This is a genomic window from Actinomadura geliboluensis, from assembly GCF_043197915.1.
In the GTDB taxonomy this organism is placed as follows: Bacteria; Actinomycetota; Actinomycetes; order Streptosporangiales; family Streptosporangiaceae; genus Spirillospora; species Spirillospora geliboluensis.
This window is the reverse complement of sequence record NZ_JBICUA010000008.1, coordinates 219,690-274,142: the sequence shown is the minus strand read 5'-3', so window position 1 is coordinate 274,142 and position 54,453 is coordinate 219,690. Positions and strand designations below refer to the sequence as shown.

The window sequence follows — 54,453 nt, the reverse complement described above, 5'->3', positions numbered from 1 at the left end:
GCTCGCGGAGCGCGCGGGCCCGCTCGCCGGCCGCCTCGGCGCGGCCCAGGGCGCTCGCCCGCTCGGTGTCGTCGCGGGCGCGCTCCGCGTGGGCCCGCTCCTCGTGGGCGGTGGCCTCCTCGGTGAGGCGTTCGGCGTCCCACTCGGCGATCTGCGCGAGGACCTCCTCGACGCGGAGCCGTTCGAGGGAGGCGGCGTCGCCCTCGGCCGCGCGCGGCCGCAGCTCGTGGACGGCGGCGCGGTGCTCGGCGGCGCGCGCCCGCCCTTCCTCGGCGTGCCGCCGCGCCTCCAGCGCCGGCCGGTTCGCCTTTTCGCCGCCGCTCACCGCCGGGGCCTTCTCGGACGGTTCGCCCTCCGCCCCCTCCGCGGTGAGCGGCCGGGCGATGGCCTCCAGCGACGCCTGCTCGGCGCGGACGCCGAAGAACAGCTCGGCGACGCCGCCCAGCGCCATGATGACGGCGCCGATGAAGAACCCGATCGCGACCTTCTCCGCGGCGCCGCTGTCGATCAGGTTGCCGAACAGGAGCGGGCCGGTGATGCCGCCCGCGGCGGTGCCGATCGCGTAGAAGAACGCGATGGCGAGGGCGCGGGTCTCCATCGGGAAGATCTCGCTGACCGTCAGGTAGGCGGAGCTGGCGCCGGCGGAGGCGAAGAAGAACGTCACCGACACCAGCGCGATGAACGTCCAGCTCGACAGCGCCCCGGTCACCAGGAACGCCCCGAGCAGGCAGGTCAGCGCGGCGGAGATGAAGTACGTCCCGGAGATCATCGGCTTGCGGCCGACGGTGTCGAACATCCGCCCGAGCAGCAGCGGGCCGAGGAAGTTGCCGAACGCGAACAGCGCGATGAAGTACGGCACCGCCCCGGACGCGACGTCGAAGTACTTGCTCAGGATCGTGCCGAGGTCGAACGTCACCGCGTTGTAGAGGAACGCCTGCCCGACGAACAGCGCGAACCCGAGCGTCGCCCGCTTCGGGTAGACCTTGACCGCGACCTGCGCGATCTCCCGGAACGGGATGGCCCGGCGCTGCCGCACCGTGATGCTCTCGCCCGGCTCGGCGAGGTCGCGGCCGGTCTCCGCGCGGACCTCGCCCTCGATGCGGTCGACGATCCGCTCGGCGTCCTCCTGGCGGCCGTGGATGAACAGCCAGCGCGGGCTCTCCGGCACGTGCCGCCGGACGATCATGATCGCGAGGCCGAGCACGCCGCCGATCCCGAACGCCAGCCGCCAGCCGAGGTCCTGCGCGAAGAACGAGGTGTCGAGCAGCAGCAGCGCGGCCAGCGCGCCGAGCCCGGACCCCACCCAGTAGCTGCCGTTGATCGCGAGGTCGACGCGGCCGCGGGCGCGGGCCGGGATCAGCTCGTCGATGGCCGAGTTGATCGCCGCGTACTCGCCGCCGATGCCCATCCCGGTGACGAACCGGCAGGCGAAGAAGTACCAGGGCGCGAAGGCGAACGCGGTCGCCACCGTCGCGGCGACGTAGACGGCCAGCGTGAGGATGAACAGCTTCTTGCGGCCGAACCGGTCGGTGAGCTGGCCGAAGAACAGCGCCCCGAGGCACGCGCCCGCGACGTAGATCGCCGCCGCGAGCCCGATGTCGGACGGGGTCATCGCGATGCCGCTGCCCGGCTCGGTGAGCCGCGCGGCGACGGAGCCGACGATGGTGACCTCGAGGCCGTCGAGGATCCAGACGGTGCCCAGGCCGACGACGATCATCCAGTGGAACCGCGACCACGGCAGCCGGTCCAGCCGTGCCGGGACGCGCGTGGTGATCGTGCCCAAGCGTGCGTCGGCGGTCATGCGCAGGCCCTTCCTCGCCGGTGCGGCGGTCGCCCAGTTGATCAGCGGTAGGGCTACCCGTCACCCGGTCGTCACACCTCGCCGCGCCCGGCGGCGCGCGCATAACCCGGGAAAAGCACCGCCCGATATCCGGAATGCCACCACAAAGCGATATCGGCCCACCGAGATCGCCCGGACTGGCTAATCTCGGCGCATGACCGGCACCTCCCCCGCGAACGGGCCGTCCGGCGACCGCCCGGCCATCGACTCCTCCGTCCCGCACACGGCGCGGGTCTGGAACTACTGGCTCGGCGGCAAGGACAACTACATCGTCGACCGGGAGCTCGGCGACCAGATCCAGGCGGTCATCCCCGGCATCGTCGCCTCGGCCCGCGCCGACCGCGGGTTCCTCGGCCGCGCCGTCGCCCACCTGGCCGGGGAGGCCGGCATCCGCCAGTTCCTGGACCTCGGGACGGGTCTGCCCACCGCGGGCAACACCCACGAGGTCGCGCAGGGCATCGCGCCGGAGTCCCGCATCGTGTACGTCGACAACGACCCGCTGGTGCTCACGCACGCGCACGCCCTGCTGACGTCCACCCCCGAGGGCGCCACCGACTACATCGAGGCGGACGCGCGCGACCCCGAGACCGTCCTGGAGCGGGCGTCGGCGACGCTCGACCTCTCCCGGCCGGTCGCGATCATGATGCTGGGCATCCTGAACTTCATCCCCGGCGAGGACGAGGCGCAGCGGGTCGTGGACCGGCTGCTCGCCGCCGTCCCGTCCGGAAGCCACCTGGCGATCGCCCACCCGACCGGGGAGGTCGAGGGCGAGGCCGCGCAGCAGGCGGTCGACATGAGCAACCAGGCCGGGGTCGCGACGATGCGGCTGCGCAGCCGCGCGGAGCTGGAGCGCTTCTTCACCGGGCTGGACCTGCTGGAGCCGGGCGTCGTGTCGTGCTCGCAGTGGCGCCCGGCGGTCAGCGGCCTCGACGGGCCGCCGAAGCCGGTCTACCAGTTCTGCGGACTCGGCCGGAAGCCCTAGTCACACGGATCGGCCGGGCGCCTCAGCCGCGGACGGGCCGGACCATGACGACCACCGGGTGGCCGGTGTCCGCCTCCGGCTTGCGGTCCCGCTCCTCGAACCCCATCCGCTCGTAGAAGCCGCGGGCCTTGGCGTTGGCCTCGAACACCTCGAGCCGTACCTCGCCGCGCAGCGCCGCCGCGTGCTCCACGAGCGCGCGGCCGGTGCCGTGCCCCTGCGCGTCCGGGTGGACGAACAGGCCGCCGATCTCGTCGCCGAGCAGGCCGAGCAGCCCGATGACGGCGCCGGACGCGTCCTCCGCGACCCAGTTCTCGGCCATGCGCAGGTAGACCTCCCGGACCTTGCGGGCGCGCTCGCCCTCGCCCTCCCCCTCGACGAAGGGGTGCGCGAGCTTGGACGCCCGCGACCACAGGTCCATCACCGCGTCCTCGTCGGACGGGCGGTAGGGGCGAATGATCAGTCCCGTGTCCATCCAGCGCACCCTAACCGACCGCCGCGGGCGGGACGCACGGGCGGGTTCTCCGCCCGCCGTGATCCCGGCCGCACCGGTCGTCTCGGCCGCGGTGGTCAGCGGATGGTGCGCCGGTACGTCCCGAACGGCCCGTCCTCGTCGGGGGGGGGGGGGGGGGGGGGGGGGGGGCCCCGGCGGCGGGGGGGCGGGGGGGGGGGGGGGGGGGGGGGGGGGGGGGGGCGGGCGCGGGGGGGGGGGGGGGGGGGGGGGGGGGGGGGGGGGGGGGGGGGGGGGGGGGCCCCCCCCCCCCCCCCCCGGCGGGGCGGGGGGGGGGGCCGGGCGCCCCCCCCCCCCCCCCCCGGCGACGTCCAGGCGGGTGTGGAGGCCGGTGACGTGCAGGACGCGCAGCACCTTCGGCTGCGGCCGGCGCAGGCAGAGCCCGTGCCCGCGCCCGGTCATCTCCTTGTGCGCCCACACGAACACGGCCAGGCCGCTGGAGTCGGCGAAGCTCAGGCCGGACAGGTCCAGCAGCAGCCGGTGCGGGTCGTGCGCGGCGATCACCGCCGCGATGTGCCGGCGCAGCGGTTCGGAGCCGGCGACGTCGAGCTCGCCCTCCAGGAGCAGCTCGACGGTCGTCCCGTCGAGGCGGGTGCCGACGGCCAGCAGCGGCGTCCCGTCAGGGCAGGTGAGGCCGATCTCGGCGGGCGGGTCGGGCGCGGTCGGGCGGGCGCCGGCGGGGCGGCGCCCATCTGCGGTGGTCACAGAGCCTCCAGAGGCAGGGGCGGATTCTCCGGGACCGGGCAGGGGTCAGGGGCCGGACCGAGGTGGAGCGAGCGGGGAAGAAGCGGGTCAGAGGGGCCCGATGAGGGGCCGGGGCTAGGGCGTGCCGTCCTTGAGGATCTCGGCGGCCAGATCGGCGACACGGCGGCGGGTGTTACGGGCCTGCTTGCGCAGCATGTTGAACGCCGCGACGGCGTCCAGCCCGTGGGTGGCCATCAGGAAGCCGATGGCGCGTTCGATGATGACCCGGTAGTCCAGCGCGTACTGCAGCTGGGTGGCGGTGGCGCTGTGCTCGCGGGACGACAGCGCCGCCGCCATGAGCTCGCTGATCAGCCCGGCGTAGGCGTGCAGCGCCGCGAAGTCGGAGTCGTCCCAGCCGTACGGCTCGGAGCGGTAGACGTTGAGCGTGCCGACCGGGCTGCCGCCCAGCAGCAGCGGCACTCCGGCGACGGCCCGCACCCGCTCGTCGAGCACGTCCACGAGCTGCGGCCAGCGGGGGTCGGAGCGGACGTCCTTGGTCGAGACGGGCCGGCCCTCGACATAGGTCTCGTAGCAGGGGCCCTGGCCGGCGCTGGCCTGGGCCTCCTCCAGGGACCGGCCGACCTCGTCGGACGCGGCCACGTACAGCAGCGCCTCGGAGTCGTCGATGAGCATTATCCCGGCGCCGTCGTAGCCGAAGAGCCGGTCCACCGAACTGACCACCCGCTGGAGGGCGCGGGCCACGTCCGAGTCGACGGGCGCCTTGCGCAGCACCTCCAGACTGGAGTCCAACGCGTCGGTGTCGATATGCATCATGCTCCACATCCTTGACTGCTTGCTGAGAGAACGGTGGTGAACGAGATGTGGAGGCACTACGGCAGGCCGTGGGCGCCGTCGCCCGCAGCCGGCCGCGCGGCCAGCCGGACCAGGAGGTCGGCCGTGGTCTCGGCCAGGTGCTCCCCAAGCGCGATCTGCCTGCTCGTCCATGGACATGGCGCGCACTGGTAGAAGTTCAGCGCCCCGACGACCTCGCCGCCGACGTGGACGGGGACCGCGAGGACGGCCCTGACCGGCGCCGCGGTGAGCGCCAGCCGCGCGTACCCGGGACGGTCGGGATGACCGTCCAGATCGTCCACGGCGACCGGGTGGTCGGCGGAGACGGCGTCCAGGGCGGGGCCCGCCTGAACGAGCTGCTGGGCGTACTGCAGGTTCAACCCTTCGGGAGTGGATCCGCCGACCGCGCGCAGCCCGCTCGGCTCGGCGGCCAGCATCAGGGCGGTCCCGTCCGCGCGGGAGATCACCGCCATCGAGCGCAGCGCGCCGGCCAGCCGGCCGGCGGCCTGGTGGGCGCCGTCACCGGCGCCGCGTCCGTTCGCCATGTTCCTCACCTCGGGCAGCATTGCCTGCTGATCCGCGGACACAGGGCGGAACTTTTGGTTCACCCTACCCGCTTCGCGGCGGTTTCCGTCCGCCGGTCGACACCGCGACGAGATCAGTCCAGCAGCCGGGGCTCCAGCCGTGCCTTGACATCCGCTCGCAAGGAACCTATAAGTGGAGTTGCAAGTTTCCTCTTGTACAAGGAGCAAGCGGGCCGGCGCCCGGCTCGGCGCCGGCGGTCCTCGGAGGTGATGTCATGTTGCTGACGTCGATCGACCCCTTCGTGCAGGAGTTCGAGCGACAGTTCGACCGGGCCGTCCGCCAGGCCAGTGCCATGGGCGGCGGCGCCGGCATGCCGATGGACGGCGTCCGCCGCGCCGACGACGTCGTGCTGCGGTTCGACCTGCCCGGCGTGGCGCCGGGCTCCATCGAGGTCACGGTCGACCGCGGCGTGCTGACGGTGACCGCGCGCCGCGAGGAGGAGTTCGGCGAGGACGAGCGGGCCTTCGTCCGCGAGCGGCCGATGGGCGCGTTCACCCGCCGGGTCTACCTGTCGGAGCACCTGGACGCCGAAGGCATCGAGGCCGCCTACGACAACGGCGTCCTCGCCGTCCGCATCCCCGTCCTGGAGCAGGCCCGGCCGCGCAAGGTCGCCGTCCAGCAGACGGGCGGCGGGCAGAAGGCGATCAAGAGCTGACCCGGCCGGCTCCGGACACGGCCCCGGACCCGCGACACCCCCCCGCGCGGGCCGGGGCCACCCCCGCCGGCCGTGCGCGCGGCCTGCGAAGGAGGAACCCCCATGCGCCTGCCGATCGATGACGAGCACGCCGCCCTGTTCACGGTGGGCCAGGTCGCGCGGATGCTGGACGTCCAGCAGGCGTTTCTGCGCCGCATCGACGACCAGCGGGTCGTCTCCCCCGAGCGCTCCTCGGGCGGCCAGCGCCGCTACAGCCGCCACGAGATCGGCCGCATCCAGGAGGTCGTCACGCTGATGGGCGAGGGCATGACCCTGCCCGCCATCCGGCGCATCTTCGAACTCCAGCACGAGCTGGCCGAGGTGACGCGCGAGCGCGACGAGCTCGCCCGCCGCCTCGCCGCCCGCGGCCGCGACGCCTGACCGGCCCGCGCGGCGCCTCCGCACCCGTACCGCCGCTGGATTCGCCCTGGTCAGACCGGGTAGGGCAGGCCCGTCACCCCGAGCGGGGCGGCGAGGGCGACTTCGGGGGGAGGCGTCGTGCGAGTGCGGTGGCGGCGGCGCGTGCGCGCGGCGCGCTGGCCCGCGGGCATGGGGCTCGCGGCCTGGCGCTGGCTGCGGACGTCCCGGCGGGTGCGGCGCCGCCGGCTCCGGACCGAGGCGGTCGCCGAGGTCAGGCGGATCCCGCGGCGCCCCGGCGACCGGGTGCAGGACGCGCGGCAGGGCGTCGGCCCGGTGTTCCAGCGGCGGTACGCGATCCGGATCGCCGGGAGCCCGCTCAGCCCGGCGGAGCTGATCACCAGGCTGGGCGCCGACCTCAACGCGGCCTCGCCCGTGGAGGTCGCCGTCTTCGACAAGACGTCCGGGGCCTCCCTGCCGCTGGAGGTGGAGGACGAGTACGTCGTCCACATGCCGGGGCCGTGGAACTGCCCGGTGCGGGTCGTGGAGCGCACTCCGGAGTCGTTCCGGTTCGCGACGCTGCACGGCCACCTGGAGGCCGGGGAGATCGAGTTCCGCGCCGTGCGGGACCCGGACGGCGGCGACCTCGTGTTCACGATCGAGTCGTGGGCGCGCAGCGGGGAGCGGCTGGCGGCGGTCCTCTACGAGAAGGTCGGCATCGCCAAGGAGATGCAGCTCCACATGTGGGCGCACTTCTGCGCCCGGGTCGCCGAGCTGTCCGGCGGCCGGATGGTCGGCGAGGTGGAGGTCCAGACGGAACGGGCGAGCGGCTCGCCCCCCGAGGACACCCTGGTCGCCCGCGCGGTCACCGCGGCGTTCAAGCACCCCTTCGCGCTCGCGGCCCGCGTGCGGAGCCGTCCATTGCATCCCGAAGGGCTCCTCTTCAACGCCACGCTGATGCTGCACGGAACGTCCCAGTACTGGGGAGTCCCCTTCCTGGACGAGCACACGGAGCTGCCGGCCGAGGTGCGGCTCTCCCGCGCCATGGGCCTCCCGCCCCTGATGCCGGACATCCTCGGCCTGGCCCTGCGCTGGCGGCAGCCGTCCGGCGCCGACGCGGAACTGCTGCTGGCCACGACCGGGCACACCCTGCTCGGCCGCCGCCTCCTCCATCTGAAGGCCGTGTGGAGCCCGGCCTTCTACGGCTCCCTGCTCCCCTACCGGGCCGGTGACCGCCGCCTCATCCTCGGCGCGGCCGTCTACCACTCGCCGTCCGTCCCGGCCGACCTGCGCTCCCTTGATCACGCCGTGCGGGACCGGCCGTTCTCGCTGACGCTGCTGGTGGCGACCGAGTTCGGCGGCTGGGAGCGGTTCGGGGAACTCCGGCTGCAAGGGCTCGCCTCCACCGAGGCCAGGCGATTCAACCCCGCGTACAACCCCGTGGAGGGCTTGGAGCCCGCGGGGCTGCTCCAGCAGGTGCGCGGCCCGACGTATGCCGCCGTCCAGCAGGTCTCACACGATCGTCACCTCCGCGAGGCGCCGCGATGAGGCCCGGGACACGGCGCCTGCGGCGGACGCGCCTGCAAGCGGGCCTGCACCGCCTTCCGCTGAACTTCGACCCGTCCCAGCACGACGTGCACAAGCCCGAGAGCGGCTGGGACGTCGACGACCGCCGGCAGCCGCTCCCTCCGGAGCCGCCCGGCCCGCCGGTGCCCGGCGAAAGCTGGCAGATCGCCCGCCTGCTCGTGCAGAACTACGCGTACGCCGACCCGGCCGTCATCCGGAGGATCAGTGGTTCCGGCCCGCCCGAGCCGGGCCGGAACATGCTGCTCGAAGGCCACTTCTACGGCCTGCGCTTCTACCTCGGGGTCCGCGTCGGGGAGGTCGTCGACGAGACCGTCGAGCTGGACGGGCGCCAGGTCCGGGTCTACGGCTGGAACTACCGCACGCTGAAGGGGCACCTCGAACGCGGCCAGATGGACCAGGAGGTCCGCAAGTGGCTCGACACCGGCGAGGTCGAGTTCCACATCCACGCGTTCTCGCAGCCGGCGGCCGAACCGCACCCCATCGAGCGCCTCGGCTTCCGCGTCTTCGGCCGCCGCACCCAGCTCAAGTTCTACGACCGGGCCTGCCGGCGGATGGAGCGGATGACGACCGCCGCCCTGACCGCCGACCGCCACCCCCGCCCGGCGGCCTGACACCGCCGCCCGGCGCCCTGACACCGCCGCGCGGGCGTCACGCCCGGAGGAACTCGTCGATCGTCCCGGTCTGCCCGAAGACGGCGTGGCCGACGTCCGGGAGCAGCTTCACCGTCGACTGCGGGACGAGCTCGTGGACGCGCCGCGCGGTCTGCCGCGAGTCGAACATGGCGTCCCGGGCCCCGACGATGGCGAGCACCGGCATGCGGAGGCCGCGCAGCGCGTCGTCTGGGAACACCGGGAGCTTCTCCCGGCGCGGGTTGAAGTGCGTGAACGTCAGGACGACGCCGTCGAGCACCTCGCTCCCCTCGCCCAGGCCCGTGACGGTCATCGCCGACTCCCGCAGCCCGCCGCGCCCGACCAGGCGGCCCGCCAGGGTCTTGAAGACCCAGCCGATCTTCTGCCGACCCAGCCCGCCGGGGCACAGCAGCGCCAGCCGGGTCACGCGCTCCGGCCGCCGGACGGCATAGTCGAGCGCCGTCCAGCCGCCGAGGGACGCGCCGGCGACCGCCGCGTCCGCGATGCCGAGGCCGTCGAGCACGTCGTCCAGCCACAGCGCGACGGCGTCGGTGCCGAGGACGGGACGCGAGGGCGCGCTCAGCCCCGGCTCGCCGACGAGGTCCACGGCGTGGGTGCGGAAGTGCCGCGACCACACCGGGACGTCGTCCCGCCACATGACCGCGTTCGCTCCCGAGCCGTGCAGCAGCACCAGGGGCGGCGCGTCCGGCGGGCCGGAGACCAGCACGAAGGTCTCGCCCTCGCGGGTCGGCACCCTGACCTGCTCGGCGGGCACCGGCCAGGCGTCCAGCGCCCGCTCGTAGTGGCCGAGCAGCTCGCGCCGCCCCGCCTCCGACTTGTAGATCACGCTCATGGCGTCCCCGCGAGCCGCGCGTCGAGCGCCTCCAGGTCCGGGACGAACCACACATGGCCGGACCTGTTCGACTCCCGCACCAGCGCACGCAGCGCCGAACTCCCCGCCATGTGCCCGGAGATGTCGCCGACGACCGCGAGCTTCACCCCGTACTGGACGAACTTCTGCATGAGGTCGCCCGCGAAACGGGTGCCCAGCGAGAAGAAGCGCACGTCCAGCCGGTTCGCGGGCACCGCCACCACCTCGGCGCCGAGGTAGGTCGCGCCGACCAGGTCGAGCCCGTCCTCCAGGGTGGCGATCAGCGGGCCGTCCGGGTCGCAGACCAGCACCTGGACCCCGGCCCGCTCCTGCACCACATCAGTCATCGCCGGCCTCCCGTCCGAGCACGCCGCCCTCGCCGAGCACGGCGTCGATCAACCGCAGCACCTCGGCCGTGGCCGCCGCGCCGCCGAGCAGCACGACCTTCAAGCGCTGCCCTTCCTCGTCATGGACGACCTGGATGTGCACCGGCTGCCCAGGGTCGGGCCCGCTCTGCGCAGCGCTCACGACCAGCGTGCCGAGCCGGTCCGCCAGGTGCCGGTCGACACCGTCGACCTGCACGATGCTCGACACCTCGACCCGCGCGGCGGACCGTCCGGCGGGCTCCGGCCTCCCGGTCAGCTCCTCCAGGCCGTCGCGCCCGATCCGGTACTGCTTGCCGATCCGGACGGCCTTGAGCCGCCCTTCCCGGATGTACCGCCGCACCGTCCGCACATGAAGCCCGAGAAGGTCCGCGACCTCCTCGACCGAGTACATCTTGTCGTCCATTGACACCTAACATACGCCACGAAGGGAGCAATAGGGAACTTTAAGACCGCCGTCGTCAGCTGAGCCGGCCGGTCTGCCAGGCCCAGGCGGCGATCTCGACGCGGTTACGGACGCCCAGCTTGTGCTGGATGCTCGCGACGTGCGTCTTGGCGGTGCCGGGCGTGATGGACAGCTCGGCGGCGATCTCCGCGTTGGTGCGGCCCCGCGCGACGAGCGTCGCGACCTCGGCCTCGCGGCCGGTGAGGCTGCCGTCGTCGGCGCGCGGGCGGGGCGGGGCGAAGCGGCGCAGCAGCCGGGTGGTGATCGTGGGGCTGATGAGCGCGTCCCCCGCCGCGGCCGCGCGGACGCCCTCCACCAGGAGGGTGGGGCCGGAGCGCTTCAGCAGGAAGCCGCAGGCGCCGTCGCGCAGGGCCGTGTACACGTACTCGTCGAGGTCGAAGGTCGTGACGACGAGCACCCGGAGCGGATCGGGCACGCCGGGGCCGGCCAGCAGCCGGGTGACCTCCAGGCCGTCCATGCGGGGCATCCGGATGTCCGCGAGGACGACGTCGGGACGCAGCCGCCGGGCCAGGTCGACGGCGGCGGCGCCGTCGACGGCCTCCCCGACCACCTCCATGTCGGGCTGCGCGTCCAGGATGATGCGGAAGCCGCCACGGACGTCATCCTGGTCGTCGGCGATGACGATCCGAGTGGTCATGGCGGCGATCGTAGTGGGATCAGGGCGATCACCCGCCAGCCCCGATCACCGGCGGGACCTGCCCGGAAGTCGCCGCCGAGGGCCTCGACGCGCTCGGCGGTCCCCGGGAGCCCGAGGCCGCCGCGCCGCCGTTGGCGCCGCCGGCCCGTGCGGCCTCCAGGGCCGTCGTCGGTGACGGCGACGCGCAGGTGCGGCCCGGTCGCGGTGACGGAGACCTCGACGGCGGTCGCGCCCGGGGCGTGCCGCCGGACGTTCGTCAGGGCCTCGACGACCAGCCGGTACGCCGTCGCCGCGACCTCGGGAGGAGGGGTGACGTCCTCCATCGTCAGCCGGGTCCGGGCCCCGTCCGACGTGCTGAACCGGTCTACCAGCGCGGGCAGTTCGTCCAGGCCGTGGGGGCCGTCGCGGGGGCCGTCGTCGTGGAGCATGTGGACGGTGCGGTCCAGTGACGCCATCGCGCGCGCCCCGGCCGCCTCGATCCGCCGGAGCGCCGCCGCGGTGTCGCCGCCGAGCTGCGCGGCCTGCGCCTGGACGATCATCCCGCCGACCTCGTGCGCGACGAAGTCGTGCAGGTCGCGCGCCAGGTCGAGGCGCTGCGCGCGCCGCGCCTCGGCCACCGACCGGGACCGCCGCGCGTCCAGCGACCGCAGGTACAGCCCGGTCCCGGCGGCGACCGCCGCGCCGAGCCCGCAGAACAGGCAGCCGAGCACCGCGCCGCGCGGGCTCGCGGGCGGGACGACGTGCAGCGTCAGCCGCAGCGGGAGCACGGTCACCGCGACGGCGGCCGCCACTCCCGCGAGCGCGGCGGGACGGGCGTCCGCGCGCCGCACCACCAGATGGAGGACGACCGCCGCCGCGACCGACTCCGCCAGCCACCAACCGGCCGTCCGGTTTCCGGCGGGCCCCTGGAAGGCCAGGGTCGCGGCCAGCGAGCCGGCTCCGGCCGCGCCCGCGATCGCGCTCGGCCGGACGTCCGGAAAGGCGAGCATGAGGACCAGCGCGGCGCCGGTCAGCCAGGCCGACAGCGTGATCAACGGCCCCACGCCCGGTGTGCCCGCGGCGGCGGCCATCGCGAGGGCCGCGATCAGCGCTCCGGCGGTGAGGGCGCGCGGGCGCCTCTGCCGAACGGACGAGGTGCCCGCCGCGAAGATCTGCCGAACGGTCGATGCCCGTCCGGGGCCATGATCGCGAGGCTTGTCCCCATGAACGGTCACAAGCGAATCGTACGAACCGGGCTGGCCGCGGCCGCGGTGGCCTGCCTCGCGGGCTGCGGCATCACGGCCGAGGCGGCGCTGGCCGGCGCGCCGTCGGCGTCGTCCGGCAACGCGCTGCTGCGCGCCGACACCGACCGCGACGGACGGCTGTCACCCGCCGACGACGCCCGGCGCGGAGCGTGGACGGCCACGCGCGGGGCGATCATGTTGCCGAACCTCGACGACGACGCCTCCCGCTGCCCGACGGCCGGTGCGAACGGCAAGCGGCTCACCGACGCCGCGCTGGCGGCGTGCAACGACGCGTCCGACACGGTGGTGAACGGCGCGGCCGACGCCGCCGACCTGGCACCGCTGGAGATCCCGGCGATGAAGGGCGTGTCCGGTTCCGCGCGGGCGGCGCTGCATCCCGACGCCCGGTCGCGGAGCAAGGTGCGGATCTTCGTCGAGCGCGGCGGGCGCCTCACGGCACTCGGCGCGGACGGCGCGATCACCGCGGAGGAACTCCGCCACGGGGTACGGCTCGCGGTCGAGGCCCGCGACGTCGTCCGCGACCCGGCCGTCTGGTCCGGGTTCAGCGACCTCACGCTGACGGTCGCCGACGGCGGGCGGACCCGGTCCGACAAGGTGCGGCTGCGCGTGGCGCCCGTCCTCTTCCAGCACGACCTCCTCCCCCTGGACCGCGCCGTCGTCGCGAACCCCAAGGCTCCCGTCACGCTGGAGAAGGGCAAGGCCCCCGACAAGCCCGTCAAGGGCCAGGAGGCGTACCGGCGCGACCTGCGGCGGGCACTGGACGCCGAGGGGCTGCGCAAGCCGTTCATCGAGTCCCCGGCCGGGGGCGACCAGTGGATGGGCGACATGTTCAAGGCGGGCTACGCGTCCATGCCGGGCCCGGGCGGCAGGGAGCACCGCATCGTGGTGAACCTCAGGTCCCCGGCCGTGACCCCCGACTTCCCCGCCCGCGACCGCCCGCTGCGGGACGCGTCCCGCCCGGTGTTCACCATGATGCGCGGACCGGGCGTCGCGGGGATCCAGGAGTTCGACGCCACCGCGGTCGACCGCCCCGACGACAACCTGTACTACGGGTCGGCCAGTTCGAGCGGCAACTTCGGGACGATCCCGCCGTACGGCAAGTACCGCACGGGCCGGATCGTCTACGGCGGCGAGGGCAAGTTCACCCCCGACGCGAAGTTCGTCCGGATGCTGGAGGCGCAGGGCCACCAGGACCCGATCGCCGTCGACACGAGCTGGCTCGGCGTGGGCCACATCGACGAGTTCCTCCACTTCGTCCCCCGGCGCGGCGGCAAGGGCTGGGCCATGGTCATCGCGGACCCGCGGATGGGCATGGACCTGCTGAAGAAGGTCGCCGCCACCGGCGGCGGAGGGCAGCGGCTGGTCGAGGGCGTCGCCCCGTCCAACACGCAGTTCCCCGGCCTCACGGTCGCCCAGGCCCTCCGCAAGCCGGAGCTGGTGAACGGCACCCGCATCGCGGCGGCGGGCGTCGACCGGGCCCTCCGCCAGTTCCGCGAGAAGGCCGGGATCACCGAACGGGACGTCATCCGCGTCCCGGCGCTGTTCGCCAAGATCGACCTGCCCGGCGACTACCCGCGCAAGGACCTGACCGTCACCTACCTGCCGGACGCCGCCAACGGCATCAGCACCGGCACCGGCGGATACCTCGCCCCGGCCCAGCACGGGCCACGGCAGGGCGGCCAGGACGTCTTCCAGCAAGCCACTGAGCGGGCACTGGGCACGGCAGGCGTCCGCGTCCACTGGATCGAGGACTGGGACTACTCCCACTACGTCGGCACGGCCGGCGGCGACATCCATTGCGTCACCAACGTCCAACGCAACCTGGCCACCACCACCCCCTGGTGGCACTCCACCCGCTAAGGGGCGTTCAGGCGGGGGTTTGTCGGGGGCTGGGTGGGATGTGCCATAGGTGTACGGCGTTGTCGGAGCCTGCGGTGGCCAGGGTTTTGCCGTCGGGGCTGAAGGCCACCGAGCGGATGGTGCCCTCGTCGCCGCCGATGCGGTCGCCGTGGGGTTTGCCGGTGGCCACGTCCCATAGCTGCGCTGTCTGGTCTGAGCTGCCGGTGGCCAGGGTCTTGCCGTCGGGGCTGAACGCCACCGTGTTGACGTCCTCCGTGTGGTTGATGAAGGACTGGGGGAGCTGTGTGCGGGTGGCCACGTCCCACAGGCGCACATCGTCCTGCTTTTTCTCACCGGCACCGGCCAGCAGCTTGCCGTCGGGGCTGAACGCCACCGCGAGGACGCCGTTGGTGTCGCCTGTGATGTCGCGGGCGCGGGGCTTGCGGCCTGATACGTCCCACAACACCACGTCGTAGGCGTCTCCGGCCAGGATCCTGCCGCGCGGGCTGAACGCGATCGAGTCGAAGGTGCCGCGTTGTTCGAGGGGGCCGCCCATGGGTTTGCGGGTGGACGCGTTCCGCAGCAGGAGGGTGCCCACGTCGGCGGTGGCCAGCAGCTTGCCGTCCGGGCTGAAGGCCACCGCCCTGACGGGGTCCTCGTGTTCGGTGAGGGGCTTGCCGATGGGTTTGCGGGTGGCCACGTCCCACATGCGCACGGTCTTGTCCCGGCTGCCGGTGGCCAGGGCCTTTCCGTCGGGGCTGAACGCCAGCGACGTGACGTCCTTCTCGTGGCCCGTGAGGGGTGCGCCGAGGGGTGTGCGGGTGGCGACGTCCCACAACCGCACTGTGCGGTCGTCGCTCGCGGAGGCGAGGATCCTGCCGTCCGGGCTGAACGCCACCGCGTTGACGGAGAGGCTGTGGCCGGCCAGCGGCTGCCCGATGAGGAACGGTGCGGTGGGAGGAGGCGATTTGCGGGGCCGTCCCGTCCCGTTCTCCTGGGTCGCTAGGTAGCCGACGGGGACGGCCAAGGCGAGGGCCGCGATGCCCGCGGTGACGAGATAGGTGCGGCGGGAGAGTTGCGGGAGCGGCGGGACGGCGGCAGGGTCCGGGACCGGTGGGGCCGGCCGGGTGACGGCGGGCGCGGCGGCTGTCTGTCCGGCGAGGGCCGCGAGGGCGGCTGCGGCGGCCTTGGCGGTGGGACGCTGCCGGGGATCGCGGCGCAGCAGGTCGTGCAGGACCGGCGCCAGCCGCCGGGCACGCTGGACGGGAGCCGGATCGCCCCGGGCGATGGCCAGCAGCAGCGCCGCCATGGTGCCGCCGCTGAACGCGGGACGTCCCTCGACGGCGGCGTACAGGGTGGCGCCCAGCGACCACATGTCGGACGCGGCGGTCGCCTCCCGGTCGTTGACCTGCTCAGGAGACAGATAGGCGGGGGTGCCCAGCAACGCGCCGGTGGCGGTGAGGGTGGTCTCGCCGGGGATGACGGCGAGCCCGAAGTCGGACACCACGACCCGCCGTCCCTCCAGCAGGATGTTGGCGGGCTTGATGTCGCGGTGCACGATCCCCGCCTCATGCGCGACGGCCAGCGCCTCCGCGATCTGCGCGCCGATACGCGCGGCCTCCGCGTCGTCCAGCGGGCCGTTGTCGCGGAGAAGGTCGGCGAGGGAGCGGCCCCGCACCAGCTCCATGACGATCCAGGGCAGGCCGTCGTCGTCGTGGAACTGGTCGTGGACGGTGATGACGCCGGGGTGCTTGAGCATCCCGACCGAGCGCGCCTCCCGCTCCATGCGCGCCACCAGTTGCTCGCGCTCCCCGGCCTCCAGGCTCAGGGGGAGTTTGAGCTGTTTGAGCGCCACGTCCCGGCGCATCCGCTCATCGTGCGCGCGCCAGACGGCGCCCATGCCGCCCTCGCCCAGCACCTCCAGCAGCCGGTACCGGCCGAGCACGACCTTTCCCACGTCCCGTGTCACAGCGGCACATTAGTCACACCGAGCCGTGCCTCGATAGTGCCCCGCGCCCCTTGGTGATCAGCGGAACACGGGTGCGGCGGACGTCATGCCGAGGTGCGGGCGGTGGGTGGGGTGAAGGTGCAGGGGAGGCGCTTGTAGCCGTTGATGAAGCCGGACTGCAGGCGGTCGGGGTCGCCGGCGGCGATGTCGGGCAGGCGGGTGAACAGTTCGCGGAACATCACGGTGATCTCGCGGCGGGCCAGGTTGGCGCCCAGGCAGAAGTGCGGGCCGGGGCCGCCGAAACCGACGTGCGGGTTCGGCGAGCGCAGGATGTCGAAGCGGTCCGGGTCGGTGAAGACGGCCTCGTCCCGGTTGGCGGACCAGTAGAACAGCGTCACCCGCTCGCCCTTGCGGTAGGTGTGGCCGTTCATCTCGTAGTCGCGGGTGAGGTTGCGGCGCATGAAGATCACGGGGCTGCTGTAGCGGACGATCTCCTCGATGGCGCCGCCGATGCGCCCGTCGAAGTCCTCAAGGAGGAGTTCGCGCTGGTCGGGGTGCTCGGTGAACAGCTTCAGGCCGTGCGCGATCGCGTTGCGCGTCGTCTCGTTCCCGGCGACGACGAGCAGCAGGAAGAAGGCGGCGAACTCGCGGGGGCTCAGCCGCTCGCCGTCGACGTTGGCGTTCACCAGCGCCGAGGTCAGGTCGTCGGTCGGCGCGGCCCGGCGCTCCCGCCCGAGCTTGAACGCCAGCCGGTGCAGCCGCCACCCCGCCGACGCCACGGTGCCCAGCATCCGCATCGTGGCGAGCCGGCCGATCTTCGGCTCGGCGCCGCCGTACTCGAACGTCGCGCCCACGTACTCGGGGTCGCTGTAGCCGACGATGATGTTCGTCCACTCCACCACCCGGCGGTGGTGCCGGACGGGGATGCCGAGCATGTCGCAGATGACCTCGACCGGGAGCCGCGCCGCACACCCGGACACGAAGTCGCCGCCGCCCGCCTCGATCAGCTCGTCCACGATCCGGGCGGCGCGGCGCGCGATGTCGTCCTCGGCCTTGGCGAGCATCTTCGGGGTGAACGCCCGGGACACGATCCGGCGGATCTTGGCGTGCCGCGGATCGTCCATGTCGATCATCGAGTTGAAGTACTTGTCCATCCAGCGCGGCATGTCGGCCGGGCTGGTGGCGCTGGGCTCGCTGCTGAACACGTCCGGGTTGCGGCTGGCCTCCGTCACCTCGGCGTGGTGGGTCAGCGCCCAGGACCCCGGGCTCTGCGGGAGGAAGGGCAGCTTCGGCAGGACGAGGAACACCGGCTTCGGCTGGGCCCGCAGCACCGCGAACGCCTCCGCCCGCTCGTGGAGGGGGCGCGTCCAGAAGCGCAGGTCGCTCAGGTCGATGTCCGCCGGCGTCAGCTTTCGGGGGGTCTCCGTGGCCATCCGGACCTCACGCTCCCGTCTCGTCCGCGATTCTGGTGAAGCGTCACACCAGATATCTGGTGCTCAGCGTCCCCAGATTCGCGGATGAAGTCAAGGGATGGGGCACAATCTGGGCTGTGACCTCCGACCCCGCACCCGCGCGCCCGTACCGCGGCGTGCCCGCCGACCAGCGCCGCGCCCGCCGCCGCGCCGCGCTGCTGGCGGCCGGGCTGGAACTGCTGGGCACCGAGGGGCTGGCGGCCACGACCGTGCGGAAGGTGTGCGCGCGGGCCGGGCTCAACGACCGCTACTTCTACGAGAACTTCCCGGACCGGGACGCCCTGCTCCTCGCGGTCGTCGACGACCAGGTCGCCCTGGGCACGGACGTGATCCTGTCGGCCGCCCACCGGGCGCCCCGCCGGCCGCAGGCCCGCACCCGCGCCGCGGTGACCGCCGTCCTCGACTTCCTGACCGGCGACCCGCGCCGCGCCCACATCCTCACCCACGCGTTCCCCGCCTCGCCGCTGCTCCAGCAGCGGCGCATCGAGATCGTCCGGACGCTGGCCGCGATCTTCGCCGCCGAGACCCACGAGACCCTGGACCAGGTCCTGCTCTCCGACACCGACCTGGAGCTGACCGGCCTGACCCTCACGGCCGGCCTGTGGGACCTCTTCACCGCCTGGCTCCGCGGAGACCTCGGCATCGACCGCGACCACCTGATCAACTACACGGTCGCCCTGGTCCTGAGCACCACCGAACTCGCCGCTCCGCTCCACAACCGCCTCCACTGACCGGCCGCACCGGCGCCCCCGGCTCAGCCGCGCGGGACCGGATGGCCAGGGCGGACATGCGAAACGGCCTGCCCGGGGAGGGGGTGGCCTCGGGCAGGCCGTGTCTTCGTGTGGTCAGCGCTTGAGGGAGTGCAGGAGTTCGCGGGTGTCGTGGCGGCGGTTCCAGGCGATGGCGGCGAAGACGACGGCGAACGCGGCGGGCATCAGGCTCCAGGCCGGGTCCAGGACCAGCAGGTGCGTGGTGATCGCGCCGGCCATCAGGCCGATCAGCCCGGTCGCCGCCAGCCCCGCCAGCCGCGGTACCAGCAGCCCGATCGCGCCGGACACCTCGACGATCCCGGTGACGTAGCGGAACCACTGGCCCCACCCGATCAGGTCGAAGGTCTCCACGGCGTCGGCCTGCCCGACCAGCTTGGGCAGCCCCGAGGCGATCAGCAGGAACGCCGCGAGCAGCACCTGCGGCACCCACAGCACCTTGCGCACCGAGCCACCGTCAGCGGTGGACTCGACGGGAGCGGCGGCGGTCGGGGACTGGACGGTCTGAGCGGTCTGAGCGGTCATGGCGGTGGTCCTTCCGTGCGGTGCATCTCATCGGCCTTCACTGACGCGTCGCACGAACCCCGGCCGGATCGACATCCCGCCCGATTTTTCTTCAAGATTTTTTCGAGACCACATAAGCCCAGGTCAGAGCGACGGCAAGTCCATGCCGGCTTGAGGCGTGCGTTACGGGACGCGGAAGCCGCGGAAGGTCACTTTTCGCCGGGGCTCGAAGCCGAGGCGTTCGTAGAGGGCTATCGCGCCCGTGTTGTCCGCGGCCACGTGCAGGAAGGGACGGTCGCCTCGGGACGTGATGCGGGCCGCCAGGGAGTGGATCAGGCGGGCCGCGTGGCGGTGGCCGCGCGCCTCGGGGGCCGTGCAGACGGTGCTGATCTCCGTCCAGCCGGGAGGGCGGAGCCGTTCGCCCGCCATTGCCACCAGGGTGCCGCCCTGGCGAACACCCAGATAGGTGCCGAGTTCGTGGGTGCGCGGCCAGAACGGTCCAGGGCGGGTGCGTGCGACGAGATCCAGCATGTCCGGCACGTCGCGATCGCCCAGTTCGACCACGGCGGGGTCGGTGTCGGGGAGGGCGCCGTCCGGCCAGAGCATCTGGAGGCCGTCCAGAACGAAGACCGGCTCCCAGTCCGGTGGAGGGATGGCGGGGCTGCTGAACATGTCGGCGAACCCGCCGGGGCCGAGCAGCCGCGCGAGGTCGACCCAGTCGGCCGGGCCGGGGTCGGCGGGGACGGCGGAGAAGGTCGCGACGTCCGGGAGGTAGGTGGCGGCCCTGCCCCGGCGGCGGCCGAGGTGCGCGTGGTGGCCGCGCAGGGACTCGCCCACGGGGTCGTCGAGCGCCGTGTCGTCGCGGTTCATGCCGGTTCGAGGGTGGAGAGGGCCTCGTCCAGCGCCTCGGGGAGGTCGAGGGACGGGTCCTCCGACCAGCGGAGCATCAGATCGAGCATGACGCCGAAGGCGGCGCCGGTCAGGGTGCGGATCTCGGTCGCGGGACGGCCGGAGCGCTCGGCGAGGATGCCGTTCACGGTCCGCAGGGTGTCCATGAAGCTGCCGAACGCGACGCCGCGCAGGGCGGGGACGGAGAGGATCAGCACGGTCCGGTCGCGGCCCGCCGCGAGCTCCTCGGCGGAGAAGCCGCCGAAGACCTCGCGGAGGGCGGCGCGGAGGGCCGCCACCGGGCTCAGGTCCGCGGGCTGCGCGCGGAGCGCGTCGAAGAAGACCGGGTCGGCGTCGTCGCTGACGACGAGGTCCTCCTTCGTCGGGAAGTAGCGGAAGACCGTCGTGTGCGCGACCTCGGCGGCCTGCGCGACCTGCTCGACGGTGGTGGCGTCGTAGCCGCGCTCGCGGAACAGGCGCAGGGCCTCCCGCTGGATCGCGGCCCGGGTCCTCGCCTTCTTCAGCTCCCGCAGGCCCTGCTTCGGCGCCATCGCCCGCCTTCCGTCATCTCGCCTCGGACGAGGAGCCTACTGTCACCGCCTCGGGGACGTCCCGGAGGCGCTCGCCCTCCACGTCCACCCGGGGCAGGACGCGGTCGAGGCGGGCGGGCAGCCACCAGCCGGCGCGGCCGAGCAGCGCCATCACCGCCGGGACGATCGTCAGCCGGACGAGGAACGCGTCGAAGAAAACGGCGGCGGCGAGCGCGAAGCCGAACGACTGCACCATCGGGGTCACCGACAGGACGAAGCCCGCGAACACGCTGATCATGATGATGGCGGCGGCGGTGACCACGCGCGCGCCGTGGGCGAGGCCGGCGACGGCGGCGTCCGCCGGGGACGCGCCCCGGACGTGCTCCTCGCGCATGCGGGTGACGAGGAAGACCTGGTAGTCCATGGCGAGCCCGAACACCATGCCGATCAGCATGACCGGCAGCAGGTTCACGATGACGCCGGACGAGTGGACGCCGAGCGGCCCGTTCAGCCATCCCCACTGGAACACGGCAACGACCGCGCCGAACGTGGCGGCGACGCTGAGCAGGAATCCGGCGGTCGCCTTGAGCGGCACCAGGATCGAGCGGAACACCACGGTGAGCAGCAGGAACGCGAGGCCGATGACGACCAGCAGGTACGGGACGAGCGCGCCGGCGAGCTTCTCGGAGGTGTCGATGTCGATGGCGGTCTGCCCGGTGACCGCGACGCCGCGGGCGTGGAAGCGGTCCCGGATCGCGTGGACGAGGTCCTCGGTGGCCTCGGTGGTGGGCCCGGTGGCGGGGACGACGCCGACGAGGGCGGTGGTGCCGGCGGCGTCCATCACCGGGGCGTCGACGGAGGCGACGCCGTCCATGGCGGCGACGTCCTTCGCGACGCGTTCGGCGGCGGCGCGGGGTGCCTGCACGACGAGTGTCAGCGGGCCGTTGACGCCGGGGCCGAAACCGTCCGCCAGCAGGTCGTAAGCCTGCCGCTGGGTGGTGCCGGACGGGGCGGTGCCGTCGTCCGGCAGGCCGAGTCGGAGGGCGGGCACCGGAAGCGCGGCCACGAGCAGCGCGGTGACGGCCAGCACGAGGACCGGGACGGGACGGGCGACGACGAACCGGCCCCAGCGGCGTCCTGCCGGGACGGTGGGGCGGGAGGCGCGGGCGAGCGCGCGCCGACCGCCGAGGGCGCGGCGACCGGCGAAGCCGAGCAGGGCGGGCAGCAGCGTCAGCGCGACCAGCACGGCGACGGACACGGTGAACGCGGCGGCGAGGCCGAGCTGGGTCAGCACGGGGATGTCCACGACGGCGAGTCCGGCGAGCGCGATGACGACGGTCAGCCCGGCGAACACCACGGCGGATCCGGCGGTGCCCGCCGCCCGTCCGGCCGCGTCGGCGGGTTCGCGCCCGTCCAGGACCTCCTGGCGGTAGCGGGCGATGATGAACAGCGCGTAGTCGATCGCGACCGCCAGGCCGAGCATGAGCGCGAGGGCCGGGGTGTCGGAGTTGAGCTCGACGAACGCGCCGGCGGCGGCGACGGCCGACACGCCGACGGCGATCCCGAACGCGGCGGTCAGCAGCGGCAGCCCGGCGGCGGTGAGGGACCCGAGCGTCACCAGCAGGACGAGCGCCGCGGCGACGACCCCGAGCAGCTCGCCGGCGCCCTCCTCGGGTGACGCGACGGCGTCGCCGCTCATCTCGACGCGGAGCCCGGGGACGACGGCGGCCGTGCGCAGCGCGTCCCGGTCGGCGCCGGTCAGCTCGTAGGCCGGGACGCGGTAGGCGACCTCGGCCAGCGCGATCCGGCCGTCGGGCGAGACGGTGCGCCGGGCGAAGGGGTCGGCGGCCTCGGCGACGTCCGGGGCGGCCTTGATCCGCGCGACGGCCCGCTGGACGGCGGCCCGGGTCGCGGGGTCGTCCAGCCGCCGCCCGGCGGGGGCGGCGAACACGACGCGGGCGTACGCGCCGCCGGTGGCCTGCGGGAAGCGCTCCTTGACCAGGTCGTTCGCGCGCTGCGCCTCGGTCCCCGGGACGGAGAACGAGTCCGGCGCCGGTTCCGACAGCGCGGCCGCGCCGGACACGGCGGCCACGAGCAGGCCCGTCCACAGCAGGACGACGAGCCGGCGCCGCCGGAAGCAGAACCGGCCGAGCCGGGACAGCAGGACCGCCATGAGACTCACTCCCTTTCGCTAGTACGATAGGAAGTGTTAGTCAGCTAGCATTATTTGTCAAAGCCCGGAAACGCGGACGTGCCGCCCTCCGCGGCGGGAGGACGGCACATCTCGCGGGCCGCTACTTGGAGGGGATGTAAGGCGGCGCCACGCCCCACCCCCAGTGCGGCATGGGCGCTTCAAGGGGCGGCTTGGCGTCGGGTTGGGAGTTGGCGAGGGCGATCCGCGTGCCCCACTCGATGTAGGACGCGAACGCGGCGCGGAACTCGGGGTCGTCGGGGAGGCCGACCTCGTCCGCCGCGTCCATCAGGAGGGAGACCCAGCGGCGGCGCTGCGCCTCGGTGATGCCGCGCCGCAGGTGCTGCCGGACCATGTGGTGGTAGCCGCCGCGCTCCGCGCTGTAGCGCTCCGGGCCGCGGAACACCTCGCTCAGCCAGATCGCCACCCATTTCGGGTGGTCCGGGGCCATGTGCTCGAAGAGGGGGAAGAGCAGGTCGTCCTTGAGGACGCTCGTGTAGAAGACCTCGGTGAGGCGCTCGAACGCCTCGCTCCCGCCCGCCCAGTCGTACATCGTCGGGACGGACGATCCGGCGCCGGCCACCGGCGTCCGCTCGTAGTGCCGCATCTCCTCGATCTGCCGCACGTACGGCTTGATCTCGGCGAAGAAGGCGGGGAAGTGCTCGCCGCCGCGGAACCCCTTCATGTGGTCGTCGGCGGACGTCCAGCAGATGCGCAGGATGTAGGAGGACGGCTCCTCGACGCACCGCGACAGCTCGTAGTCGACGCACTGGGGCGCCGCGGCGAGCGGGACGGAGGCGCGCGCGTAGGCGGCCTCGAACGCGTCGGTGCGGTCCGGTTCGATGCGGTAGCGGATGTATTCGACGATCACGAGACCCCCAGGGCGCTTTCGGTCGGGGTAGTCAATGTAATCCTGTAATCATCCGACGGGAAGCGGAATGATCAATCCCGTGCGGCGGGGCGGCGGCGGAACCGCCCGGCGGAACGGCGGAGCCGGCCGGCCGAGCGGCGGAACCGGCCGGGTCCGGTGGAGCCGAGGCGCCACGGAACGCTGGTGACCATGACGCCCGGCCGGAACAGCAGCCGCGCCGTGAGGCGGAGCGCGCTCTGGTTGTGCAGGAGCTGCTCCCACCAGTGCCCCACGACGTACTCGGGGATGAACACGCAGACGACGTCGCGCGGGCTCTTGCGGTGGATGCGGGCGACATAGTCGAGGACGGGGCCGGTGATGTCGCGGTAGGGCGAGTCGAGAACGGTCAGCGGAATGGGGATGGCGTGCCGCGCCCATGCCTCCTCCAGCTCCCCGGTGTCGCGGCCGGAGGTGCGGACGGTCACGGCCGTGAGGGTGTCCGGGCGGGTCGCGCGGGCGAACGCGATGGCGCGCAGCGCGGGCGTGTGGAGCTTGGACACCAGCACGACCGCGTGGACGCGGCTCGGCAGGCCGACCGCCTCCTCGGGCGGCTCCAGCTCCGTCGCCAGGCGCGTGTAGTGGCCGCGGATGGCCTTCATCATCATGAAGAGGACGGGCATGGCGATGACGACGATCCATGCGCCGTGCGTGAACTTCGTGATCAGGACGACGACCAGCACCACGCCGGTGAGCGCCGCGCCGACGGCGTTGATCAGGCGCGCGCGCCGCAGCCGGGCCCGCTGCGGCCCGGCCGCGCGCCCGAGGAGGTCCGTCCAGTGCCGGACCATCCCGGTCTGGCTGAGGGTGAAGGAGACGAAGACCCCGATGATGTAGAGCTGGATGAGCCGGGTGGCGCTGGCCTGGAACGCCCAGATCAGGCCGCCCGCGAGGACGGCGAGGATCACGATGCCGTTGCTGAAGACGAGCCGGTCGCCGCGGCGGGAGAACTGCCGGGGCAGGAACTCGTCCTCGCCGAGGATGGAGGCCAGCGTCGGGAAGCCGTTGAAGGCGGTGTTGGCCGCCAGCACCAAGATCGCGGCGGTGAACCCGGCGACCAGGTAGAACGGCGGGGAACCGGCGCCGAACACCGCCGCGGCGATCTGGGCGATGACGGTCTTCTGCTCGTAGCCGGGCGGCGCGCCGGTCAGCAGCCCGGTGGAGCCGGCGACCCGCACCTGCGAGACCAGGGCGAGCGCGGTGATCCCGGCGAACATGGCGATGGTGATCCCGCCCATGATCGCCAATGTGGCGGCGGCGTTGCGGCTCTTGGGCGGCCGGAAGCTCGGAACGCCGTTGCTGACGGCCTCGACGCCGGTGAGCGCCGTGCAGCCCTGGGAGAAGGCGCGCAGGACCAGCGCGATGACCAGCCAGCCCGTCGTGCCGTGGGACGGTTCTATCCCGAAATGCGCCGACTCGGCCTGCGGGGCCTCACCGACGAGCGTCCGTCCGGCGCCCCACAGGAGCATCGCCATGACCACGGTGATGAACCCGTAGGTCGGGATGGCGAAGACCGTCCCGGACTGCCGGACCCCGCGCAGGTTCATGATCGCCAGCAGTGCGACCAGGCCCACGGAGAGCTGCACCGTGTACGGCGCGAGGGCGGGCATCGCGGACGCGAGGTTGGCGACCCCGGCCGCCACCGACACCGCGACCGTCAGCACGTAGTCGACCAGCAGGGCGCTGGCGGCGGCCAGCGAGGCGTTGAGGCCCAGGTTCTCGCGGCTGACGACGTAGGCGCCGCCGCCGCTGGGGTAGGCGCGGCAGGTCTGCCGGTAGGAGAGCACGACCACCGCCAGCAGCACGATGACGGCCGCCGCGACCCACGGTGTGAGGTGGAGCAGCGCCGTCCCGCCGAGGCTGAGCGCGAGCAGGATCTCCTCGGTGGCGTAGGCGTTGGACGACAGCGGGTCGCTGCAGAACACCGGCAGCGCGATCTTCTTCGGCAGCAGCGTCTCGCCCATCTGCGCGCTGCGCAGCGGCCGGCCGACCAGGAACCGCTTGGGAATGCTCACCGCTCTCCGCATCCATCACGTGCGGCCGCGCGCGGCTCCGGCCGCGCGCGGCCCGGCCGCGGCGCCCGCCAGGCCGCGCGGCCTGCTCGTGGGGTGCCGGCGCGGCTCAGCGCGCCGGACGTGCCCGCATCCGGCCCGCTTCGAGGGCCACGTACGCGGCGAGCACGACGATGGCGGCGGACTCCAGCCCGAGCGCCACCATGATGACCGTCCGGTAGCCGGCCTCCTGGAACCCGAACAGCGTGCCCGTCTCGCTGATCATGAGGCCGATGATGGTGCCCGCCGCGAACCCGATCCCGCCGAGCGCCACGAGCGCGTGCGCCGCCCGCCCGGCGCCCGGCACCGACCTGATCACCGGCAGCGCCCCGAGCGGGAGCAGCAGCAGGAGCCCGAGCGCGACCGCCCCGGCGAAGTTGACCAGGAACAGCACGCCGATGGTCGGGATGTCGCGGTAGTCGTCGGCGAGGTACTCGTACAGATGGACGGCGCCGACGCCGAACAGGAGCAGGGCGCCCGCCACGCGCAGCAGGTCACGCATGGCGGTCGCCTGGGGGCCGCGAAGTGCCGTGGTCAGTGCTCACCGCACCGCCCTACTTGGTGACCGCGCTGCCGGACGGCGACAGCACGAACCACTTGGCGCCGAACTGGTCGAGCCCCTGGCCCTTGGCGCTGCCGGGGGTGGTGCCGTCGGGCGCGTAGTAGTACAGGGGGTGCCCGGCGTAGCTGACCTCCATCGTCCCGTCGCTGCGCTTGGTGGTGCTCAGCTTCGCCGCGTCCACCCCGGAGCCCGGCGTGGGCTTCGCGCCGGTCGTGACCGGCGGCCACACCGCCGCGCATCCGCCCGCGCAGGACGACTTGTTCCCCGTGTCCTTCTCGAACAGGTAGACCGTCCGGCCCTCGCCGTCGACCAGGACGGGGCCGAGGTTCCCCACGTTCGCCGTCTTGATCGACTCGCCGGTCGCGCCGCCGGTGGGCGCCGCCGAGGTCGGGGACGACTGGCCGTAGCCGGACCCCGAACCCGATCCGTTCGACGACCCGCCGCCATCGCCGCACCCGGTGACCGCCGCCAGCGTCGCGGCCGCCGCCAGCACGGCGACCGACGCCGTGTTCCGGCGCCGCGACCGGTGATCCGCACCGGACGGACGGCCCGTGCCGCCCCCTCGTGCCTGAAGCATGCGCAACCTCCCGCAAGGCTCGTCAACGGTCTCCCGTGACTCCTACCGAGGCGGCGGTACCCCTGCTCAGGCCGGGGGAACGGGCCAGGTCACAGCCCTTACCCGCCCTTTCCGGTAATCGTGGAATCGACGGACTCGGGGCCGCGTCCGGCGGGGCGGTCACGGGCAGGCCGTGACCGCCCGGCCGGGCGCGTAAAGGTCAGTCCTGCGCCGGGGAACGGCGGAGCCAGGCGACCGCGCCGCCCGCCGCCGCGACGACCAGCGCGATCAGGCCGATCCACAGCCAGCCGGACGAGCCGCCCGAGTCCTCGCCGGAGGTGGTCGCGGCCTGGCTGCTCGCCGGAGCGGGCGCCGGGACCGCCGACGCGGAGCCGCCGGAGGCGCCGGACTCGCTCGGTGCCCCCTTCACGGTGAAGGTGTAGGTGCCGTCGACCGGATGACCGTCCGCGGACACCACCCGCCACCCCACCGTGTACTTGCCGTTCGGCAGGGTGCCGTTGACCGCCTGAGTGACCTTGTTGTCGACCGCGCGCGGCGACCCGGCCTGGTGCTGCGCGCCCGACGCGTCCGTCACCACGACGCGGGGCAGCCGCACCGGGTCGGAGTAGGTCAGGACGATCTCGGACGGCGCCGCGACCGTCGCGTCCTTCTCGGGGCTCGCGGACGTCAGCGCGGCGTGGGCGGAGGCCGGTGCCGCGGTCAGGGCCAGGACCGTACCGGCGGCCAGGACACCGGCCGCGATCCGTCGCATCACCTTGATCATGCCCGGCTCCGGGCGCGGCTCAGGCCGTAGCCGCCGAGGCCGAGGCCGACGGCGCCGACCGCGATGCCGATGCCGCCGAGGAGGCGCGCCGTCCCGTCGTCGGACGAGGCCGCGGCCTCGGCGGCGGGCTTCTTCTCCGCGGTCAGGCCGACCGTGGCGGCGGCCCCCTTCGGGGTGAGCTGGAGCGTCGGCGCCGGGTGCTCCGGTTCGGCGGCGCCCTCGGCCGGCGCCTCCTCCCACTTGACGACCTCGCCGTTGGAGTACGTCTGGTCGGCCTTGAACATCAGCTGGTCGGTGTCGGTCGGGAGCGGCCCCATGGAGACGTCGAACTCCTCGAACTGGCCCGCCTCGATCTTGCCGCCCGACCAGGTGATCGTGGTGACGGCCTCGGTCAGCTCGCCGCCGTGGGTCTGGATCGGCTTCGGCAGCTTGGACTTCTCCGCCTTCACCGTCCAGCCGGGCGTGGGCCGGACGGACACCGACGCGAGCGGGTGGTCGGCCGGCAGGTGCACGACGACCTTGGTCGTGGCGGCGTTGTCGCGCTCGTTCGGCACCCGGAACGAGACCTTGGCGTACGAGCCCTGCTCGGCGCTCTTCGGGTTGGCGGTGACGTGCGCGGACGCGGCCGTGGCCGCCCCGAGCACCGAGATGGCGGTGAGGGAGACGAGGGCGCCGGCGCGGCGCGCGGGCACGCTGAAGGACATGGGGGAACTCCGTTCGAGTCGTACGGGAAGAGCCGGATGCGCCGTGGATCGGCGTCCGGTGACGTACGGCGCGCGCGTCAGCTGTGCGCGAGCGCCCTCGAACGGAACGGGGGACCCCGCCGGACCACCTGGTGCCGCAGCGCGCGGTCGGCGGCGGGGACGGCGGCCGGCGCCGGGGCGGGGACGACCGGCCGCTGCGGCACGGCCGGTTCGATGGTGAGCAGGGCGAGGAGCAGCCGGACGGGACGGTCCGCAGCGGCGGCGACCCGGCGGGCCATCGTCCACACGGACCGTTCGCCGCGCCGCAGCCACCAGGCGGCGACGAGCGCGGCGACGCAGTGCGCGAGCGTCATGGCCAGGCCGTTGCCGCCGTGCGCGGCGGGCACGGCGGCGAGGTCGGGCATCGCGGCCGCGTCGGTCATGGCCGCGTTGGTCATGACGGTGTTGGTCATGACGGAGTCGGTCATGGCGGCGTGCATCGCCGGGGTGTGGCCCGCCATGGCGGGCACGGGGTGTGCGGCCGGATCGGCTGCGGCGGCCGTGAACAGCGTGTGCAGCGCGAACTGCCCGCCGAGGAGCCCGCCCAGGATCGTGCCGAGCGAGCGCTCGTGGCCCGCCAGCATCAGCGTCACGCCGACGACCGCGCCGAACCCCGCCGTCCCGGCCCACAACGGGACCGCCGCCCCGCCCGCGAGGACGTGTCCGAGCACCGCCAGCGCGACGCACACGGTGGCGAACACCACCGCGCGTGCGGCGCGGAACAGGGGCTGCGGGGAACGCTCCGACATGACGCCCCCATCGTGCCACTCCCCTCCGGGAGCGTGCAGCCGACCCCGGGAACCCACACCGACGCGCCCAACATCTTGGGGTTGCGCATTGATCGTCAACAAGATGTAGGGTTCAACCCCGTGCTGGTACGCCCCCGCCGCCCGGCGGCGGGGGCGTCGTAAGAGGGAACCCGGTGTGAATCCGGGACTGCCCCGCAGCGGTGAGCGGGAACGACCGCCGTCACATGCACTGGGCCCGACCGGGCCTGGGAAGCGACGGTCAGTAGGACGTGCCTGACAGGTGCGCCGCCCGCGAGTCCGAAGACCTGCCCGCACGAATGGCCTGGGGGTCGTCCCCGGGCCGACACGTCCGGGCCTCGCGGGTGGGCCGAGGGCGGAGCGCGGCATGCCGCCGCGTCCCGTTCGCATGCCTCCGCGAGGCGGCTTGCGAGGGGAGAAGCACGTGACACAGGTTCTGGCCGCCGCACCGCCGGCCGGGGGAATCGCCGCGGAGGTCGAGGCCGCCTGCGCCGGGATACCGGACGTGGCGGCGGCGCGCGTGCTCGCCGCCGTCCGGTCCGGCGACGGGCTGGACGCGGCGGCGCTGCGGGACCTCGCCATCACCGAGGCCGCCGCCCTGGTGGCCGCCGAACCCGGCTACTCCAAGGTCGCCGCGCGGCTGCTCGCCGCCCGGATCCGGGACGAGGCGGCGTCCGCCGGCGTCACCGCGTTCGCCGAGTCGGTCGCCGCCGCGCACCGGGAGGGCCTGCTCGCGGACGGCCCGGCCGCGTTCGTCGCCGCCAACGCCGCCGCCCTCGACGCGCTCGTCGACGACGGCGCCGACGACCGGTTCGAGTACTTCGGGCTCCGCACCCTCTACGACCGGTATCTGCTGAGGCATCCGCGTTCGCGGCTCGTCCTGGAGCGTCCGCAGCACTTCCTGCTGCGCGTGGCGTGCGGGCTCGCCGACACCGTGGACGAGGCGGCGGAGCTGTACGGCCTGCTCAGCACGCTGTCGTACCTGCCGAGCTCGCCGACGCTGTTCAACTCGGCCGCGCGCCGCCCGCAGCTGTCGTCGTGCTTCCTGCTCGACTCGCCGCGGGACGAGCTGGAGGCGATCTACGAGCGGTACGGGCAGGTCGCGCGGCTCAGCAAGTACGCGGGCGGCATCGGGATCTCGTGGACGAAGGTGCGGTCCCGGGGCTCGCTGATCCGCGGCACGAACGGGCACTCCAACGGCATCGTCCCGTGGCTGCGCACGCTGGACTCGTCCGTCGCCGCCGTCAACCAGGGCGGCCGCCGCAAGGGCGCGGCCTGCGTGTACCTGGAGCCGTGGCACGCCGACGTCGAGGAGTTCCTCGAACTGCGCGACAACACGGGCGAGGACGCGCGCCGCACCCACAACCTGAACCTCGCCAACTGGATCCCGGACGAGTTCATGCGCCGCGTCGAGGACGACGCGCCGTGGTCGCTGTTCGACCCGAAGGAGGTCCCCGAGCTGGCCGACCTCTGGGGGGACGAGTTCGACGAGGCGTACCGGGCGGCGGAGCGGGACGGGCGGTTCGTCCGGCAGGTCCCGGCCCGCAAGCTGTACGGGCGGATGATGCGCACCCTCGCGGAGACGGGCAACGGGTGGATGACGTTCAAGGACGCCGCCAACCGCGCCTGCAACCAGACCGCCGAGTCAGGCCAGACCGTCCACCTCTCCAACCTCTGCACGGAGATCCTTGAGGTGACGAGCGATGGCGAGGCAGCCGTCTGCAACCTCGGATCGGTGAATCTGGCCGCGCACGTGACGTCCGCCGGGGTCGACTGGGAGCGGCTTCGTTCGACCGTCCGCACCGCCGTCCGCTTCTTGGACCGCACCATCGACAGGGGCTTCTACCCCACGCCGGAGGCGGAGAAGGCCAACCGCAAGTGGCGTCCGGTCGGGCTAGGCGTGATGGGTCTCGCGGACGTGTTCTTCACGCTGCGCCTGCCGTTCGACTCCGCGGAGGCCCGCGCGCTGTCGACGCGCATCGCCGAGGAGATCGCGCTGGCCGCCTACGGGGCGTCCGCCGACCTCGCCGCCGCGCACGGGCCGCTGCCCGCCTACGGGATGACCCGAACCGCGCGCGGCCGGCTGCACCTGGACCACTTCCCGGACGCCGCGCCGACCCGTCCCGCCGAGTGGGCCGCGCTCCGGGAGCGCGTCGCGGCGGTCGGGCTCCGCAACTCGCTGCTGATCGCGATCGCGCCGACCGCGACGATCGCGTCCATCGCGGGCTGCTACGAGTGCATCGAGCCGCAGGTGTCCAACCTGTTCAAGCGCGAGACGCTGTCCGGCGAGTTCCTGCAGATCAACGGCTACCTGGTGGCCGAGCTGAAGGCGCTCGGGCTGTGGACGCCGGCCGTGCGCGAGGCGATCAAGCGCGCGAACGGCTCCGTGCAGGGTCTCGTCGACCTCCCCGACGAGACCCGGGCCCGCTACCGGACGGCCTGGGAGCTGCCGCAGAAGGCGCTCATCGACCTCGCCGCCGCCCGCACCCCCTACATCGACCAGTCGCAGTCGCTGAACCTGTTCATGGAGACGCCGACGATCGGCAAGCTCTCCTCGATGTACGCGTACGCGTGGCGCAGCGGGCTGAAGACCACCTACTACCTGCGCTCCCGTCCGGCGACGCGCATCGCGCAGACCACCGTCACCACGGCGGCGGCCGTGTGCTCCCTGGAGAACCCCGAGACCTGCGAGGCATGCCAATAATGCTGCTCGACCCCGGCATGGACCTGACCCTGCGGCCCATGCGCTACCCCGACTTCTACGAGCGGTACCGGGCCGCGATCCGCAACACGTGGACGGTGGAGGAGGTCGACCTCGCGTCCGACATGGCCGACCTGGAGCGGCTCACGCCCGCCGAACTGCACCTGGTGAACCGGCTCGTCGCGTTCTTCGCCACCGGCGACTCGATCGTGGCGAACAACCTGGTGCTGAACCTCTACAAGCACGTGAACGCCCCGGAGGCCCGGCTCTACCTGTCGCGGCAGCTATACGAGGAGGCCGTCCACGTACAGTTCTACCTGACCCTTCTGGACACCTACCTGCCCGATCAGGACGAGCGCGCGCGGGCGTTCGCGGCGATCGAGCACATCCCGTCCATCCGGGCGAAGGCGGAGTTCTGCTTCCGCTGGATCGACTCGCTCGGCGCCCTGGACGAACTCCGCACCGCCGCCGACCGCCGCACGTTCCTGCTCAACCTGATCTGCTTCGCGGCCTGCATCGAGGGGTTGTTCTTCTACGGCGCCTTCGCCTACGTGTACTGGCTGCGCTCGCGCGGGCTGCTGAACGGCCTCGCGTCCGGCACCAACTGGGTCTTCCGGGACGAGAGCATGCACATGGAGTTCGCGTTCTCCGTGGTCGACACCGTCCGGGCCGAGGAACCGGAGCTGTTCGACGCCGAGCTGACCGCGCAGGTCACCGCGATGCTGGACGAGGCCGTCCAGGCGGAACTGGCCTTCGCCCGCGACCTGTGCGGCGACGGCCTGCCCGGCATGAGCGCCGGCGACATGCGCGCCTACCTCGAATACGTCGCGGACCAGCGGCTCGTCCGGCTCGGGCTCCCGGCCCGCTACGGCACCGCGAACCCGTTCGCGTTCATGGAGCTGCAGGACGTCCAGGAGCTGTCCAACTTCTTCGAGCGGCGGGTTTCGGCCTACCAGATCGGCGTCGAGGGGAGCGTCGCGCTCGACGAGGCGTTCTGAACTAATGCGGGCGGGCACTCGTTGAGCAGAGACCCTAGGCCGAGGAGGACGCCCATGCCTTCCGTCGTCGACCGGATCAAGAGATATCTCAGCGGCCCGCAGGGCCGGAAGATGCGAGCGAGGGCCGAGCACTACGCCCGCGATCCGCGCACACAGGCCAAGGCACGCCGCCTGCTCGCCCGGTTCCGCGGCGGCCGCCGCCACTGACACGGTACGGCCCGTCCTCACCGAGGGCGGGCCGTCGCCGTGGCACGACGTCCACCACCCCTTCTTGCATGCTGGACGTAACTGCAACTCGTTTGCAATAGTGGCCGTATGGCCGACTACACGCTTCCCGACCTGCCCTACGACTACGCAGCCCTGGAGCCCGCGATCACGGGCGAGATCCTTGAGCTCCACCACGCCAAGCACCACGCCGCCTACGTGAAGGGCGCCAACGACACGCTGGAGAGGCTCGCCGAGGCGCGGGACAAGGAGCAGTACGGCGGCCTGGTCGGCCTGGAGAAGACGTTCGCGTTCAACCTGTCCGGACACGTCCTGCACTCGATCTTCTGGGACAACCTGTCACCGGACGGCGGCGACCGCCCCGACGGCGAACTGGCCGCCGCCATCAACGAGCATTTCGGGACGTTCGAGGCGTTCCAGAAGCAGCTCACCACGGCGACGTCCACGGTCCAGGGCTCGGGCTGGGGCGTCCTGGCGTGGGAGCCGCTCGGCCGCCGCCTCATCGTGGAGCAGGTCTACGACCACCACGGGAACATCGGCATGAACACCACCCCGCTGCTGGTCTTCGACGCCTGGGAACACGCGTACTACCTGCAGTACCGCAACGTCCGCCCCGACTACGTCGAGAAGCTCTGGACCCTCGTGAACTGGACGGACGTGAAAGCGCGCTTCGACGCCGCCCGCACGTCCTAGAAGACGGCGGCGCCGGACGCGGCGCCGCTCAGGGGGCGGCGTTCACCTGGCCGGGATCGTGCTCAGAACCTTTCCTCGCGGCCTGGTGAACGCCGCTTCCCCATTGGGCGGACGCACCGCCCCACCCACCCGCCGCTAGGCACGCTCACCGTTCCCTTGGCCCGATGCCGTCCCGCCCTTAGGGCGACCATAGGCTGCCCTCTATGACCGGCGAGTACCAGCATTGGGAGAACGTCCCCACGCGGTGGAAGGACAACGACGTCTACGGGCACGTCAACAACGTCGTCCACTACTCGCTCATGGACACCGTCATCAACGAGTGGATGATCCGGACGGCCGGTTTCGACCCGGTGACGTCCGCCGCCATCGGCCTGTGCGTCGAGTCGCACTGCGAGTACAAGGCCGAGGTCGCGTTCCCCGACACGATCAAGGTGGGGCTCCGCATCGGCAAGCTGGGCCGCTCCAGCGTCCGCTGGGAGGTCGGCATGTTCCGCGCGTCCGACGCCGCCCTCATCGCCGAGGGACACTTCGTGCACGTCTTCGTCGACCGCGGCACCCGCCGCCCGGTCGAGATCACCGGCCCCGTCCGCACCGAGATGGAGAAGCTGCTCGCATGACCGAGACCCGCGCCGCCGTCCTCGTCGAGTCCGGACGCCCCGCCCCCTACGCCGACTCCCGCCCCCTGGAGATCGCCGACCTGCGCCTCGACCCGCCGGGCCCCGGCGAACTCCTCGTGCGGATCGGCGCCGCGGGCCTCTGCCATTCCGACCTCTCGGTCATCAACGGCTCCCGCCCCCGGCCGCTCCCGATGGCCCTCGGCCACGAGGCCGCCGGCGAGGTGGTCGAGACGGGCACCGGAACCGAGTTCGCGCCCGGCGACCACGTCGTCCTCGCGTTCGTCCCGGCGTGCGGCCACTGCGACCGCTGCGTCGGCGGGCGCCCCGCCCTCTGCGGGCCCGGCGCGCAGGCCAACGGCGCGGGCACCCTCCTCGGCGGCGGCAGGCGCTTCGTCGCCGCGGACGGCACCCGCCCCAACCACCACCTGGGCGTCTCCGCGTTCTCCGAGTACACCGTCGTGTCGTCCCGCTCCGCCGTGAAGATCGACCCGGACCTGCCGTTCGACATCGCGGCGCTCTTCGGCTGCGCCGTCCTGACCGGCGCCGGCGCCGCCCTCTACAGCGCGGCCGTCACCCCCGGCGACACCGTCGCCGTCTTCGGCCTCGGCGGCGTCGGCCTCTCCGCCGTCCTCGCCGCCAGGGCCGCCGGCGCCGCGACGGTCTACGCGGTCGACCTCGTCCAGGACAAACTCGACCTCGCCGCCTCGCTCGGCGCCCACCCGGTTCCAGGCGGCCCGGACGCCACGGAAGCGATCCGCGACCTGACGTCCGGCGGCGCGGAGAAGGTCATCGACACGACGGGCGTCGTCCCCGTCCTGGAACAGGCGTACGCCGCCACCCGCTCCGGCGGCACGACGGTCACCGTCGGCCTGCCCGACCCCGGCGCGCCCCTGACCCTGCCCGCCCTCAGCCTCGTCGCCGAGGAAAGAACACTGCGCGGCAGCTACCTGGGCTCCTGCGTCCCCCGCCGCGACGTCCCCCGCTTCATCGCGATGTACCGCAACGGCACCCTCCCAGTGGACGCCCTGCTCACCGGCAGCCTCCCCCTGGCCGACATCAACACCGGCTTCGACCGCCTCCACACCGCCGAAGCCGTCCGCCAGGTAATCACCTTCTGACCCCCCACCACCCCGCACCGACTACCCCTCAACCGACACATCCGCGCCATTCCCCCTAAACCAACGCTCCAGCCGAACACCACCAAGCTCCCCGACGACCCCACGCCCGGTGAGCACAATAGACCCGACCACACTGCCGGTCATGCCGCTCACCAGGGCGTTCGTGAAATCCGAGCCCCCGAGACCGGCCAGCGTCACACTGGCGCCGCGCAGATCGGCGTTCCTCATATCGCAGTCGATGAACGTGGCATCCCCGATATCCGCCCGCCGCAGATCGGCCCCGGCGAAGGACGTGCGTATGCACTCCGCCCTCCCGAGCCTGGCCCCGCTCATCCGAGCCCCCGCAAAACTCGCCTCACTGAGAAACGCTTTGACGAAATCAGCACCCGAAAGCTCAGCCCCGCTGAAGTTCGCCCCTTCGCAGTGCGCTCTCCAGAACAAACCGCGACTAAGACCGCAACCGGAGAAGTCCGACCGGCTCAACCAGGCCTCGACGAAGTCCGCTCCAGCGAGATCCGCACCACGGAAATCCAGATCGAGCGCATAGAACGTCGAGCCCGCGATCCGGCCGCGCAGTGCCGCGACCGCCTCCGCGTCGGTCGGCCACACACGCGGCTCCCAGCCCCCGCCATCAACACCGAACGACACGATCGCCCACACACCTCCTCAGACGATGAACGCTGCAGCGGCCAACCGTCCACCCCGGCCAGCGTCGTCGCCGTGCTGCTACAAAACCGAGACGGCGGCTCCACGGTCGCGAAGCCACCGCTCCAATCGATCTCCGGACAATGTGGTCAGCGTGTCACCGTCTTGAACGAGCACCGAACTCCCACCCAGGACCGTCCCGGTCATCCCCTCGACTCTGGCGTCCGCCAACCGGACATCGGTGAAGCTCGTCCTGTTGGCGACAGAGTCCCGCAGGTCTGCCCCGCTCATGTCGCATTGGACGAAAATCGCATCCCCGAGTACAGCGCGCCTCATATCCGCCTGGGAGAAAAGAGCCCCCATACACTCCACTCGACGAAGGTTGGCCCCCGGCATCCGAGCACCGGAAAAGTTCGCCCGGTCGATGCCCGCCTTCACCAGATCGACGTTCTCAAGATCTGCGCCCCGGAAGTCGACACCCTCACAGTGGGAGCGATATAGGACGGCGTTCCGTAGTATCGCGGCGGAGAGATCAGAGTCGGTGAACCACGTCTCAGAGAGGTCAGCGTCGGAGAAATCCGCTCCGCGGAAATCCAGATCGATGGCGTAGAGAGTCTTCGTGGGATCACGAACCCATTCGCGCAGCACCGCCGCCGCTTCGGCGTCCGTGGGCCACCCAACAGGCTCCCACCGGCCGTCATGGGTACCAGATGACCCTGTCACCCCACCTCCTGCATGGTACGCCAGAAGTACGCTGCATTGTGCAAGTTCGGAAACGGCCTGCACCGCTGCACCGTCAAGCATTGCCGGACGGGTGTTCCGCTATCAATCTCTGGAGGTCGAATGTGAGGAGCATGGCGTAGCCGCCGATCGCGGCCATGTTCTCGAAAACATCCTTGGCCACCGTCTCCTCGTGCACTTTGTCGCTGTCGAAAGAGCGCAATGTGATGACTATCGGGTACTGGGAAAAGTTGATGCCGAAGTCGTCCTCAAAATCGTGGTGCAGTTCGACCTCCACCGCCACGTCACGAGTCCGCCCGGCGTAGGCAATGGGGTTGTCCTTGGCGTCGAGCTTGCACATCCGGCAGTTGGCGGCGATCGCTACGTCGCCCACAAGTCGTTCTATTGAGTTGTTGGTCCGAATGAATATCTCGTGATAGCTGCTCATGACACTCCTCAGGGCCAATTTATCTCGTACCCATCACCTAGGATTCGGATCCTATCCATGCGCCCTGGGTTGTGGCGCAGGAACCGCTCCAGACCCTCTCGCGCTCCATCCTCTGTCAGTGCGGTGCCGCGCGTGTCGATGATTGCATTCGATGCCTGCCCCTTCGCTTTATTTAAAGCGTTTTTGACGCTCCCGGGTCCGGCGCCTGGACTAAGACTTTTGAACTCGACGGGAACGTCGTCCACGAGAGCATCCGGCGTTCGCACGCCGTCGACCTTGGATTCTGGCACGGCCTCCACATGGCGCCCCTCTGAAACCAGTAGGTCGGCAATCAAGCGCTCTTCCTGATTGAATTTCTTTCTGGATTCAACGAGCTTTCCGTTTTTGGCACCCTCCTCGGCGGGGTCGACTTTTGGTTCCCCGCGGCCATGTGAAGGTGATGGCCGTGCGTCCGTCGACTTTGCGTCGAAATGTGGTTGTTCAGGGGACCTGGGGGAAGGGACGGTCGGATGAGGTGTCGCCGGAGGTTTTTCGGTTAGCTTGTTGGTTTTGGGGGCTTCGGTGGCGGCTTCTTGGAGGGCTCGGGCGGATTTGGCGGTTTCGGAGCCGCCGGTGCGGCGGAGGGCTGCGGCCACGCGGGCGGCCACGCCTGAGCCTGAGCCCGTGCCGCCGGTCACCGCCGTGATGACGATGGTGGGGGCGGCCTCGCCGAAGGCGCGGACGGGGTCGCGTTTCCATTCTTCCCAGTTGACGGCGGCCTTGGCGAAGGCGATCGGGTGCTGGACGCCTTGGGCCAAGCCCTGGATCTGGCCTACGGGGCCGCGCTCCAGCCATCCCTTGGGTTTGATCGCTAGGTAGAAGGGGGCGGTCGTGGGGTTGCCGGCCAGGGCGCTGAGGCCCATGTCCTTCAGGCCTTGGCCGAGGCCAGGGAGGTAGTGGTGGACGTAGGCGTTCCAGCCGTCGCGGAGCATGTCGCCGGTCTTGGCGGGCTGGACGACCTGGTCTGTCTTGAGGAGTTCTTCGCGGCTTCGGCGTATCGCGGGCTTCTGGTCGGAAGTGGTCTGGGCGGCGCGGGAGATCGTGCGGGCGGGGACGGTGCTGAGGCCGAGGTTGGCGAGGATTTCGGAAAGGGCCTGGGCGGCGTCCTGCCAGGAGTTCGCGGCGCGGGTCAGTTCGGTGCTGAGCTGGTCGAGTGCGGCAGGTGAGCCGCTGCGCGTGGCGGAGGCGGGGCGGCCGCCTCGGGGAGGGCCCGGGATGTACGGTTCGCGGACGCGCGGTGGGCCCGCGCCGGCGGCCATCTGGCGGACGGAGTCGAAAGCGGCATAGAAGGCGGCGCGGACGTCCTCGTGCTGGTCTACGAGGGTCTTTTGGAGGCGCTGTCCGGCGGGGCCTGTCAGAGCGCCGTCCAGGAGGAGTGTGTGGGCGCGTTTCAGGGCGGGGCCGTGTTCTTCGGCTAATCGCGCGACGTGCGGTAACAGGGACGCTGCTTGTTCTGCCCGGTCCATCGAACCTCCTGTCCGACGGATTGTCAGATTAGAGGTCGTGCAGGCGTCCGGCTACGGGGTTTTGGGGGCTGGTCAGGTTAGTAGTTGGGTTGTTAGGAGGTGTTCGAAGTCCTTTTCGAAGGACTCGTAGAGGGTGCGGAGGGCGGGGCCCGGCCAGGTGGGGGGGAGGAGGGGGGACGGGAGCAGCGGGTCGTTCAGGAGGTGGCGGAGGACGGCGGCGGCCAGGGTGAAGCGTTCGGCCATGTCGGTGGTTTCGGAGAGGGCCGTGCGGAGGGTTTCGGCCTTGGACGTCCAGGCGTCCAGGTCCCAGAGGGTGGCGGCCAGGGCGGCGGGGTCCTCTTCGGGGCGGCCCTGGAGGAAGGTGCACTGGCGGACGACCGGTTCCGGGCGGGTGCGGGTCAGGTTGGCGGGGCGCAGCCAGGTGCCCTCGCGGAGTTCGGCGAGGCGGAGCGCGGACATGGCCTGGCGCAGGGCGGTGCGGTCGGCGGCGGGGCGGCGCTCGGCGGTGATGACGGCGATCTCCCACGTGCCGTCCCAGGGGCGGGTCGGCGGGCGGCGGGCCTCGTCCTGGCGGGCCTGGCGGGCGAGGAGGCGGTCGGTGAGCGCGTACCCGCCGGCGGACTGGACGAGGTCGCCGGAGGCCACCATGCGGGAGAGCGCGACCCGGATCGTCCCCTCGGCGATGCCGAACAGGTCGCCGACGCGGACGAGGTGGCGGGCCGGGAGGCGGGGCGGATGGACGCCGAGCAGCGTGCTCAGCACGACCGAGCGTGCCGTGAGCGGGCGGATGTCCGGGTGGTCCATGGCGGGCTCGACCCTACCCGGCGGCGGTCCAGTCGGCCCCGTTCGGGGACGGGTCCGTGCCGGGGAGGCGGATCGTGACGAGGAGGCCGCCGGCGGGTCGGGGGGTGAGGTCGAGGGTGCCGTCGTGTGCTCGGACGATGCTGTGCACGATGGCCAGCCCGAGGCCGACGCCCGCGTGTTCGTCGGTGCGCTGGCGCTGTGTTCCGCGTTGGAAGGGTTCGGTGAGGGTCGGGATCAGCTCCGGTGGTACCGGGTGGCCGGTGTTCTCGACCCGCAGGACGCTCGCGCCGTGCTGCGATTCGGTGTGGACCGTCACGGTGCCACCGGTCGGGAGATTGTGGACGACGGCGTTCTGGACGAGGTTCGTCACCAGCCGCAGGATGAGTTCCGCGGAGCCGAGGGTCTGTGCCTTCTCGCCGGTCACGGCGAGCGTGATCTGGCGCCGTTCGGCGAGGGGGAGCAGCGTTTCGGCGGCCTCTTCGGCGACGAGCGACAGGTTGACCACTTCGCGGGTGAAGTTCCTGCGGTCGGCACGGCTGAGCAGGAGGAGGGCCTGGGTGAGGTCGATCGCCCGCGTGTTGACCGTGTGGAGGCGTTCGATGAGCTCGTCCTGGCCCCGCGCGGGGTCGTTGCGGGCGACGTCGAGGAGTGTCCGGGAGATCGCCAGCGGGGTGCGCAGTTCGTGGGAGGCGTTGGCGGCGAACCTCCGCTGTTCGGCGACATGGGATTCGAGCTTCTCGAGCATGGTGTCGAACACGTCGGCGAGTTCGCGGAACTCGTCTCCGGGGCCTTCGAGGCGGATCCGGTGGGACAGCGAGCCGTGGGAGGCCAGCCGTGCCGCGTCGGCGATCCGGGTGAGCGGCGCGAGCATCCGGCCGGCGAGGAGCCATCCTCCCAGCAGGCCGAACACCAGCAGGAAGGCCATCGCCGTGGCCGCGCGGGGGACGAAGGCGCGCTGGAGGTCCTCGCGGCCGGGTACGAAGTGCGGTCCCGGTCCCCCGGGCCGGTCTCCCCTCGGCCCGAGTTGGACGGCGGTTTCGGGGACGTACCGCAGGAGGAACACCCAGACCACGGCCAGCAGAAGGGCGCCGGCGAGCAGGAGGAACCCGGCGTAGCTGAGGGTGAGTTTCAGGCGGGCGCTGAGCCCGGGGCGTCTACCCATGAGCGCGCACGGCTTCCGGGAGGTGGGGCTCGTCCTCAACGGTCAACGCGCGCATAGTCGAAGGCTAAGCGGCGCCGCATATCGCCGACATATGCAAACCCCAGCGCCGTCCGGCATGGGGGCCCGTGGTCTTCGCTGACTTCACGAACTTGTGGGGACGGGCACGGTGGCGGTGTCGACCAGGCGTGCGACCAGTTGCTCGTAGGGCAGTCCGGCCGCGGCGAACATTCTCGGCACCTGGGATTGGGCCGTCATGCCGGGCATGGTGTTGACCTCGTTGAGGACGGGCCCGTGGTCGGTGAGGAAGAAGTCGATGCGGGCGACACCGGCGCAGCCGAGCGCGTCGAACATCCGCAGCGCCGCCCCGGTCAGGGCCGTGCGGTCCGCCTCGTCGAGGTCGGCGGGCACGCTGAACCTCGCGGAACCGTCGTACTTCGACTGCGTGTCGAACAGGCCGTCGGCGTGGATCTCCAGTGGCGGCGACGCCCAGCGGCGGCCATCGGCCTCGCGCAGGACGGCCACATCGATCTCCCGCCCGAGGACGACGTCCTCGACCAGGATCCTGCCGTCGAGGCGCGCCGCGCAGCGCAGCGCGTCGCGTAGTTCGGAGGGGTCGCGCGCCAGGGCGACACCGAAGCTCGACCCGGCGGAGGCCGGCTTCACCACCACGTCCGTCTTGAACTCGATGTCGGCGATCTCTGCCGCCGTCACCAGGCGGCCGGGAGCGGTGTGGATGCCGACGGCGTCCGCCACGAGCTTCGTCGTCCACTTGTCCATGCCGAGCGCTCCGGCCCGCAGGCCCGAGCCGACCATCGGCTTGTGCGCGAGGGCGCACAGTGCCGCGAGGGTTCCGTCCTCGCCGGACGGGCCGTGGATCGCGGGGAAGACGGCGTCTGCGCGTTCGATGACGCCCAGTGCGGCGGCCAGGGAGGTGATGGCCCCGGGCCCGAGCGCGTCCGAGCCCTGCCTCCACGTCCCGTCGCGGTCGATGGTCAGTGCGTCAACGGCGAATCCGCTGGAACGCAGCGCCTGCGCGATGGCTGCGGCGGTGGCCAGGGAGACGTCGTGCTCGGCGTTCTGCCCGCCGCCGATGACCGCGATTCGCCGTGTCATGCGATGCTCCTTTTCACACGCGGCCCTATGCCGGTGACGATGGTGTGCGGAATGGTCCCGGCCCAGCGGGCCCAGTCCCGGATGGTCGGGGTCGCGCCGCCCGCCGGGCCGAATACGGTCGCGGACGTGCCGATCCGGAAGCGGTCGGCACCGGTGTCGATCACGATCTGGTCCATCGAGACCCGTCCCGCGACCGGGAAACGGCGCCCGCCGATCTCGACGCCGGCCTGGGGCGAGCACTCGCGCGGGATCCCGTCGGCGTACCCGACGGGCAGGACGCTCAGGTGGGTGGCGCGATCGGTGACGTACGCGCCGCCGTACCCGACGGGCGTGCCCGCCGGGACGGCCGCCGTGTGCACGATCGGTGCGGTCAGCCGGGACGCGCCGTGCAGCTCGACGGTCTCGGAAGGGTCGATGCCGACCAGTCCCGCCCCGACGCGGACCATGCTGAAATGCGTCGCCGGGTCGGTCAGCGTCCCCGACGTGGCCGCGAGATGGACGAGCGGCGCACCGAGCCCCGCGGCCTGGACCGCCTGCCGCGCCCGGCGCATACGGGCGACCGCCGGCGCGTTCGCCGCCGGGTCGGCTTGGTCGGCCAGCGGGAGATGCCCCATGACGCCGACGACGCGGACCTTGCGAGCCTGCTGGGCACGCCGAGCGAGACGGCTCAGTTCGTCCCACCGATCGCGGGGGCAGCCGCCACGGGACATGCCGGTGTCCATGTGGAGGTGGATCCGCACCGTAGAGACGGCCTGCGCGACGAGTGCGCCGAGCTCGTCCACCGACCCGACCGCGACGTCGACCCCGGCGACGGCTGCGGCTTCGGCGTCGATCCCGGAGGGGTGCAGCCAGGTGAGGATCGGCACCGCCAACCCTGCGGCGCGCAACACGGAAGCGTCCGCGAGGCTCGTCGTGCCGAGCCATCCGGCACCGGCGGCGACGGCGGCTCTGGCGACCGTGACGGCGCCGTGGCCGTAACCGTCGGCCTTGACCACGGCCATGATCGTGCTCCGGGTGCGGGCACGAAGCTCGGCCACGTTCGCGGCCACCGCCGCAGGCAATGTTTGCAAGGTCGGAGGCGGAAAGGTGCCTGATCGGCGTTCAAGCGGGATCGCGAGCCGATTCACGGCCGCCTCCTCGGGTCCTCGACCGGATCCGCGTACATCGGCGGGCGACGGTCACCGACGGCATCCGGATGCGGCAGCTGGACCGGCTCGACAATGCGGTACTCGAAGTGCCACCACTCATTGCTGTAGATGCGGTAGAGCCCGTACCGCCCGCCGTTCTGTTCCAGCCACCGCGCGCCCTCGGTCGGCCGGACGTCGATCGCGAGCCCCCGCACGTGGCTGGATTCCTGCGGCGGCAGCACCCTGCGCCGCGCCGCCGATACCGAGCCGGTGCGCCGTACCTCAGCGGAGAAGAGCCGGTGCTGTTCCGCCGCATCCCGATATCCCGAGGTGAGGCCGATCAATTGCCCGTCGCGCCAGAACGCTTCGGCCCGCGCGTGCGTGAACGCGGCCAGCGTTTCCGGTGCCAGCCCGCGGAGATCCTCGGCGGGGAAGCGAAGTCTCAGCGCCCATTGGCAGGCCAGGAAACGTGCCCGGCCCGGTGCGCGGCAGAAGGCGAACGGCAGCAGCAGCACCGCGAGGAGCCGAGTGACGGCCGCCAGGACGCACGCTTTCCTCGCCGAAAGGGAATTCGCCACGACTCACCGCCGAAGGGGCAGGTCGTGGGCGGGGCCCGGGGCGGACAGGGAGTGCGATGCGCTGTGGTGCATGCCCCCACTGAAGTGGGAAGGCTGTTGCGGTGCCGTATGCGATTTTCAATACGCTCGCGATACACCGGCGTCCTGGCCGGCCGTGGCGAGGGCTCTCACCCGGGTGTCACGATGATGCGCCAGTCGCCTTTCGCCTCGACGTGGAGGAAGGTCGAGCCGGCCAGTTCACCGTCGGCGGAGGAGCGTCCTTTGCCGGACAGGACGCGCGGCCCCGAGGCGAATTCCGGGGTCAGTTCGGTGATCCGGTAACCGCCCCCGTCCCTGTGCTGCATCTGGATTCGTGCCGATCCGCCGATGTAGCGGCAGAGGAAAGAGCCGCGTGAGGCGATGGCCTGGTCGATGGTCGGGACGCTGTCACCGGGTTGCAGCCAGGCCGACCACGTGCCGGTGCATTGGACGCGCAATTGGACGGGCCACTCGGTCTGCAGGGAGAGCGGCCGCACGATGCGGAAGGGCAGCGTCTCCTCCTGGAGGCGCACGGCCTTTCCCTGGTGGACGCGTTCGACCTTCCCGCTTCCGTGAAGGCGGACGATGAGCACCGATGGCACGTCCCATTTGGGGCGGTGGAGTGTCGCTTCGCCGTCGCCTCGCCCTTTGGCGTGCCGCTTCTTGCCGAGGTTCGGCGGCGCGACCTTGAACGGCGCGGGCTGCTTCCCGGGACGGGACGGCTGAGCCGGCGCGCGGCGGACGGGGGCGGGGGCGGGAGCCGGACGGACGCCCGTCGCGATCGGCGGCAGGCCCTCGGTCAGGCGGACGGCGTCGGCGGCGCACACGTCGACGTCGCGCGGGGCACCGCCGGGCGGGGCCCAGGCGACGCGGTTCACCGACGGACCGTGGCGCGGGTCGAAGAAGCAGAGAGGGCGGCCGGTCAGGGCGGCGTTGGCTCGGGCGAGCGCGCTGCGTCCCTCGGCGAGGGCGCGCAGGACGTCGGCGGCGTCCTTCCGGTCGCGGTCGCCCAGGAAGCGCACCTTGGCCTGCTCGTAGGCGTCCAGCGCGCGGGCGTAGTCGGCCATCAGGGTGGGGTCGGCGCCGTGCTCGTCCGGGTCGAGGGGGAGGAGCGCGAGTTCCTCGCCGAACGCGGTGATGTCGGCTTCGATCTCCGCGAGCTCGTCGTCGCGCCGCCGCCTGAAGATTCCGAACACCGTCCGCCCCCTGTGATCGGGCAGAGCGTACCGATGTGGTGGTTTCGGACGCACGGTCGTTACAGGCTTCCATCATGTGACGAGAAAGCGTAATGTCGGACGCATGACGTCCTATCTGATCGAGCCGTTCGACCGGCTGCCGTTCGGCGGCGCGGAGAAGGCGCGCCGGTACGCGACCGAGCGCTACCAGGGGGCCGTGGGCCGCAACTGGTACGACTGCGACCCCACGCTGCGGTTCCTCATGCGGCGCCACCTCGGGGACGGGTTCGGCTGGGCCGAGCCGCGGCTGAAGGAGATGGGCGCGCTGATGGGCGGGCCGGTCGCCGAGCGGGCCGAGGAGACCGACCGGAACCCGCCCCGGCTGGAGAAGTACGACCGGTGGGGGCGCGACGTCAGCGAGGTCGTCATGCCGCCGTCGTTCGAGGCGGCCCGGCGGGACATCGTCGCGACGTCGTTCACGCGGCCCGACTTCGTCGCGGAGGCGAAGGCCAACGGGGTCGACCCGGCGCCGCTGGGCGTGGCCTGGAGCTATCTGCTGGACCAGGCCGACATCGGCATGGCGTGCGCGCTCGGCACCGGCGGCGACATGGTCGTCCAGCTGACCGAGATGTTCGCGCCCGAGGACGTCAAGGAGCGGGTGCGGGAGCTGTTCGCGGCCGGGGAGATGTCCGGCGAGGCCGCACAGATGCTGACCGAGCGGTCGGGCGGGTCGGATCTGGGCGCCCTGGAGTCGACGGCGTCCAAGGACGGCGACGCCTGGCGGGTCAACGGGCTCAAGTGGTTCGCGTCCAACGCCAACGGGTCGGCGTTCGTGGTGCTGGCCAAGTCGGAGGGCGCCGCCGACGGGGTGCGGGGCATCGCGCCGTTCCTCGTCCTGACGGAGCGGCGGGACGGCACGCGCAACGGCGTCCGGATCCGCCGGCTCAAGGACAAGCTCGGCACCCGTTCCGTGGCCTCGGCGGAGATCGAGTTCACGGACGCGGAGGCGTTCCTGCTGGCCCCGTCGTCCAGCGCCGGGCAGGGCGGCGACGGCAAGGGCCTGGCCCGCATGATGGAGCTGACCAACGGGGCGCGCCTCGGCATCTCGATGATGGGCCTCGGCTGCGCGCGGCGGGCGCTGGTCGAGTCGCTCTGCTACGCGCGGGCGCGCGAGGCGTTCGGTGCTCCGCTGGCCGACCAGCCGCTCATGCGGCGGAAGCTCGCCGAGCTGATCGTGGAGACCGAGGCCGCGCAGGCGCTCGTGTTCGACGGCTATCTAGGACGCCCCAGGCTGCGCATAGGGGCGGCGCTCATCAAGCTGAGGGCCGCCAGGCTCGGTGTGACGGCCGCCAGTGACGCCATCGAAATCCATGGCGGGAACGGCTACATCGAGCAGTGGCCGGTAGCGCGCCTTCTGCGCGACGCCCAGGTCAACCCCATCTGGGAGGGCGGCGACAACATCCTGTGCCTGGACGTCCGCCGCGCCATCGAACGGCAGGACGCGCACGAGCCGTTCCTCGAAAGGCTCACGCAGGCCGTCCGGCAGGCGCCGCAGGGGGACGACGCCACGGCCGAGCTGGTCGGCGAGCGCATCGGGCATCTCCGCCAGGCCATAGCGGCATGGCGCGGCCTGGACAGGACTGTCGCCGAGGCGCGCCTCTTCCCGCTCGCCCAGTACATGGCGGACGTCTATGCGGCAGCCTTGCTCCTGGAGCAGGCGGGCTGGGAGCGCGCCGACTCCGGCACGGACCGCAAGGCGCTCGTCGCCCGCCTCTACGCCCGGACGCACCTCGCCGACGCCGGCCCGCTGCGCGCGATCGACGCCCCCGCCGAGGACCTCGACCGCTTCGCGGACCTGGCGGACGGCGCGTTCACCGGCTAGGCGGTCATCGGCCGGGCGTTCGGCGGTTGGGCGTTCATCGGCCGGGGGCGGCGCGGCGCGGCCGGTGATCATTGACCGAACAGGATTCGGGCCCGTAGGTTCCTGGGAGGCGGCAGCCCCGATCGAGGAGCGATGCGATGACGCTTACCGTGGCCGAGGCGGGCCTCGACCTCGCCGATCCGAACGCCTACGCCGACGACCGGCGGCTGCACGCGTCGCTCGCGCTGCTGCGCCGCGAGTCGCCGGTGCACCGGGTGGACGCCCCCGCCTACGAGCCGTTCTGGGCGATCACCAGGCACGAGGACGTCCTGGAGGTCGAGCGCAACCACCAGATCTTCCTGAACGCGCCGCGCCCGCTGCTCGGCACCACCGAGTTCGACCGGCTGAACCGGCAGCGGGCCGAGCAGGGCATCGCGCTGCGCACGCTCATCCACATGGACGACCCCGACCACCGGGTCATCCGGGCGATCGGCGCGGACTGGTTCCGGCCGCGCGCGATGCGGGCGCTGGAGCCGCGCATCAAGGAGCTCGCGAAGCGGTACGTCGACCGGCTGGTGGAGCGCGGCGGCGAATGCGACTTCGCGCAGGAGGTCGCCGTCCATTTCCCGCTGTACGTGATCCTGTCGCTGCTCGGGCTTCCGGAGAGCGACTTCGGCCGCATGCTGAAGCTGACGCAGGAACTGTTCGGCGGGGACGACGCCGAGTTCCAGCGCGGCACGACCAACGAGGAGAAGCTGCAGGTCCTGCTCGACTTCTTCGCCTATTTCCAGGAACTGACGGTGGCGCGCCGCAAGGACCCGACCGACGACCTCGCGTCCGCCATCGCGAACGCGCGGGTCGACGGCGAGCCGCTCAACGACTTCGACACCGCCTCGTACTACGTCATCATCGCGACGGCCGGGCACGACACCACCAGCGCAACGATCTCCGGCGGTCTGCACGCCCTCATCGAGCACCCCGACCAGCTCGAACGGCTCCGCGACAAGCCGGAGCTGATGCCGTTCGCGGTGGACGAGATGATCCGCTGGGTGACGCCGGTCAAGGAGTTCATGCGCACCGCCACGCGGGATTACGAACTGCGCGGCACGACCATTCGCGAGGGCGACGCCGTCCTGCTCTCCTACCCGTCGGCGAACCGCGACGAGGACGTCTTCGACGATCCCTTCACGTTCGACGTCGGCCGCGACCCGAACAAGCACCTCGCGTTCGGTTTCGGCGTCCACTACTGCCTCGGCGCCGCGCTCGCCCGCATGGAGATCCGCGCGTTCTACGAGGAGCTCATACCGCGCCTCCGCTCGATCGAACTCGCCGGGGACCCGGTGGGCATCGCCACGACCTTCGTCGGCGGCCTCAAGCGCCTCCCGATCCGCTACTCCATCGTCTGAGCGCGTCCCCGCCCGCGTCCCGCCCCGGCCGCGCCCCGCCGCCTGAAGCGCCTCCCGCCCGCCCCTCCCTCCTCCCCGAAGGAAGCCCTGGTGCAGATCAACGCCGCGGTGCTGCGCGCCGCAGACGCCCCGTACACGATCGAGTCGCTCGACCTCGCCGACCCCGGGCCCGGCGAGGTCCTCGTCAAGATCGCGGGCGCCGGGATGTGCCACACCGACATGCTCGGACGGGTGCCGGGCGACCTGGTCGCCAAGCCCGTCGTGCTCGGCCACGAGGGCTCGGGCGTGGTCGAGGCGGTCGGGGCCGGCGTCACCGGCCTCACCCCCGGCGACCACGTGGTCATGTCGTTCGACTCGTGCGGGACGTGCGACACCTGCCGCACCGCGCGCCCCGGCGCGTGCCCGCAGATGATGGCGCTCAACATGCTCGCGGTGCCGCTGGACGGCGTGCCGCGCGCCACGACCGGCGACGGGGAGGCCGTCCACACCCGCTGGTTCGGGCAGTCGTCGTTCGCGAGCCACGCGCTCGGGACCGTCCGCAACGTCGTGCCGGTCACCGCCGACGCGCCGCTCGAACAACTCGGGCCGCTCGGCTGCGGCGTGCAGACCGGCGCCGGCTCGGTGCTGATCTCGCTCGGCGTCCGCGCCGGCGACAGCATCGCGGTCTTCGGCGCGGGCGCGGTCGGGCTGGCCGCCGTGATGGCCGCGCGGGTCGCGGGCGCGACCACGATCGTCGCCGTCGACCTGCACGAGTCCCGGCTCGACCTGGCCCGCGAGCTGGGCGCCACCCATGTGCTGAACGGCGCGGACGACGACATCGCCGGACAGATCAGGGCGATCTCCGGTGGCGAGGGCGTGCGGTACTCGTTCGACACCACCGCCGTCCCCGAGGTGGTGTCGACGGCGGTCGCGTCGCTGTGCACCACCGGCGTCTGCGGCCTGGTCGGCGTCGGCGCCGCCGAGTACCGGCTGGACGCGAACCTGCTGCTCATGGGCCGGACGGTCAAGGGCATCATCGAGGGCGACGCCGTCCCGCACACGTTCATCCCGACGATGATCGAGCTGTGGCGGCAGGGCCGGTTCCCGTTCGACCGCCTCATCACGACCTACCCGCTCGACCAGATCAACCAGGCGGAGGCAGACACGACGTCCGGAAAGGTCGTCAAGCCGGTCCTGATCCCCTAGGGCGGACGTCCGAAAAAGGGTCGACCCGGGCCGGGGCCGGTGCGTACGTTGCGCTCATGGACGAGTTGGACCTGCTCAAGCGCTCCGGCGGCCCGGTCACCCGCGACGCCCTCGCCCGCGACCTGGCCGCGCTCGGCGTCGCCGAGGGCGACATCGTGATGTTCCACACCCGCATGTCGGCGCTGGGCTATGTCGCCGGCGGCACGCAGACGGTCATCGGCGCGCTGCAAGACGCGGTCGGCGGCACGGGCACGCTGATGGTCACCTGCGGCTGGAACGACGCCCCGCCCTACGACTTCACCGACTGGCCCGAGGACTGGCAGGCCGCCGTACGCGCCGGCCATCCCGCTTACGACCCGGTGCTCAGCGAGGCCGACCACGACAACGGCCGGCTGCCAGAGGCCCTGCGCCGCCACCCGGGCGCGGTGCGCAGCCGCCATCCCGACGTGAGCTTCGCCGCCCTCGGCCCGGACGCCCACGCCCTCATGGACGACCACCCCTGGGACGACCCGCACGGCCCCGGCAGCCCCCTGGCCCGCCTCACCGACATGGGCGGCCGCGTGCTCCTGCTGGGCGCGCCCCTGGACACCCTTACTCTCCTGCACCACGCCGAAGCTCTCGCCGACGCGCCCGGCAAGCGGTTCGTCGACTACGAGCAGCCCATCACCGTGGACGGCGAGCGCGTCTGGCGGCGCTTCCACGACATCGACTCCGAGAACGGCGCCTTCGACTACAGCCCGGTCGTCCCCGAAGAGCAGGACCCTTTCGACGCGATCGTCCGCGACATGCTCGCCGCCGGGCACGGCCGCCGGGGCAAGGTCGGCGCGGCCGACAGCCACCTGTTCGAAGCACCCGAGGTCGTGAGCTTCGGCGTCGACTGGATCGAGACGAAACTCGCGGCCGACCGCGGCTAGACGACGCGGTGGAGGAGGGCGTCGCCGCGGGCGAGCCGACGGCAGTTCTCCGCGGCGACGGCGAAGTAGCGGTCCCACGTCTCGCGGGTCAGCCACGCGACGTGCGGCATCACGACGACGTTGTCCAGGGCGAGGAGCGGGTTGGACGCGTCCGCCGGCTCCTTCTCGAAGACGTCGAGGCCGGCGCCGCCGAGCCGGCCGGACGCCAGCGCGTCCACCAGCGCCGCCTCGTCGATGACCGCGCCGCGCGCCGTGTTCACGACGATCGCGCCGTCCGGCAGCAGCGCGAGCCGCCCGGCGTCGAGCAGGTGATGCGTCTCGTCGGTCAGCGGGACGTGCACCGACACGATGTCGCTCGCGCGCAGCAGGTCGTCCAGCTCCCGCCAGGCCGGGTCGTCGCGGCGCGGCCGCCGCGACGTGTAGAGGACGCGCGCGCCGACCGCCTCCAGCATGCCGCGCAGCAGCGTCGCGATCTCGCCGCCGCCGAGGAGGCCGACCGTCCGTCCTGCCAGCTCCCCGCCGACCAGGGCCCGGTCGGCGGGCCAGCCCGCGCCGCGCCGCGTCCGCGCGTCGAACGCGACGACCCGGCGCAGCGCCGCCAGCATCAGCAGCAGCGACGTCTCCGCGACGGCCTGCGCGTTCTGCCCCGGCATGTTCGCTACCGCGATCCCGCGCTCCCGCGCCGCGTCCAGGTCGATCGTGTTGACCCCGGTGCCGAGCTTCTGGATCAGCCGCAGCTTCGGCGCCCGGTCCATGTCGGCGGCCGTGAGCGGACGCAGCACGTGCCAGACGACCTCGGCGTCCGGCAGCAGCTCCGCGAACCGCGCGTCGTCCTGCTCGGAGCAGCTCACGATGTCGAGACCGGGCTCCGCGTGGTCCATGTCGTAGTGCAGCAGCACCCGCATGCCGCCCCCTTCCGTCCGTTGAGGGAACCCCGGGTCGGCGCCCGGCCCTCCCCCCGGATTATCGTGCGGATCATGGGGAGGAGTCCCAGAGCACCGCGCGAGACGAGGTAACGCCATGTGGACGGACGTCCCCATCATCCAGGCGCCGATGGCGGGCGGCCCGTCGACGCCCGCCCTGGCCGCCGCCGTGTCGGACGCGGGCGGCCTCGGCTTCCTCGCCGCCGGCTACAAGACGCCCGAGGCCATGCGCGCCGACATCGCCGCGACCCGGGAGCTGACTTCGCGCCCGTTCGGCATGAACCTTTTCATGCCGTCCCTGGACGAGATCGACCCCGCCGAAGTGGCCGCCTACCGCGATCGCCTCGCGCCCGAGGCCGACCGCCTCGGCGTCGCCCCCGGCACCCCCGGCGCCCGCGACGACGCCTACGAGGCCAAGGTCGCCGACCTGCTGTCCGACCCGCCGCCGTTCGTCAGCTTCACATTCGGCTGCCCTTCGCCGGACGTCATCGAGGCGTTCCAGGCCAAGGGCGTCACCGTGGTCGTCACGGTGACGTCCGTGGACGAGGCGCGCCAGGCGTCCGCCGCCGACGCCCTCTGCCTGCAGGGATCCGAGGCGGGCGGGCACCGCGGGTCGTTCACGAACACCTCCGACGAGCCGCTGCCGCTGCGCGTCCTGCTGCACTCCGTCCGCGCGATGACCTCGCAGCCCCTCATCGCCGCCGGCGGCCTCGCCTCGTCCTCGGACATCGCCGAGATCCTCTCCCTCGGCGCCGTCGCCGCCCAGCTCGGGACGGCGTTCGTCCGCTGCCCGGAGAGCGGCGCCAGCGCCGTCCACAGGGCCGCCCTGACCGACCCGCGCTTCACCACCACCGCACTGACCCGCGCCTTCAGCGGACGCCTCGCCCGCGGCCTGGTCAACCGCTTCCTCACCGACCACTCACCGCACGCACCGGCCGCCTACCCGGACGTCCACTACGTGACCTCACCACTGCGCAAGGCGGCTGCCGCCAAGGGGGACCCGGACGGCGTGAACCTGTGGGCGGGCGAGTCCTTCCACAAGACATCCGACGCCCCCGCCGTCGACCTAGTGCGCGCCCTGACCCCCGGCTGATGCCCGACCTGGCCATTCTGATCGGCCTCCAGGCGTCCGGGAAGACGACGTTCTACCGACGGCATCTCGCCGGACATGTCCACGTCAGCAAGGACCTCTTCCCGAGAGGCGCCCGGCGCAAGCAGGCACGCCAGTTGAGGCTCATATCCGAGGCCCTGGAACAAGACCGTGACGTGGCGGTCGACAACACGAACCCGTCCCCGGACGAATGGCAGCCGCTCATCACCGTGGGCCGCCGCCACAGCGCGCACGTCATCGGCTATTGGTTTCCTCCGGACGTCGAGCTCTCGATGCGCCGCAACGCCGTCCGCCCACCCGAAATCCAGGTGCCGGACGTCGGCGTCTATGCCACTCTCAAACGTCTTCGCCGTCCGCGCCCGTCAGACGGCTTCGACGCGCTGTTCGCGGTGCTCCCCGCCGCCGGCGGCGCATTCGACGTCAGGGAGATGACCGATGAAGGACCTTGAAACGCGGATGCGCGCCCGCGAATGGTTCCACTCCCTGACCCTGCTCCCCGGCGCGTGGACGGTCATCCGCGTGGACGGCCGCTCCTTCTCCCGCTTCACCGAGTCCCGCTTCGACAAGCCCTTCGACCCGCGTTTCTCGGCACTCATGGCCGACACCGCGAAGGCGCTCCTCAGCGACCTCGGCGGCCGCTACGCCTACACCGAGAGCGACGAGATCTCCGTCGTGCTCGACCCGTCGTTCGACCTGTTCGGCCGCGAGGTGGAGAAACTCGTCTCCCTGTCGGCGAGCATCGCGACCGCCGCGTTCACCCACGCCGCCGGCGAACCCGTCGCGTTCGACAGCCGCATCTGGATGGGCACGGCCCTGGACGAGGTCGTCGACTACCTTTCCTGGCGCCAGGCCGACGCCGCCCGCTGCGCCCTGAACGGCTGGTGCTACTGGACGCTCCGCAACGAGGGCCGCTCCGCCCGGCAGGCGACCCGCGAACTCGAACGCACCTCCGTCTCGGCGAAGAACGAACTCCTCTACGCGCGCGGAATCAATTTCAACGAGGTCCCGGCCTGGCAGCGCCGCGGCGTGGGGCTCTGGTGGGAGAACTACGAGAAGTCCGGCCACGACCCCATTCGGGGCGTCGACGTGACCGCCACTCGCCGCCGCGTCCACGTCCAACGCGAACTCCCCATGAAGGACGCCTACCGCGACCTCGTCCGGTCGCTATTGGAGGCGGGCTAGAGCTCGTTGCCCCAGTCCCAGAGGGCCTGGAGAACTGGACCGAGGCGGTGGCCGTGCGGAGTGAGGGCGTATTGCGTCCGGGGCGGCCATCCCGGCTGGCGGCGCCGTTCCAGCACTCCGCATTGAACGAGATGCGCCAGGCGGTCGGCGAGCACCTTGTCCGATAGAGCGGGCAGCGCTTGGCGCAGCTCGGTGAACGACCGGTCTTCGCGCAGGAGCTCCCGGACGACCAGCGTCATCCAGCGGCCGCGCAGGACGTCGAGCGTGATCTCCACCGGGCAGGAGGGGGTCGGCTCGTCCACGGCGGCGCGCGGGTCGTCGGGCAGCCCCGGGTGGCCAACCGTTTGGTGAGTCACGAAAGCGCCTCCTAGCGTTGCCGCGTCCCTGCCTGTCTACACGAAGGACACCGAATGCCGCGCCTCGCCGACCGTCCCGAAGACGTCCCGCACGTGTTCGCCGACCGCTTCAACTCCGGCGACCCTTCAGCGGTCGCGGAAATGTACGCGGAAGGGGCCGTCTTCGTCCCCACTCCCGGCACGCCGCTGACCGGTGGTGAAGCCCAGGCCGCCAATGCCGAATTCATGTCACTGGGCGTCCCGATCACCGTCGTCCCACGCCACGTCTACACGGCGGGCGACCTGTCACTCCTCATCGTCGACTGGACGATCGAAGGCCAAGACCGCAAGGGCAATCCCGTCCATATCGAAGGCACCGCCACCGACGTGGCCCGCCGCTGCCCGGACGGCCACTGGCGCTACACCATCGACAACCCCTTCGGCACCACCCCACCCCCACCCTGACCCCCGCCACCCGGCAGTCCCGTCACGCCTGGCCGACCCCGGAACCCCGCTGGCAGACCTCCTCCCAGCGCAGCCTCGGCTCAGTGCGTTTTCTCGCCTGCCTCGCCGTCCTGCATCCAGGCCCTTCCTCTGCGCCGTTCGCGCCATGCGTTGGGGATGATGAGGATGAAGCATGCGGCACCAGTGGCAAGTGACGTGTGGTCCGAGCCCACCAGCGCCGACATGGCGACGATGGCGAGCGACCACTCGATCGGACGCAGCATTACCGGACGATCTGCTTGATCCCACCCCTGCGACCGCGCATGCCGTCGGATCCAGAACTCGGCGAGCACGCCCACGCCTATCTGAGCGCAGGCCCATACGACGAACCAGGCCGACCAGAAGAGTAATTGACCGTGAACGCCGCTGGCCACTAGGACGAGGAACACGGCCAAGACCGCCAACAGCCGTCGCCCCACGTTCTGCCTCACCCCTACATGAAAGCGCGAGTACGGGTGGAAGGCCACGAATTCATCGCCGGTCGATCCCGTCCCGTCCTTCAGGCGGGGCGGGAGAGGTCGGTGGTGATTCGGGAGATCTCGTGGAGGGCGAAGGCG

General features: G+C 72.2%; 57 protein-coding genes, 1 pseudogene and 1 riboswitch (2 of these 59 running past the window's edge). Of the genes and pseudogenes, 21 read left to right on the top strand and 37 right to left on the bottom strand.

Annotated features, from left to right (window positions below; genetic code table 11):
• Positions 1 to 1,801, bottom strand: partial view of an MFS transporter gene (locus ACGFI1_RS26145; protein ID WP_392788727.1) — the 5' portion only. 803 nt of this gene lie to the left of the window's left edge; the window shows 1,801 of its 2,604 coding nt (coding positions 1–1,801); its start codon is at positions 1,799 to 1,801; its stop codon lies off the left edge, out of view.
• 193 nt (positions 1,802 to 1,994) lie between these two features.
• Here ACGFI1_RS26145 and ACGFI1_RS26140 point away from each other — a divergent pair, with 193 nt between their 5' ends.
• Complete coding sequence (locus ACGFI1_RS26140) at positions 1,995 to 2,822, top strand: SAM-dependent methyltransferase (protein ID WP_392742502.1); 828 nt, start codon at positions 1,995 to 1,997, stop codon at positions 2,820 to 2,822.
• Positions 2,823 to 2,844: 22 nt separating this feature from the next.
• On the opposite strand, the gene ACGFI1_RS26135 is transcribed toward ACGFI1_RS26140, so the two are convergent.
• The 4 genes and pseudogenes from ACGFI1_RS26135 to ACGFI1_RS26120 form a co-directional block, all read right to left on the bottom strand.
• Entirely contained in the window at positions 2,845 to 3,294 is a 450-nt protein-coding gene (locus ACGFI1_RS26135) for a GNAT family N-acetyltransferase (protein ID WP_386872168.1), read from the bottom strand.
• A gap of 354 nt (positions 3,295 to 3,648) precedes the next feature.
• Positions 3,649 to 4,035 (bottom strand): annotated as a pseudogene (locus ACGFI1_RS26130) (STAS domain-containing protein); the annotation flags it as partial.
• A 114-nt stretch (positions 4,036 to 4,149) separates the two neighbouring features.
• Positions 4,150 to 4,848, bottom strand: a complete 699-nt coding sequence (locus ACGFI1_RS26125) for a GAF domain-containing protein (protein WP_386872164.1) — start codon at positions 4,846 to 4,848, stop codon at positions 4,150 to 4,152.
• A gap of 56 nt (positions 4,849 to 4,904) precedes the next feature.
• A complete protein-coding gene (locus ACGFI1_RS26120) occupies positions 4,905 to 5,411 on the bottom strand; it encodes a GAF domain-containing protein (RefSeq protein ID WP_392742493.1) in 507 nt (168 codons plus the stop codon).
• A gap of 254 nt (positions 5,412 to 5,665) precedes the next feature.
• Between ACGFI1_RS26120 and ACGFI1_RS26115 the strand changes: the two genes are divergently transcribed.
• The 4 genes from ACGFI1_RS26115 to ACGFI1_RS26100 all read left to right on the top strand — a co-directional run bounded on the left by ACGFI1_RS26115 (position 5,666) and on the right by ACGFI1_RS26100 (position 8,700).
• Entirely contained in the window at positions 5,666 to 6,106 is a 441-nt protein-coding gene (locus ACGFI1_RS26115) for an Hsp20/alpha crystallin family protein (RefSeq protein WP_392788723.1), read from the top strand.
• A gap of 102 nt (positions 6,107 to 6,208) precedes the next feature.
• The gene (locus ACGFI1_RS26110; RefSeq protein ID WP_392742490.1) at positions 6,209 to 6,526 is read left to right on the top strand and encodes a MerR family transcriptional regulator; all 318 of its coding nucleotides are present in this window, start codon (positions 6,209 to 6,211) and stop codon (positions 6,524 to 6,526) included.
• Between the two features lie 117 nt (positions 6,527 to 6,643).
• On the top strand, positions 6,644 to 8,050 hold the full coding sequence (locus tag ACGFI1_RS26105) for a DUF1990 family protein (RefSeq protein ID WP_392788720.1): 1,407 nt from the start codon (positions 6,644 to 6,646) through the stop codon (positions 8,048 to 8,050).
• The gene (locus tag ACGFI1_RS26100) at positions 8,047 to 8,700 is read left to right on the top strand and encodes a DUF1990 family protein (protein ID WP_392788718.1); all 654 of its coding nucleotides are present in this window, start codon (positions 8,047 to 8,049) and stop codon (positions 8,698 to 8,700) included. Before ACGFI1_RS26105 ends, ACGFI1_RS26100 begins: the two co-directional genes overlap by 4 nt.
• Before the next feature lie 37 nt (positions 8,701 to 8,737).
• Here the strand turns inward: ACGFI1_RS26100 and ACGFI1_RS26095 are convergent, their stop codons facing one another.
• The 5 genes from ACGFI1_RS26095 to ACGFI1_RS26075 are packed head-to-tail and all read right to left on the bottom strand — an operon-like array spanning position 8,738 to position 12,289.
• The gene (locus ACGFI1_RS26095; protein WP_392788715.1) at positions 8,738 to 9,571 is read right to left on the bottom strand and encodes an alpha/beta fold hydrolase; all 834 of its coding nucleotides are present in this window, start codon (positions 9,569 to 9,571) and stop codon (positions 8,738 to 8,740) included.
• Entirely contained in the window at positions 9,568 to 9,936 is a 369-nt protein-coding gene (locus ACGFI1_RS26090) for a DUF4180 domain-containing protein (protein WP_138641176.1), read from the bottom strand. Before ACGFI1_RS26090 ends, ACGFI1_RS26095 begins: the two co-directional genes overlap by 4 nt.
• Positions 9,929 to 10,378 carry a helix-turn-helix domain-containing protein gene (locus tag ACGFI1_RS26085; RefSeq protein WP_205719636.1) on the bottom strand — a complete coding sequence of 150 codons (450 nt, stop codon included), beginning with the start codon at positions 10,376 to 10,378 and terminating at the stop codon, positions 9,929 to 9,931. The genes ACGFI1_RS26090 and ACGFI1_RS26085 overlap by 8 nt, the downstream gene beginning before the upstream one ends.
• A 55-nt stretch (positions 10,379 to 10,433) precedes the next feature.
• Positions 10,434 to 11,075, bottom strand: coding sequence for a response regulator (locus ACGFI1_RS26080; RefSeq protein WP_392788711.1), 642 nt, complete (start codon positions 11,073 to 11,075; stop codon positions 10,434 to 10,436).
• On the bottom strand, positions 11,072 to 12,289 hold the full coding sequence (locus ACGFI1_RS26075) for a sensor histidine kinase (RefSeq protein WP_392788709.1): 1,218 nt from the start codon (positions 12,287 to 12,289) through the stop codon (positions 11,072 to 11,074). Before ACGFI1_RS26075 ends, ACGFI1_RS26080 begins: the two co-directional genes overlap by 4 nt.
• Here ACGFI1_RS26075 and ACGFI1_RS26070 point away from each other — a divergent pair.
• The gene (locus ACGFI1_RS26070; protein WP_392788706.1) at positions 12,278 to 14,179 is read left to right on the top strand and encodes a protein-arginine deiminase family protein; all 1,902 of its coding nucleotides are present in this window, start codon (positions 12,278 to 12,280) and stop codon (positions 14,177 to 14,179) included. The genes ACGFI1_RS26075 and ACGFI1_RS26070 overlap by 12 nt on opposite strands.
• Positions 14,180 to 14,186: 7 nt before the next feature.
• On the opposite strand, the gene ACGFI1_RS26065 is transcribed toward ACGFI1_RS26070, so the two are convergent.
• Both ACGFI1_RS26065 and ACGFI1_RS26060 read right to left on the bottom strand, forming a co-directional pair.
• Complete coding sequence (locus ACGFI1_RS26065; protein ID WP_392788703.1) at positions 14,187 to 16,127, bottom strand: WD40 repeat domain-containing serine/threonine protein kinase; 1,941 nt, start codon at positions 16,125 to 16,127, stop codon at positions 14,187 to 14,189.
• Between the two features lie 83 nt (positions 16,128 to 16,210).
• Positions 16,211 to 17,539, bottom strand: coding sequence for a cytochrome P450 (locus ACGFI1_RS26060; protein WP_392788700.1), 1,329 nt, complete (start codon positions 17,537 to 17,539; stop codon positions 16,211 to 16,213).
• A 116-nt stretch (positions 17,540 to 17,655) separates the two neighbouring features.
• Here ACGFI1_RS26060 and ACGFI1_RS26055 point away from each other — a divergent pair, with 116 nt between their 5' ends.
• Positions 17,656 to 18,309 carry a TetR/AcrR family transcriptional regulator gene (locus tag ACGFI1_RS26055; protein WP_392788698.1) on the top strand — a complete coding sequence of 218 codons (654 nt, stop codon included), beginning with the start codon at positions 17,656 to 17,658 and terminating at the stop codon, positions 18,307 to 18,309.
• Positions 18,310 to 18,423: 114 nt separating this feature from the next.
• Here ACGFI1_RS26055 and ACGFI1_RS26050 read toward each other — a convergent pair whose 3' ends face one another.
• The 11 genes from ACGFI1_RS26050 to ACGFI1_RS26000 form a co-directional block, all read right to left on the bottom strand.
• The gene (locus tag ACGFI1_RS26050) at positions 18,424 to 18,870 is read right to left on the bottom strand and encodes a DoxX family protein (protein ID WP_387069324.1); all 447 of its coding nucleotides are present in this window, start codon (positions 18,868 to 18,870) and stop codon (positions 18,424 to 18,426) included.
• 162 nt (positions 18,871 to 19,032) lie between these two features.
• On the bottom strand, positions 19,033 to 19,719 hold the full coding sequence (locus ACGFI1_RS26045; protein WP_392788694.1) for a GNAT family N-acetyltransferase: 687 nt from the start codon (positions 19,717 to 19,719) through the stop codon (positions 19,033 to 19,035).
• Positions 19,716 to 20,288: a TetR/AcrR family transcriptional regulator gene (locus ACGFI1_RS26040; RefSeq protein WP_392788691.1), complete on the bottom strand. Its 573-nt coding sequence runs from the start codon at positions 20,286 to 20,288 to the stop codon at positions 19,716 to 19,718. The genes ACGFI1_RS26045 and ACGFI1_RS26040 overlap by 4 nt, the downstream gene beginning before the upstream one ends.
• A gap of 13 nt (positions 20,289 to 20,301) precedes the next feature.
• The gene (locus tag ACGFI1_RS26035; RefSeq protein ID WP_392788688.1) at positions 20,302 to 22,440 is read right to left on the bottom strand and encodes an MMPL family transporter; all 2,139 of its coding nucleotides are present in this window, start codon (positions 22,438 to 22,440) and stop codon (positions 20,302 to 20,304) included.
• A gap of 121 nt (positions 22,441 to 22,561) precedes the next feature.
• Positions 22,562 to 23,329, bottom strand: a complete 768-nt coding sequence (locus ACGFI1_RS26030) for a group II truncated hemoglobin (RefSeq protein WP_138637894.1) — start codon at positions 23,327 to 23,329, stop codon at positions 22,562 to 22,564.
• Positions 23,330 to 23,400: 71 nt separating this feature from the next.
• Complete coding sequence (locus ACGFI1_RS26025; protein ID WP_392744915.1) at positions 23,401 to 25,380, bottom strand: APC family permease; 1,980 nt, start codon at positions 25,378 to 25,380, stop codon at positions 23,401 to 23,403.
• A gap of 106 nt (positions 25,381 to 25,486) precedes the next feature.
• On the bottom strand, positions 25,487 to 25,918 hold the full coding sequence (locus ACGFI1_RS26020) for a hypothetical protein (protein ID WP_392788686.1): 432 nt from the start codon (positions 25,916 to 25,918) through the stop codon (positions 25,487 to 25,489).
• 52 nt (positions 25,919 to 25,970) lie between these two features.
• Complete coding sequence (locus tag ACGFI1_RS26015) at positions 25,971 to 26,555, bottom strand: COG4315 family predicted lipoprotein (RefSeq protein WP_392788684.1); 585 nt, start codon at positions 26,553 to 26,555, stop codon at positions 25,971 to 25,973.
• A 199-nt stretch (positions 26,556 to 26,754) separates the two neighbouring features.
• Complete coding sequence (locus ACGFI1_RS26010; protein WP_392788681.1) at positions 26,755 to 27,306, bottom strand: copper resistance CopC family protein; 552 nt, start codon at positions 27,304 to 27,306, stop codon at positions 26,755 to 26,757.
• A gap of 8 nt (positions 27,307 to 27,314) precedes the next feature.
• Positions 27,315 to 28,022, bottom strand: a complete 708-nt coding sequence (locus ACGFI1_RS26005) for a YcnI family copper-binding membrane protein (RefSeq protein WP_392788679.1) — start codon at positions 28,020 to 28,022, stop codon at positions 27,315 to 27,317.
• A gap of 77 nt (positions 28,023 to 28,099) precedes the next feature.
• On the bottom strand, positions 28,100 to 28,810 hold the full coding sequence (locus tag ACGFI1_RS26000) for a hypothetical protein (RefSeq protein ID WP_387069338.1): 711 nt from the start codon (positions 28,808 to 28,810) through the stop codon (positions 28,100 to 28,102).
• Between the two features lie 107 nt (positions 28,811 to 28,917).
• Positions 28,918 to 29,137: riboswitch (cobalamin riboswitch) on the top strand.
• 115 nt (positions 29,138 to 29,252) lie between these two features.
• Here ACGFI1_RS26000 and ACGFI1_RS25995 point away from each other — a divergent pair.
• The 6 genes from ACGFI1_RS25995 to ACGFI1_RS25970 all read left to right on the top strand — a co-directional run bounded on the left by ACGFI1_RS25995 (position 29,253) and on the right by ACGFI1_RS25970 (position 35,180).
• Entirely contained in the window at positions 29,253 to 31,532 is a 2,280-nt protein-coding gene (locus tag ACGFI1_RS25995; protein WP_392788677.1) for a ribonucleoside-diphosphate reductase subunit alpha, read from the top strand.
• On the top strand, positions 31,523 to 32,527 hold the full coding sequence (locus ACGFI1_RS25990) for a ribonucleotide-diphosphate reductase subunit beta (protein ID WP_392788674.1): 1,005 nt from the start codon (positions 31,523 to 31,525) through the stop codon (positions 32,525 to 32,527). Before ACGFI1_RS25995 ends, ACGFI1_RS25990 begins: the two co-directional genes overlap by 10 nt.
• 54 nt (positions 32,528 to 32,581) lie before the next feature.
• Positions 32,582 to 32,734 carry a hypothetical protein gene (locus ACGFI1_RS25985; protein WP_171069119.1) on the top strand — a complete coding sequence of 51 codons (153 nt, stop codon included), beginning with the start codon at positions 32,582 to 32,584 and terminating at the stop codon, positions 32,732 to 32,734.
• Between the two features lie 108 nt (positions 32,735 to 32,842).
• Positions 32,843 to 33,445: a superoxide dismutase gene (locus ACGFI1_RS25980; protein ID WP_386872117.1), complete on the top strand. Its 603-nt coding sequence runs from the start codon at positions 32,843 to 32,845 to the stop codon at positions 33,443 to 33,445.
• A 203-nt stretch (positions 33,446 to 33,648) separates the two neighbouring features.
• Complete coding sequence (locus tag ACGFI1_RS25975; protein ID WP_392788670.1) at positions 33,649 to 34,062, top strand: acyl-CoA thioesterase; 414 nt, start codon at positions 33,649 to 33,651, stop codon at positions 34,060 to 34,062.
• On the top strand, positions 34,059 to 35,180 hold the full coding sequence (locus tag ACGFI1_RS25970; protein WP_386872115.1) for a zinc-dependent alcohol dehydrogenase family protein: 1,122 nt from the start codon (positions 34,059 to 34,061) through the stop codon (positions 35,178 to 35,180). Before ACGFI1_RS25975 ends, ACGFI1_RS25970 begins: the two co-directional genes overlap by 4 nt.
• Positions 35,181 to 35,201: 21 nt before the next feature.
• Here the strand turns inward: ACGFI1_RS25970 and ACGFI1_RS25965 are convergent, their stop codons facing one another.
• The 10 genes from ACGFI1_RS25965 to ACGFI1_RS25920 all read right to left on the bottom strand — a co-directional run bounded on the left by ACGFI1_RS25965 (position 35,202) and on the right by ACGFI1_RS25920 (position 44,496).
• Positions 35,202 to 35,840: a pentapeptide repeat-containing protein gene (locus ACGFI1_RS25965; RefSeq protein ID WP_392788667.1), complete on the bottom strand. Its 639-nt coding sequence runs from the start codon at positions 35,838 to 35,840 to the stop codon at positions 35,202 to 35,204.
• Positions 35,841 to 35,906: 66 nt separating this feature from the next.
• Positions 35,907 to 36,548, bottom strand: a complete 642-nt coding sequence (locus ACGFI1_RS25960; RefSeq protein ID WP_392788665.1) for a pentapeptide repeat-containing protein — start codon at positions 36,546 to 36,548, stop codon at positions 35,907 to 35,909.
• A 73-nt stretch (positions 36,549 to 36,621) separates the two neighbouring features.
• Positions 36,622 to 36,993, bottom strand: a complete 372-nt coding sequence (locus ACGFI1_RS25955) for a hypothetical protein (RefSeq protein WP_392788663.1) — start codon at positions 36,991 to 36,993, stop codon at positions 36,622 to 36,624.
• An 8-nt stretch (positions 36,994 to 37,001) separates the two neighbouring features.
• Positions 37,002 to 38,498 (bottom strand): CdiA C-terminal domain-containing protein, encoded by a 1,497-nt coding sequence (locus ACGFI1_RS25950; RefSeq protein WP_392788661.1) that lies wholly within the window; start codon positions 38,496 to 38,498, stop codon positions 37,002 to 37,004.
• Between the two features lie 72 nt (positions 38,499 to 38,570).
• Entirely contained in the window at positions 38,571 to 39,302 is a 732-nt protein-coding gene (locus tag ACGFI1_RS25945) for a PaaX family transcriptional regulator C-terminal domain-containing protein (RefSeq protein WP_392788659.1), read from the bottom strand.
• Between the two features lie 13 nt (positions 39,303 to 39,315).
• Positions 39,316 to 40,464, bottom strand: a complete 1,149-nt coding sequence (locus tag ACGFI1_RS25940) for a sensor histidine kinase (protein ID WP_392788657.1) — start codon at positions 40,462 to 40,464, stop codon at positions 39,316 to 39,318.
• Between the two features lie 141 nt (positions 40,465 to 40,605).
• Positions 40,606 to 41,577, bottom strand: a complete 972-nt coding sequence (locus ACGFI1_RS25935) for a D-alanine--D-alanine ligase family protein (protein WP_392788654.1) — start codon at positions 41,575 to 41,577, stop codon at positions 40,606 to 40,608.
• Entirely contained in the window at positions 41,574 to 42,626 is a 1,053-nt protein-coding gene (gene alr / locus ACGFI1_RS25930) for an alanine racemase (protein ID WP_392788652.1), read from the bottom strand. Before alr ends, ACGFI1_RS25935 begins: the two co-directional genes overlap by 4 nt.
• A gap of 74 nt (positions 42,627 to 42,700) precedes the next feature.
• Positions 42,701 to 43,219 carry a M15 family metallopeptidase gene (locus ACGFI1_RS25925; RefSeq protein WP_392788650.1) on the bottom strand — a complete coding sequence of 173 codons (519 nt, stop codon included), beginning with the start codon at positions 43,217 to 43,219 and terminating at the stop codon, positions 42,701 to 42,703.
• Positions 43,220 to 43,449: 230 nt separating this feature from the next.
• Positions 43,450 to 44,496 (bottom strand): hypothetical protein, encoded by a 1,047-nt coding sequence (locus ACGFI1_RS25920; protein WP_392788647.1) that lies wholly within the window; start codon positions 44,494 to 44,496, stop codon positions 43,450 to 43,452.
• A 103-nt stretch (positions 44,497 to 44,599) separates the two neighbouring features.
• On the opposite strand from ACGFI1_RS25920, the gene ACGFI1_RS25915 reads away from it, so the two are divergent.
• The 4 genes from ACGFI1_RS25915 to aac(3) all read left to right on the top strand — a co-directional run bounded on the left by ACGFI1_RS25915 (position 44,600) and on the right by aac(3) (position 49,841).
• Positions 44,600 to 46,357, top strand: a complete 1,758-nt coding sequence (locus tag ACGFI1_RS25915; RefSeq protein WP_392788644.1) for an acyl-CoA dehydrogenase family protein — start codon at positions 44,600 to 44,602, stop codon at positions 46,355 to 46,357.
• A 137-nt stretch (positions 46,358 to 46,494) separates the two neighbouring features.
• Entirely contained in the window at positions 46,495 to 47,742 is a 1,248-nt protein-coding gene (locus ACGFI1_RS25910; protein ID WP_392788642.1) for a cytochrome P450, read from the top strand.
• 90 nt (positions 47,743 to 47,832) lie between these two features.
• On the top strand, positions 47,833 to 48,927 hold the full coding sequence (locus ACGFI1_RS25905) for an NAD(P)-dependent alcohol dehydrogenase (protein WP_387069361.1): 1,095 nt from the start codon (positions 47,833 to 47,835) through the stop codon (positions 48,925 to 48,927).
• Between the two features lie 56 nt (positions 48,928 to 48,983).
• Positions 48,984 to 49,841 carry an aminoglycoside 3-N-acetyltransferase gene (aac(3), locus tag ACGFI1_RS25900; protein ID WP_392788639.1) on the top strand — a complete coding sequence of 286 codons (858 nt, stop codon included), beginning with the start codon at positions 48,984 to 48,986 and terminating at the stop codon, positions 49,839 to 49,841.
• On the opposite strand, the gene ACGFI1_RS25895 is transcribed toward aac(3), so the two are convergent.
• On the bottom strand, positions 49,838 to 50,746 hold the full coding sequence (locus tag ACGFI1_RS25895) for an NAD(P)-dependent oxidoreductase (RefSeq protein ID WP_392788636.1): 909 nt from the start codon (positions 50,744 to 50,746) through the stop codon (positions 49,838 to 49,840). The genes aac(3) and ACGFI1_RS25895 overlap by 4 nt on opposite strands.
• A gap of 115 nt (positions 50,747 to 50,861) precedes the next feature.
• Here ACGFI1_RS25895 and ACGFI1_RS25890 point away from each other — a divergent pair, with 115 nt between their 5' ends.
• From ACGFI1_RS25890 to ACGFI1_RS25880, 3 genes are read left to right on the top strand one after another with little or no spacing between them, the layout of a single operon-like run.
• Complete coding sequence (locus ACGFI1_RS25890) at positions 50,862 to 51,857, top strand: nitronate monooxygenase (protein WP_392788634.1); 996 nt, start codon at positions 50,862 to 50,864, stop codon at positions 51,855 to 51,857.
• Complete coding sequence (locus tag ACGFI1_RS25885; RefSeq protein ID WP_392788633.1) at positions 51,857 to 52,324, top strand: AAA family ATPase; 468 nt, start codon at positions 51,857 to 51,859, stop codon at positions 52,322 to 52,324. The genes ACGFI1_RS25890 and ACGFI1_RS25885 overlap by 1 nt, the downstream gene beginning before the upstream one ends.
• Positions 52,311 to 53,057: a tRNA(His) guanylyltransferase Thg1 family protein gene (locus tag ACGFI1_RS25880; protein WP_392788630.1), complete on the top strand. Its 747-nt coding sequence runs from the start codon at positions 52,311 to 52,313 to the stop codon at positions 53,055 to 53,057. Before ACGFI1_RS25885 ends, ACGFI1_RS25880 begins: the two co-directional genes overlap by 14 nt.
• Here ACGFI1_RS25880 and ACGFI1_RS25875 read toward each other — a convergent pair.
• A complete protein-coding gene (locus ACGFI1_RS25875; RefSeq protein WP_138641680.1) occupies positions 53,054 to 53,413 on the bottom strand; it encodes a winged helix-turn-helix transcriptional regulator in 360 nt (119 codons plus the stop codon). The genes ACGFI1_RS25880 and ACGFI1_RS25875 overlap by 4 nt on opposite strands.
• Positions 53,414 to 53,467: 54 nt before the next feature.
• On the opposite strand from ACGFI1_RS25875, the gene ACGFI1_RS25870 reads away from it, so the two are divergent.
• Positions 53,468 to 53,857, top strand: a complete 390-nt coding sequence (locus ACGFI1_RS25870; protein WP_386872081.1) for a YybH family protein — start codon at positions 53,468 to 53,470, stop codon at positions 53,855 to 53,857.
• 80 nt (positions 53,858 to 53,937) lie between these two features.
• Here the strand turns inward: ACGFI1_RS25870 and ACGFI1_RS25865 are convergent, their stop codons facing one another.
• Positions 53,938 to 54,327 (bottom strand): hypothetical protein, encoded by a 390-nt coding sequence (locus tag ACGFI1_RS25865; RefSeq protein WP_392744860.1) that lies wholly within the window; start codon positions 54,325 to 54,327, stop codon positions 53,938 to 53,940.
• 68 nt (positions 54,328 to 54,395) lie between these two features.
• On the bottom strand, positions 54,396 to 54,453 hold the final stretch of the coding sequence (locus tag ACGFI1_RS25860; RefSeq protein ID WP_138640088.1) for a phospholipase D-like domain-containing protein. It continues 1,046 nt past the right edge of the window; only the last 58 of its 1,104 coding nucleotides appear in the window; its start codon lies off the right edge, out of view; its stop codon occupies positions 54,396 to 54,398.

Bases quoted from the DNA above. Each gene is read 5' to 3' on its own strand.
- ACGFI1_RS25915 (WP_392788644.1), top strand. From the start codon at position 44,600: ATGACGTCCTATCTGATCGAGCCGTTCGACCGGCTGCCGTTCGGCGGC.
- ACGFI1_RS26120 (WP_392742493.1), bottom strand. From the start codon at position 5,411: ATGGCGAACGGACGCGGCGCCGGTGACGGCGCCCACCAGGCCGCCGGC.
- ACGFI1_RS26125 (WP_386872164.1), bottom strand. From the start codon at position 4,848: ATGATGCATATCGACACCGACGCGTTGGACTCCAGTCTGGAGGTGCTG.
- ACGFI1_RS26005 (WP_392788679.1), bottom strand. From the start codon at position 28,022: ATGTCCTTCAGCGTGCCCGCGCGCCGCGCCGGCGCCCTCGTCTCCCTC.
- ACGFI1_RS25940 (WP_392788657.1), bottom strand. From the start codon at position 40,464: ATGGGTAGACGCCCCGGGCTCAGCGCCCGCCTGAAACTCACCCTCAGC.
- ACGFI1_RS25895 (WP_392788636.1), bottom strand. From the start codon at position 50,746: ATGCGGGTGCTGCTGCACTACGACATGGACCACGCGGAGCCCGGTCTC.
- ACGFI1_RS25980 (WP_386872117.1), top strand. From the start codon at position 32,843: ATGGCCGACTACACGCTTCCCGACCTGCCCTACGACTACGCAGCCCTG.
- ACGFI1_RS25910 (WP_392788642.1), top strand. From the start codon at position 46,495: ATGACGCTTACCGTGGCCGAGGCGGGCCTCGACCTCGCCGATCCGAAC.
- ACGFI1_RS26095 (WP_392788715.1), bottom strand. From the start codon at position 9,571: ATGAGCGTGATCTACAAGTCGGAGGCGGGGCGGCGCGAGCTGCTCGGC.
- ACGFI1_RS25890 (WP_392788634.1), top strand. From the start codon at position 50,862: ATGTGGACGGACGTCCCCATCATCCAGGCGCCGATGGCGGGCGGCCCG.
- ACGFI1_RS26040 (WP_392788691.1), bottom strand. From the start codon at position 20,288: ATGGCGCCGAAGCAGGGCCTGCGGGAGCTGAAGAAGGCGAGGACCCGG.
- ACGFI1_RS25975 (WP_392788670.1), top strand. From the start codon at position 33,649: ATGACCGGCGAGTACCAGCATTGGGAGAACGTCCCCACGCGGTGGAAG.
- ACGFI1_RS26035 (WP_392788688.1), bottom strand. From the start codon at position 22,440: ATGGCGGTCCTGCTGTCCCGGCTCGGCCGGTTCTGCTTCCGGCGGCGC.
- ACGFI1_RS26015 (WP_392788684.1), bottom strand. From the start codon at position 26,555: ATGCTTCAGGCACGAGGGGGCGGCACGGGCCGTCCGTCCGGTGCGGAT.
- ACGFI1_RS25885 (WP_392788633.1), top strand. From the start codon at position 51,857: ATGCCCGACCTGGCCATTCTGATCGGCCTCCAGGCGTCCGGGAAGACG.
- ACGFI1_RS25935 (WP_392788654.1), bottom strand. From the start codon at position 41,577: ATGACACGGCGAATCGCGGTCATCGGCGGCGGGCAGAACGCCGAGCAC.
- ACGFI1_RS25880 (WP_392788630.1), top strand. From the start codon at position 52,311: ATGAAGGACCTTGAAACGCGGATGCGCGCCCGCGAATGGTTCCACTCC.
- ACGFI1_RS26110 (WP_392742490.1), top strand. From the start codon at position 6,209: ATGCGCCTGCCGATCGATGACGAGCACGCCGCCCTGTTCACGGTGGGC.
- ACGFI1_RS25970 (WP_386872115.1), top strand. From the start codon at position 34,059: ATGACCGAGACCCGCGCCGCCGTCCTCGTCGAGTCCGGACGCCCCGCC.
- ACGFI1_RS25870 (WP_386872081.1), top strand. From the start codon at position 53,468: ATGCCGCGCCTCGCCGACCGTCCCGAAGACGTCCCGCACGTGTTCGCC.
- ACGFI1_RS26000 (WP_387069338.1), bottom strand. From the start codon at position 28,810: ATGTCGGAGCGTTCCCCGCAGCCCCTGTTCCGCGCCGCACGCGCGGTG.
- ACGFI1_RS26010 (WP_392788681.1), bottom strand. From the start codon at position 27,306: ATGCGACGGATCGCGGCCGGTGTCCTGGCCGCCGGTACGGTCCTGGCC.
- ACGFI1_RS26135 (WP_386872168.1), bottom strand. From the start codon at position 3,294: ATGGACACGGGACTGATCATTCGCCCCTACCGCCCGTCCGACGAGGAC.
- ACGFI1_RS26115 (WP_392788723.1), top strand. From the start codon at position 5,666: ATGTTGCTGACGTCGATCGACCCCTTCGTGCAGGAGTTCGAGCGACAG.
- ACGFI1_RS25985 (WP_171069119.1), top strand. From the start codon at position 32,582: ATGCCTTCCGTCGTCGACCGGATCAAGAGATATCTCAGCGGCCCGCAG.
- ACGFI1_RS25990 (WP_392788674.1), top strand. From the start codon at position 31,523: ATGCCAATAATGCTGCTCGACCCCGGCATGGACCTGACCCTGCGGCCC.
- ACGFI1_RS26080 (WP_392788711.1), bottom strand. From the start codon at position 11,075: ATGACCACTCGGATCGTCATCGCCGACGACCAGGATGACGTCCGTGGC.
- ACGFI1_RS26140 (WP_392742502.1), top strand. From the start codon at position 1,995: ATGACCGGCACCTCCCCCGCGAACGGGCCGTCCGGCGACCGCCCGGCC.
- ACGFI1_RS25950 (WP_392788661.1), bottom strand. From the start codon at position 38,498: ATGGACCGGGCAGAACAAGCAGCGTCCCTGTTACCGCACGTCGCGCGA.
- ACGFI1_RS26020 (WP_392788686.1), bottom strand. From the start codon at position 25,918: ATGCGTGACCTGCTGCGCGTGGCGGGCGCCCTGCTCCTGTTCGGCGTC.
- ACGFI1_RS26070 (WP_392788706.1), top strand. From the start codon at position 12,278: ATGAACGGTCACAAGCGAATCGTACGAACCGGGCTGGCCGCGGCCGCG.
- ACGFI1_RS26060 (WP_392788700.1), bottom strand. From the start codon at position 17,539: ATGGCCACGGAGACCCCCCGAAAGCTGACGCCGGCGGACATCGACCTG.
- ACGFI1_RS26050 (WP_387069324.1), bottom strand. From the start codon at position 18,870: ATGACCGCTCAGACCGCTCAGACCGTCCAGTCCCCGACCGCCGCCGCT.
- ACGFI1_RS25955 (WP_392788663.1), bottom strand. From the start codon at position 36,993: ATGAGCAGCTATCACGAGATATTCATTCGGACCAACAACTCAATAGAA.
- ACGFI1_RS26045 (WP_392788694.1), bottom strand. From the start codon at position 19,719: ATGAACCGCGACGACACGGCGCTCGACGACCCCGTGGGCGAGTCCCTG.
- ACGFI1_RS26090 (WP_138641176.1), bottom strand. From the start codon at position 9,936: ATGACTGATGTGGTGCAGGAGCGGGCCGGGGTCCAGGTGCTGGTCTGC.
- ACGFI1_RS26100 (WP_392788718.1), top strand. From the start codon at position 8,047: ATGAGGCCCGGGACACGGCGCCTGCGGCGGACGCGCCTGCAAGCGGGC.
- ACGFI1_RS26085 (WP_205719636.1), bottom strand. From the start codon at position 10,378: ATGGACGACAAGATGTACTCGGTCGAGGAGGTCGCGGACCTTCTCGGG.
- ACGFI1_RS25945 (WP_392788659.1), bottom strand. From the start codon at position 39,302: ATGGACCACCCGGACATCCGCCCGCTCACGGCACGCTCGGTCGTGCTG.